This window comes from Streptosporangium sp. NPDC023825 (genome assembly GCF_040639575.1).
GTDB lineage: Bacteria > Actinomycetota > Actinomycetes > Streptosporangiales > Streptosporangiaceae > Streptosporangium.
Window position 1 is genome coordinate 1 of sequence record NZ_JBFAAE010000024.1, and the last position, 54,505, is coordinate 54,505.

A 54,505-nucleotide genomic window follows, 5' to 3' on the forward strand; every position below is an offset into this window, starting at 1 on the left:
TCTGGCGAGGTGGCGGCCTGATGAGCGGAAATGAGATTCCGGCCATCAGCCGGCAGAAAGCCATTACCCCGGTACGGGCCGCGCGCCGACTGCATGATGAGTTGGCCGCGTTGAACATCGCCTCGGATGTGCACGACGGGTACGGGCTGGCGCTGGTGTCGGTCTGGTTCGGGCTGGTCGTATGGACCGATGGCCAGGTGTTCCGCTGGTGGGCCGGGCAGAAGGCAGGCCGGCCTCGCCTTCGGCGCTACGCCTTCTGCCCCGCAACTGATCCGGTGACGGCTGCCCGCCGGGTGGCGAGTCGTTGCGTTGAGCTTCGCGAGCGGGGGCCGGTTCCGGTTCCCGGCCCGAACGGGTGCGCTCCGCAATGATCGAGCTGACGGGCTGCTTGAGTCCCCACGTGTCCACCCCCCAAGGCGGCCACACACGGCTGGTCTGGCTGACCCCTGACCGAGGGACGGCGCGCCTGCGAGTGATCACCTGGACCTGCCGATGCCGAGCCACCTTGTACGAGCTTTGCCAGGCCGGAGGACAGGGCTTCATCCGGCGCACGCTCCAGCGGGAAGGCAGTCCGGAAGTACACGAGACCTATCGATGGCCGATCCGGCAGGCCAGCGATATATGGAGGGCGTTGCTCTCCGGGGAGGCCCGATAGGCGGACGCGGCGACACGGCGGGCCTCGGTTGGTCGTGTCGTCGCGTCACGGGGTGAGAACTTCCTGTCGATCGAAGGGCTTCGCATCATCGACATGCGCTGATAGCCTGCTTGGCTAGACAAGCATGTTGAATGTGAGGCTCTAATGTCGTTTGAGTACACGCCTCCCAAATACGCGCAGTTGATCGCCGAGCTTGAACGGCGCATCGACTCCGGCGAGTATGCGGCGGGCTCGCTGCTGCCCAGCGAACACACGCTCATGGCGGAGTTCGGCATGGCACGGCCCACCGTGGTCAAGGCTCTCGGCGTCCTGCGCGATCAGGGATGGATCGTCACCCAACAAGGCAAGGGCCGTTTCGTACGCGGTCGCCCGGCGATCCCCAAAGACCAGAAGGCGCGCACGGGCCGCGAACTCCTCGACCGGACAGAGACCCAGGCCGCGAGCAAGCTGCTGGCGGCCGGACCGGTGGAGGCTACCAACCGCATCGCCGCCTACCTCGGCCTGGAGCAGAAGTCCACGGTTGTACTGCGCAAGATCCTGGTGGAGCGCGACGGCGAACCTACCGAGATTTCCGCCACCTGGGTTCCGGCCGATGTCGCCGAAGGTACGGCCCTGGCGGAGTCGGCCGATCTGCGCCAAGGCATCCGGCGCTACGTGGAGAGTGCGGCCGGCGTCTCGCTGGATCACGTCATCGAGCACATCACCGCGCGCAACCCCACCGCAGAGGAACGCAAGCTCCTGGGCGTGAAGCCCTCGGCCGCGCTGCTGGCCGTGTACGCCGTCGCCTGTGATGCGACGGGCAAGCCGTGGGTGGTGGTGGAGACCGTACTTCCCGGTGATCTTCACGAGCTGGAAGACGCCTACCCGATCCGGTAACCCAACTTTCCTCACGAAGCCCGCTTGGTGCACTTGACTAACCAAGCGGGCTTCGTGCTTAATGTAGAAGCAACTTGGTCAGTCAAGCAGGCTGAGCAATCAAGAAGAGGAGTTGTTGCTTTATGGCTATCCAAGGCCCCATCCCCGTCCACTTCGGACAGGTCTTCCCGCACGGCTGCTTCATCGTCGGCGAGGTCGAGCAGGTCAAGGACTTCGACGCCTCGTCCAAGGGCCGCACCGTCTACGCCAAGGACAAGAACACCGGAGAACTGGTCTGGCAGGTCGCGGTCATGGACGCCGACCCCACCGTCAAGGCCGGCCAGAAGACGGTCTCGGTCAAGATCCTCTCCCCCATCCAGCCGACCGTTCCGGCCGCGCTGCCGGGCCTGCCGTTCGTGCCGGTGGAGTTCGACGGCATGACCGCCACCGCCTACGTCAATCAGAACACCGGACGCCTGGCCTGGTCCATCCGCGCCACCGCGATGCGCCCTCCCCGCACCGCGGCGACTCCGGCCAAGGCTTCGGCTGCGACGGCCGGTAAGGACGTGGCCGCGTGAGAGAGCACCTGCCCTACACCCGCGCCGTGGTGACCCTCGACGAAGACGGCACCCGGCTCGACACCTCGTTCCGCACCCCGCACCTGTCGGTCATGGCGCTGGTCGCCGATGGCGGACGGCCGTTCCTGCACCTGTCCTCCCGTGAAGCACAGGTGATCGTCTCCACCACCGGCGGCGGACCGGTCACCGAACAAGACGTGATGCTCGCCCGGCAGATCGCCGACGTCGCCGCGCGCTACCTGGCCGACTGCGAGCGCCTGCACACCGACCAGTCCACCCACCCCGACCAGGTCGACGCCTCCGAGCAGGGCAAGGCGGCCTGACACGTAAGCGGGGCCGCTGGAAGGTGCAACTTCCGGCGGCCCCTCGGTTCTCCCCAGACGCGAATCAAGAGAGGGCTCAAGCCTAATGTTCAAAAAACTGCCCGGTGACGAGGCGCGTACCCTCGTCACCACGACCCCCGATACCGCTGTGGTGTTCCGCCCGGCCGTGGTGCGTACCCCGGCCATCTTCACCATCACGATCTTCTTGTGGCGGCTGCTGGCCGGAATCGTTCGGCTCGTCTGGCGTCATCCGATCGCGGTGGCCGTGCTCGCCGTTCCCGCGGTGCTCGGTGTCTTGTACGGCTGGCGGCTCGCCGTGGTCGTCGTCGCCGTTCCGCTCTCGCTGCTGGCGCCGTGGCCGTTCTTCGATCGGGCCTCGTTCAACCGCTGGCTGGGCTGGCGGCTGCTGGCCTGGTGGCGGCTGGTGTGGGTGTATCGGCGGCACTGGCAACCGGTGATGATCGTCTCCGGTCTCGGCCGGAACCTGCGCGGCCGGGACTACCTGCCTCGCATCGTGCGCGTCACCTGCACCTCGTGGGCGGACCTGGTCACGGTGAAGATGATCAGCGGCCAGTCGGTCAAGGACTGGACCGACCGCATCGAGCACCTCGCTCACGGATTCGGTGCCACCTCGTGCCGGGTGACGGTGGCCCGGTCGGGCCGGTTGCTATTGGCCTTTCCCCGGCGTGACCCGCTGGCCATTCCCTTACCCGCCCTGCCCATCCCTGAGGTGGCGTCGGTCGGGCCGGTCGAGATCGGCCGGTGTGAGGACGGCACTCCATGGCGGCTCAAGGTCCACGGCACCCATGTCCTGGTGGCCGGCGCCACCGGAGCGGGCAAGGGCTCCATCATCTGGTCCACCATCCGTGGTCTGCTGCCTGCGGTGCGGGTGGGCCTGGTTCAGGTGGGGGCGCTGGATCCCAAGCGGATGGAACTGTCCTTCGGACGCGCCCTGTTCGGTGACCGCTACGCCGCGAGTCCTGCGGCATGTGCTGATCTGCTGGAAGCGGCGGTGGCTGTCATGCAGGAGCGGGCTGATCGATTCGCCGGCCTCCAGCGCTCCCACACCCCCACCGTTGAGGATCCGTTCGTCCTGGTGGTGGTCGACGAGGTGGCGTTCCTGACTGCCTACCAATCTGACAAGGGCCTCAAGCTGCGTATCTCGGCTGCGCTGGCGACGCTCACCACCCAGGGCCGCGCGGTCGGGTTCGGCGTGATGGCCGCGCTCCAGGACCCGCGCAAGGAGGTCATGAACGTCCGCAACCTGTTCCCCGACAAGATCGCCCTTCGCCTGGATGAGTCCGAGCAGGTGGACATGGTCCTCGGCGACGGCGCACGCGACCGCGGGGCACTGGCCGATCACATCTCGCCGGTTCCCGAGCAGGGGGCGGGCATCGGCTACGTCCGCCTGGAGACCTCACCCGACCCGATTCGCGCCCGTGCCGGCTACGTCTCCGACACCGACATTCGCGCCATGGTCGCCGACTTCGCCGAGGAGGCAACCCAGTGAAGATCATCATTCAGGGCACCCTCGCCGAGATCGACACCATCCCCTTCCGCCTCCTCAGCCCTCTGTCCGACTCCCCGCCGCTCTTTGAGCTGGTGCTCTCTGACCTGGTGAACATCCGGCTGCGCCGTGACCCCTACAGCGCTTCCTACCGCTTCACCGCCGACGTGCTCGCCCGAGAGGAGGACATGTGACCGACGCCCCCACCTCCCCATCCGCCCCCTCGCCGGACGGTTCCAACCGCACCTTGCCCCGCCTCATCCGCGACACCCTGCCCTTCGCCCTGGACGTCGCGGTGGAGGTCGCCAAGAACAACGGCGTCTGTATCCGCCCGATCGAGCTGCGGCGCCTAGACACCCACACCGGTATGACCGAGTCGTTCAACATCCCCTGCGGCGCCACCCAGGAAGCCAAGTGCCCACCGTGTGCCACGCGCAACAAGCAGCTGCGTAAAGCCCAGTGCCGCGAGGGCTGGCACCTGGAGGCCGAACCCGTCGCCGAACCTCACCCCTCCACCGACGACCAGAAATGGCTGATCGAGTTCCGGGCCGACGTGCAAGCCAAGCGGGACGAGGCCGAGAGGGACGGGGAGGACACGCTTGATTGGGACGAGGCGATTGCCGGGATCGATGCGGAGATCAACGCCGCTGGGATGCGCGGCAACGTCCTGGGCGGCCGGGCAACCCCGAAGCGTTCCCGCTCGACGAGGCGGCGTCAGGATGCGCCGGACCTGCCCAAGCGGGCCAAGCAGAACACCACCCTCGGACGAACCTTCATCGCCTCCGACGGCAAGGTCTACCGGCCATCCCTATTCATCACCCTGACACTTCCCTCCTACGGGCGCGTGCACAACGGCGTCCCGGTCAACCCGGCCACCTACGACTACGCGGCAGCAGCACGCGACGCGCTGCACTTCTCCAAGCTCGTCGACCGGTTCGTGCAGAACCTCCGGCGCGTGGCGGGCTACGACGTGCAGTACTTCGCCTCCGTCGAACCACAGAAGCGGCTCACCCCTCATCTGCACATGGCGATCCGCGGGACCATGCCGCGTGCAGAGGTCAAAGCGATCGCCGCCGCCACCTACCACCAAGTGTGGTGGCCATCCGTCGACGAGATCCGCTTTGACGATGACCACCTGCCCATCTGGGCGCAACGGGCCGAACGCGCTGAGCCCTACCCCGACGGGCAGGCCGGCGACTACCTCGACCCGATCACCGGTGAAGTGCTGCCCACCTGGAACGAGGCACTCGACCAGCTCGATGCCGACGAGGCGGCCGAACCGCTGCACGTGGTCCGCTTCGGCGCTCAAGCCGATGTTCAGGGCGTCCTGGCCGGATCGCCGGATGCCGACCAGTGCCTCATCTACCTGTCCAAGTACCTGACCAAGAACCTCGGCGACCCCCTCGACCCCGACGACGTCGCCAACCAGGCTCGTCATGACCACGCCACCCGCATGGTCGAAGCACTGCGCTACGAACCCTGCTCCCCGGCATGCGCGAACTGGCTCCGCTACGGAATCCAGCCCAAGGGCGCCAGGGCGGGCATGCTGCCGGGCCGATGCCGCGGCAAGGCACACAAGGCCGAACACCTGGGCTACGCGGGCCGTCGCATCCTGGTCTCCCGCAAGTGGTCGAACAAGACCCTGCGCGAACACAAGGCCGATCGTCGGGCCTGGGTGCTCGACATGCTCGGCCTGCCCGACGACACCGTGACCGACCCACACCGCTACGTCTGGCGGCCGGTCTCCTCCAAGGATCCCAACCGCACCCCGCTGGCCAAACGGCTGCTGCGCGAGGTCGCCAACCGTCAGCGCACCCGCGCACGCCTGATCGAACTCCAAGCCAGAGCAGACGGACGACCAATCGAGGGTCTTTCGGCAATCGGAGAGGCGGCCTGACATGGAACCACTGTTCTACCGGCCCAAGGATGCCGCCGTGATGCTCGGCATGAGCCGTACGGCTGTCTTTCGACTGATCAAGTCCGGCGAACTGAAGTCGATCAAGGACGAGGGATATCGACTGGTCCCCCGGTGGGCGCTTCACGAGTTCGCGCGTGCCCTGGAGGCCAAAGCAGGTCTCTCACATGACGAGGCGGCGTGATGGCGACCAGGAAGCCCAACGGCCGTTCTTCCATCTACCTCGGCAAGGACGGCAAGTGGCACGGGTGGGTCACTGTCGGGGTCAAGCCGGACGGTTCACCCGATCGCCGGCACCGTAAGGGCAAGACCCAAGCCGAGGTGACCGCCCGCGTTGCCAAGCTGGAAAAGGAGCGTGAGGCGGGCCAGGTCAGCAAGCCGGGCAAGGCGCCTACCCTCGCCGAGTGGATGGCCGAATATCTCGACGTGATCTGTGCACGGCTCGTCGCCTCGGGCACGATGGCTCCCCGGACGCTCGATGACTACCGGTCCAAGACAGAGCACTGGATCAAGCCGCTGCTCGGCCGTCACCGACTCGACAAGCTCACGCCTGAGCACCTCGACCAGGCGTATTCGACCATGCTGGAAAGCGGGCTATCGCCCAGCACAGTGCTCAAGATCCATCGCATTCTCTCCCGCGCGCTCAAGATCGCGATTCGCCGGAACAAGGTGGCCAAGAACGTCGCAACGCTGATCGACGCACCGGTGGCCAACGATCCTGACCTTGAGCCGCTGACCCGTAATGAGGCGCGCAAGGTACTGGAAGCCGCCAAGACCAGGCGCAACGCGGCGAGGTGGTCGGTCGCGCTGTCGCTCGGGATCCGCCAGGGGGAGGCGCTCGGACTGCGGTGGTCGTTCGTCGACCTGGAAACCGGTGTGATCAAGGCGTGGTATCAGGTACAGCGCAAGCCATGGGAACACGGCTGCGACAACCCCCACGAGTGCGGCAAGGAGTGGCATCGCTGGCCGTGCAAGAAGAGGTGCACCGAGCACAAGCACCGGTCGGACTGCGCCAAGGCATGCAAGAGGCACGGTCACGTCTGCCCGAAGCGCACATGTCCGAAGGACTGCACCGGTCACGCCGATCGCTGCCCCAAGCGCACGGGTGGCGGCATGATCTTTCGTCAGCGCAAGGGCCGGAGCAAGCTCACCCTTCAATGTCCCCCCGAATTGCTGCCTTTCCTGCGGGCTCATCGCGACGCACAGGCGGCCGAACGGGAAAAGGCGGGAGATCTGTGGGAAGAACATGATCTCGTGTTCACCACCCGGCACGGCAAACCGATGGAACGGAGCGAGGACTACAAGGCGTGGAAAGCGCTCCTGAAGCGGGCGGGCGTTCGTGACGCACGACTCCACGACGCTCGTCACACGGCCGGAACACTCCTTGTGGAACAAGGTGTGCATATCCGCGTCGTACAGGAGATCCTCGGCCACGCGCGGGTGACCACCACCGAGCGCTACACCCACGTGGCCGGCGCGTTGATGCAGGACGCGAGCACCCGTATGGGAGCCGCCCTCTGGGGCGACGCGTGAGAACTGCAACCCAAACTGCAACCCTGACAGGGTTCAGAGATCAAAAAGGCCCTCTCCCCGTATCGCGGGAGAGGGCCTCTGATCTGCGGAGGCTCGGGGATTTGAACCCCGGATGGGCGGTAAACCCAAACCGCATTAGCAGTGCGGCGCCATAGACCTGACTAGGCGAAGCCTCCTGGTTGCCGTTCGGCTCAGCACAGAGTACCGGCCATCAGGCAAGGCGGCAAAGTGGTTGACGATCGCGTCTCGGGCAAGAGTTGGGGGAGAGTTATCCACAAGTGGTGGATAACTCTTCCCGCCCCTGTGGACAAACTGAGGAGTCCCCAGCTGAGCACGGTGGAAATCCTGTGGATTCCCAGTTCGCGAGACGCTACATCTCAGCAAGTGAACACCATTGAGGCCTCTCACCGCCTGCCGGGACGGGAGAGGCCTCGGGTGGCCACGGAGATCAGGCGGCCGGGTTGGCCTCGCCCTCGATCTCAATCTTGATCTTCTTGCCGACCAGGACGCCGCCGGTCTCCAGCGCCTGGTTCCAGGTCAGGCCGAACTCCTCGCGGTCGATCTCGGTCTTGATCGAGAAGCCCCAGACGTCCTGGCCCCACGGGTTGGTGCCGGCGCCGCCGTACTCGACGGTGAGCTCGACCTGCTTGGTGACGTCGCGGATGGTGAGGTCGCCGACAAGGGTGAACTCGTCACCGGAGTGACCGAGGACGCGGGTGCTGCGGAAGGTCAGCTCCGGGAACTTGTCGACGGAGAGGAAGTCGTCGCTGCGCAGGTGGTTGTCACGGTCGGGAGCGCCGGTGGTGATGCTGATGGTCTTGATCGAGAGCTCCGCGGAGGAGTCCAGGGGGTTCTCGGCGATGGTGACCGAGCCGGCGAACTCGTTGAACTGACCGCGAACCTTGCTCACCATCATGTGCTTGACGACGAAGCCGATCTGGGTGTGGGCGACGTCCAGAGCGTAGGTGCCCGGGGCGGGGATCTGAAGGTTCTCCCAGGTCCGAGTGGTCATTTTTCTGCTCCCGAAGAGATGCTTACTGGGTGGATGCTTGCGACAACAGATTTCTACAGGAGGAATATTCCTCTCGTCAACTACTGTCCGGTAGAGTGGTGAGCGTGAACCACTTCGACGACTCCCGGCTGACGGCGATGGGCCTCCTTGCCGAGGTCTACACCGGCATCTCAGCGAAGACGCATGAGTCCTTCGTCGCCGCGAAGCTCTCAGAGATCGACTTCGAGACGTTGATCAGGCTGGCGCGCTCGCCACAGCGGCGGCTGCGCATGAGCGACCTGGCGGCACAGACGGGGTTGTCCACGAGCGGGACGACCCGGGTCGTCGACCGGCTGGAGCGCGAGGGACTGGTCACGAGGCAGGCGTGCTCCAGCGACCGGCGGGCCTCCTACGCGGCCATCACCGAGGCGGGCGCCGACCGGTTGGGCGGCGTTCTCCCGCAACACCTGATCGACATCGACACCTGGTTCACCGGGCTTCTCACCCCCACGGAGCTCGACACCTTCCTCGACGCCCTGAGGACCATCCGCGACGCCGTACGACCGTGCGCCACCGCGGGAGCGGAGGACCGCCGGCCCGAGGCGGAGGGGACCGCGCTCAGCCCGTCCGAGTGAAGCATCCATATCCGCGTGAGGCGTCCACAGGGGATCGATGGACGCGTCCATAAGAGACGTCCATAAGAGATCGGTGGCGGGCGGGGAGCGTGCCGGCCGCCTCAGATCTGCGGTTCCAGATGCCGCGGTTCGGAGGTGAGGTCACCCCGGAGCTTGGCCATCCCCCGGGAGACCGTGCTCTTGACCGTCCCGACGCTGATGCCCAGGGCCTTGGCGATCTCCGGCTCGGTCATGTCCTCGTAGTAGCGCAGGACGACGGCGGTCCGCATCCGGGTGGGCAACCGGTCGAGGGCCTGCTCGACGCGCTCGGGCAGGTGCTGGGCGCTCGCGACGACCGGCTCGGGGAGCTCGCTCGACGGATACTCCTCCAGCTTGCGCCGCCGCCACCAGGAGATGTTGATGTTGACCATCGCCCGGCGCACGTAGCCGTCCAGGGCGGTGCGGTCCTGGATGCGATCCCAGGCGAGGTAGGTCTTCACCAGCGCCGCCTGCAACAGGTCCTCGGCGTCGCTCGGGTGCCCGGTGAGCCGGTGGGCGGCACGCAGCAGCGCCGGGCCGCGAGCAACGACATACTCGCGGAACTCCTCGTCGGTCCCGCCGGCCACCGCGATCACCAGCCTGTGCTCCAGGTGCGTATGGTGGCCAGAATCGCAGCCAGAACCCATACTGCGGCTGAACCGAAATCTATATTTCATCCCATCAACGGTAAAGATCAGATTCGATGGGCGATGGAGCCTACAAGAAGCCTTAGATAGCGGTTTGTCATCGGGCGGACACCAATGCGTTCTACCAGGGAGGGGAACTTTAGTACCCGGTTGGACACCTGCCGTGATTATTGGCGGAGCGGACAGCGGGATTCCGCGAAGCGTGTGACGCTGGCTGCGACACCTTGCAGAACTGGGGAGCGACGATGCCCTATCGCAGCGCCGATCGCCGCCGTACGCTGGCGGCCGCCGCGCTTGGCCGGACCGTCCAGGAGCCCGGTCCCCTCCCCGCGGAAGGCGAGCTCTTCCACGCGGTCAGCGGCACGATCCTCGACGTCAGCCCGCACCTGATCGTCATCGACACTCCGGACGGCGACGAGGAGCGGCTCGTCATCGCACCGTGGGCGACCGCCTGGCGTGGGGAGGCCGTCAGCCCCGCCAACCTCTCCCCCGGATCCAATGTGATCATCAAGGCGTTACGGGCCGGCCGGGTCGCGGACCGGATCTGGGCGGACATCACCAGGATCACCGGAGTGATCCAGTCGATCGGTTCCGAGGGCAAGGACCACACCGTGGAGCTGTACTGCGGGCCGCACCGCGGGCGGCGCACGATCGTCATCCCCTACCGGTCCTCCGGGCGGCTGCGGGTCAGGCACCCTCAGTTCGAACCCGGTTACCTGTTCGACGCCATCGGGGTCCGTGAGGACGGCACGGCACTGGCGCGGCTGCCCGCGACCTCGCAGCCGCCCTACCGGTGGACGGCCGTGCCGCCACCGCCCCCCGGCTACGTCGGCGTGCAGTCGCGGATCTCGGGCACGGCCACCTGGTCGGACACCTTCGACGACGGGGAGCAGGGGGTGGCCTACCCCATGCTGGAGCGGGCCGACACGGCGTGCGACGACACCGGGGTGTCCTGCGCCGGCCTGCCCTACCTGGCGCTGGGATCGATGCTCAACGTGCGCAACGTGTGCGCCGGACGCACCTCGGTCCTGCCGATCGTGGCGTGCGGCTGCCTGGCCGGCCGGTTCTGCGACCGGTGCCTGGAGTGCGGCACCTCGCCGCGCGGCCGGATCCTGGAACTGTCCCCGAGCTCCTTCGTGGAACTCGGCGGAGACCTGACCACCGGGTGCTTCAACGCCCGGCTTGGAATGGGGTGACACAGATGCTGACGACGATCGCCGCCGCGCAGTTGCCGGTCGTGTTCCTGCTGCTGGCCGCGGGTACGGTCGCGAAGATCTGGACGGTCGCGCGCGAGGCCGAACCGGGCACGCTGAGCAGGCTGGGACCGGCCGTGCTGGTGCCCGAGCACTGGCGCGCGCCCGCGATGCTGGGCTGCGCGCTCGGAGAACTGTTCCTGGTGAGCGGGCTGTTGCTGACCGGCCACCCGTCCTTCCGGTGGGGGATCTCCGGGTTCTTCGCGGTCTCCACCTACGTCCTGTGGGAGCTGCGGCGCCGCCGCCCGGACGTGGGCTGCGGCTGCTTCGGCGAGGTGAGCGCGCTCCCGGTGGGACGGCGGTCGCTGGGACGCACCATGGTGCTGACGGCCATGTCCCTGGGACTGGTCTGGACGCCGGAGATACCCGGCTGGGCGGCGATGGCGGACCTGACGTGGGCGCACGCGCCGGCCGTGCTGGCGGGACTGCTGGTGCTCGCCGCGCTCTCGCCGGAGATCGAGGAGACGGTCGCCAGGCTTCGCTACCGGGCACCCTGCGAGCAGCGCCGCCTCGACCCGGCCGCCGCGCTCGGGCGGCTGCGGTCGAGCGCGGTCTGGCGCTCGCACGAGGAAGTGCTGTCGAGCAAGGATCCGGTCGACAGCTGGCGGGAGCTGTGCTGGCGGTTCTTCGTCTATCCGGGCAACAGCCACGCGGGCGACCCCGTCGACGTGGTCTTCGCGATCTATCTGAGCGGGCGGCACCCGACGGTGCGGGTCGCCATGGTCGGCTCTGACGGGCAGCCGGTGAAGACCGGAACTCTGCCGGAATCTCTGCCGATATCGGCTGGACACTAGAGAACCCTAGATTTTCCTAGGGCAGCATGATTGAGCTCTATATGGCTCTCTAGCTTCCCCACTAGAGAGCCATATAGAGGGCTAGGGTCTCCCTCACATCATATCGAACAAATGTTCAGTCAGACCGGTTGTGACCGCAGGAACTTTCCGAAGTGCGGCACGGTGAACGCGATCAGCCCGCGTTCCGCGCTGTAGATCAGGCCCTTCTTGATGAGGCTGTCGCGAGCCGGGGAGAGACTCGACGGTTTGCGGCCGAGCCCCTCGGCCACCTCGGCGGTGGCGACGGGCTCGTCGCCGATGGCGGCCATGGCGTGCATGTAGTCACGCTCGGCGGGGGTGGCCCGCTCGTAGCGGCTGCCGAAGAAGCCGACCGCGAGTTCCTCCTCGGCCTCCGGCGCGGAGACCCTGATGTCGTCGGCGGTGATCGGGCTGCGCAGCGCCAGGTCCCAGGCGACCTTGCCGTACGCCTGGACGAAGTAGGGGTAGCCGTCGGCGGCCACGTAGAGGGCGTCGAGGGCGTCCTGGGTGAACTCCACGCCCTCGCTCTCGGCCGGGGCGATGAGCGCCAGGTCGGCCGCCTCGCGGTCGAGACGGTCGATCCTGGCGTAGCGGAAGAGCCGCTCGGAGTAGCTCTTGCTGGCCGACAGCACGCTGGGCAGGTGCGGCAGCCCCGCGCCGACCACGATCAGCGGGCCACCGCTCTGGGAGAGCTCGTGGCAGGCCGCGCAGAGCGCCGAGACGTCGGGGGCCTGCACGTCCTGCATCTCGTCGATGAACAGCGCGATGCCGACGCCCAGGTCGGTGGCGACCGCGGCGGCGTCGACGAACAGCTCGGTGAGGTCGATCTCCAGGTCTCCGGAGTCGGCGCGCCCCCGCCCCGCGGGCACGTCGATCGCGGGCGACCAGTGCGAGGTGCCCTTGGCCGCGGACGGGTCGCGCATCGCGAACGCCTTGAGCACGCCGAGGAACTCCTCGATGCGCTCGGGCGCCCGATGTCTCGGGGCCAGCTCCCTGACCGCCATGTGCAGGGCGGCGGCCACCGGGCGCCGGATCGACTGGTCGGGCCTGGCCTCGATCTTGCCGGTGCCCCACAGCCGCTGCATGGCCATCGACTTGAAGGTGTTGAGCAGAACGGTCTTGCCCACGCCGCGCAGCCCGGTGACCACCATGCTGCGCTCGGGGCGGCCTCGGGCCACCCGTTCCAGAACGATCTCGAACTGCTGTAGCTCGCGGTCGCGACCGGCGAGCTCGGGGGGGCGCTGTCCGGCACCGGGAGCGTAGGGATTGCGCACGGGGTCCACGCTCTCGGACTTTATGACGGGATATAGCGGTCGGCTTAGAATTCCGTAGAAAGTGCTACGGCGTGTCGCGCCGCGCTCCACCGGCGACCGGGGAAGCGGGGGGTGCGCCGTCGGCGGCACCGCGAGCATCGCCATGGCACACCCCTTCACCTGCAGGAACGTCAGCCCGAACCCGTGTTCGATCCCGTGCCCATGACTGTAGCGCGGGTTCGAACACAGGCGCGATACGTTTCGATGAAAAGCCTTCCCAAGGAATGTGCGCCCCCACGCCGAGCCGTCGCGAACCGGACCGTAGCCGCACAGAGCCGTGCGAGTGACTCACGGGGACGGGCAGGGACGCACAAGGGACGCACGAGGGACGGGCAGGGACGCACGGGGGACGGCGACGGGGACGTCTGAGGGCGTGTGGGGACGAGACGCAGGCACGGGCGCGTGCGAGCCGTTCGAAGGTGACGGCACCTGTGGACCCGGCGGCGTGTGCGGGCGGCTCAGTCCCGGACGGTGAGCCCCATCGAACGCGCGGTGCCGGCGACGATCTTCTCCGCCTGGTCCAGGTCGGCGGTGTTGAGGTCGGGCAGCTTGGTCCTGGCGACCTCCCTCAGCTGCGCGCGGGTGATCACGCCCGCCGCCTGGTGTCCGGGGCGGGGACTGCCCCCGTCCAGGCCGATGACCCGGCGGATCAGCGAGGCCGTGGTGGGCATCTTGATCGCCAGTTCGAACGAGCGGTCCTCGAACACGGTGACGACGACGGGGACGACGAACCCCCGCCGGTCCTGGGTGGCCGCGTTGTACCGGCGGCAGAACTCCATGAGGTTCAGGCCCAGCGGGCCCAGGTCCTTGCCCACGGCGGCGGGACCGGCCTCACCGGCCTGGAGCTGCAGTTTCGCGGTCCGGCTGACCTTCTTCTTCGACATGCCCGCCAAGCTAAAGTCTCCCGTAACTGGAGACTCAACGGAATAATCGAGGCCATGAGCTACACGATCGGACAGCTCGCCAGGCTCTCCGGGCTGCCGGTGAAGACGATCCGCTTCTACTCCGACATCGGGGTGCTCCCCGAGCGCGGCCGCACCCGGAGCGGTTACCGCCTCTACGGCGACGAGGACCGCGGGCGGCTGGAGCTCGTCAGGACGCTGCGCGAGATCGGCGTGGACCTGGCGACCATCAGGTCGCTCGGCGACCGCGACCTGGGCGAGGTGCTCTCCCTGCACCTCCGTACGGTGGAGACGCAGATCAGGGCGCTGCAGCGGACCCGGGCGGTGCTCAGGGTCACCCTGGAGCGGGACGAACCCACCGACGACGACCTGCGCCGGCTCAACGCCCTCGGGCGGCTCGGCGCGGCGGAGACGGCGGCGCTGGTGAACGAGTTCGTCGACGAGGTCGCCGGCGAGAACGCCGCCAGGCAGGAGTGGCTCGGCAGCCTGCGCGAGGCCATGGCGCCCGACCTGCCCGACGAGCCGGGCATCGAACAGCTCGACGCCTGGCTGGAGCTGACCGAACTGCTCGCCGACGACGGTTTCCGCGCCGCCCTGCGCGAGATGGGCGGCGACTTCTGGGAGAACGCCGACGGGATCGACGTGGCGGCCTGGCACGAGGCCAACACCCTGGTCACGAAGACGGCCCTGGCCGCGGCGCGGGACGGGGTGGCCCCGGAGTCGGAGGCCGCCGCGCCCGTCGTGGCCGAGCTCGTCGCGATCCTGGCCGGAGCGCAGAGGCGAACCCCGGAGTCGGTCGTACGGGACTACGCGGAACACGACCCGCGCGCCGGGCGATACTGGGAGCTGGTGGCTGTGGTCAACGGCACGCCCTGGCCACCGGAATCCGTGATCGCCCACGAGTGGATCGCCGCGGCGTCCGCCTCTCACCTCGGATAGCCGGTCACCTACAATAGCTTTTTGTCGCTTTTGTCCGTTTTTCTGAGGGGCGGCCGTGTCAGATTCCAGATTCATGATCCGCACGCGGGCTGTGCTCGCGACGGCCGTCGGCTGCCTGGCGGCGGCCTCGTGTGGCACGGCCGCCTCCCAGCCCACCCCGGCCGCGCCTCCGGCCACCTCGGCGCCGATCTCGGCGTCCTCGTCCGCCACCGGTGCGGCCGCCCCGGATCCGCCCGTGACACCGACGCCCGGCCCGTCCACCACCGCGCCACCCACCGCGTCGCCGACCCCGACGGGCCCGCCGGCGTTCTCCGCGGAGGTCTCCCGCATCCCCCGTGAACGGCTCAAGTACTCGTGGCGGCCCGGATGCCCGGTCCCGGTGAGCGACCTGCGGCTGATCACGATGACCTACTGGGGCTTCGACGACAAGCCCCACACCGGCGAGCTGGTCGTGAACAAGGCCGCGACCGACGACATCGTCGCCGTCTTCCGCCGCCTGTACGACTGGCGCTGGCCCATCTACAAGATGCGGCTCGTCGACGTCTACAAGGCCGACGACTTCGCCTCGATCGACGACGACAACACCTCGGCCTTCAACTGCCGCCCCGCGGAGGGGTCGAGCAGCTGGTCCAGGCACGCCTACGGCCTGGCCGTCGACATCAACCCGCGCGAGAACCCGTACATATACGCCAACGGCACGGGGTCCCACAAGAACGCCCGCAAGTTCTTCAAGCGCCCCGTCCGGGCTCCCGGAGTGATCAACCCGGGCGACCGCGTGGTCAAGGCCTTCCAGCAGAGAGGCTGGGAGTGGGGCGGCTACTGGTCCGGCATCAAGGACTACCAGCACTTCTCCAAAGGCGGGAACTGAGCCCGGGGGAAGCGCTCGCCCGGTGGCCCCGGGCCGTTGCCCGAGGGGGCGTCGGCAGGGGCCCGGCTCAGCCGTACGCCGGTGAGACGTCGGCGGGCTGGAGCAGGTCCCAGCGGTTGCCGTACAGGTCCCGGAAGACGACGACCCGGTCGTAGGGCTCGCTGCGCGGGGCCTCCTCGAAGACGACGCCCGCAGACAGCAGCCGCTCGTAGTCGCGGGCGAAGTCGTCCGTGTACAGGAACAGGCCGACCCTGCCGCCGGTCTGGTCCCCGATCCGGGCCTCCTGCTCGGGACCGTCGGCGCGGGCGAGGAGCAGAGCCGTCTCCCGGGCGCCGCGGGGGCGGACGGTCACCCAGCGCTTCCCGCCGCCCAGCGGCGTGTCCTCCAGAAGCTCGAAGCCGAGGACGTGGAGGTAGAAGCCGATGGCCTCGTCGTAGTCACGCACGACGAGAGCGGTGAGCCCGAGGTAGGACCGCGGCCCGGGCCTCTTCAAGGGCCGTCCCCCGCCGGCAGGCCGGCACGGGCGGTCTCCTGAAGCCTGGTGATCGTCAGGACGACCCGGGCGGCGAGCACGCCCGTGACGATCGGCAGCGGGACGCAGGCGACCAGGGCGACGGTCGCGCACGCGCGGATCGGCCGCGGAAGGCGAACGGGCGCGAAAAGCGCGCTCGGGTACACGCTCGGGTGCATGGGAGTCCTTCGACGAGGATCGAGATGGCCAGTATGCAGGATCAGGACATGGCGCCATCGATGCTTTTCCGCCGGCCGGCTGTCCCCTCCGCCACTTGCGTCTCCCCGGTGGTCAGGGACGGAGGAGGAGACCCCCGACGACCGGGCGGCGTTCGCGTCTCCCCGGTGGCCGGGGGGCGGGAGTGCGCGGCCGTGCCCTGATGCATCATTGGTCCATGACGGCCGGGGACGGGGACGGATGGGCTCGGTGCGATCTCGGGCACCGGCACTGGGGGGTGCACGGCGCGGCCGGCCTGCTCGCCGTCCACCACGACGCCGCGGACGGCCCCCGCGTCCTGATGCAGAAACGTTCCGCGTGGAGCCACCACGGCGGCACCTGGGGGCTGCCGGGCGGTGCCCGCGACAGCCACGAGGACACGATCGACACCGCCCTGCGCGAGGCCTTCGAGGAGGCCGCGCTGGACGGCACCGGCCTGCGGGTCCAGGGCGTCTACCTCGACGACCACGGCGGCTGGTCCTTCGAGACCGTGATCGCCGAGGCCGCCGAGCTGCTGCGCGCGATCCCCGCCAACACCGAGAGCGACGCCCTGCGCTGGGTTCCGGCCGAGGAGATCACCACCAAGAACCTCCACCCCGGTTTCGCCGCGACCTGGCCGGTCGTCGGCCTCGCGCTCGCCCCCTCCCTCGTCGTCCTCGACGTCGCCAACATCGTGGGCGCCCGCGCCGAGCACGGCTGGTGGCGGGACCGCGCGGGGGCGGCGGCCAAGCTGCTCGCCGAGGTCGGCGCGCGTGCCGCCGACGGCCGGCTGACCGCGCCCGACCGCACCCCGGTGCTGGCCCGCTGGTTCCCCCGGCTGGCCGCGGTCGTCGAGGGCGCCGCCCGCGACACCGCTCCCGCGCCCGGTGTCTCCGTGATCGCCGCACCGGGCAGCGGGGACGACGCCGTCGTCCAGGCCGTGCGGGACGCCCGCCCCTGGGAGCGCGTCCTGGTCGTCACCGCCGACCGGGGGCTGCGCGAGCGGGTCACGGAACTGGGCGCCGAGGTCATCGGGCCCCGCCGGCTGCTGGCGCAGTTGTGATGTCCCGCGTGGAACGTGGAACAGCGACGCGGTATCGCACGGCGAGGGGCGTGTCCGAGCTTCGGGCCGACCCGCGCACCCGGGAGGTCAGGCCCGGGACGGCTCCGGTTCCGGTTCTGGTTCCGGCTCCGGCTCCGTAAGGTCAGGCCCGGGACGGCTCCGGCTCCGGGAGCGGCACCGGTTTCAGATCTCGGGTGGCCCGGTGGAACAGCCAGTAACTCGCCGCGGCGACGGCGAGGAAGAGCAGCCTGGCCGGCCCGGGGATGTCCAGGACGAGCAGGCCGTCGCTGAGCGAGTGGAGCGTGGCCGCCGCGACGAAGGCGGCGACGACGGGCAGGGTCACGGCCGCGCGCCCCCTGACCTGCCAGGCCCCGAAGGCCACCGCGCAGACCAGGCCGGTCCAGACGAGGTGGCTGAAGGGGGTGCTGAGGCCGCGCAGGAGGAGGACCGTACCCGCGCCCACGGCGCCGTCATGGTTGGCGATGCTCTTCCAGGCGTAGGCCATCGACTCCATGATCGCGAACCCGGTCGCGCAGGACAGGCCGAGCGCGACCCCCGCGGCCTTGGTCAGGTGACGGCCGGTGAGCGCGACCGCGAGGGGCGGGACGAGTTTCGCGGGTTCCTCGATCCAGCCGACCCGCAGGATCGAGGTGCTGTTCTTCTCGGAGATGAAGAGCGCGTCGAAGTAGCCGCCGAGCAGGAGGGCGACGCCTCCGCCGAACAGGAACATGCCCATCAGCGTCATGGGCGGCACGCTGGTGGCGACGTGGATACGGTCGTGGATGGCGAGCAGGAGGGCGAGGGGCCCGGCCGCGGCCCCGTAGAAGAAGGCCGCGGGCAGGAGCGCCTGGTTACCGGCCGCCTGCATCATGGCGATGAGCGAGAAGGACAGAACGATCAGGGCGATCCACACCTTGAACCATCGATGCCGATAGAAGCGCAAATGGTCTCGCATGGTAAGTAATTCCCCGTTACGTTTGCCCTAGATTCGGGCGATTTGTCGATATTTATCTAAATATCGACTCCGCCACGATGACGGCGCCGATGACCATGAACACCACGGGCACCAGCCACGCCCCCGCCCGCTCCACCAGGGCGACGACCTTCCTGTGCGAGCCGAGCCAGGAGGCAGCCGCGCACCAGACCGCGACGAGCACCGCGAACACGGCCACCGTGACGGCGCTGGACGCGGGGCCGATCGTGCGGAACATCGGGGTGTAGACGGAGATGTTGTCGGCCCCGTTCGCGATGGTCACCCCCGCGATCGAGAGCACGCCCGAGGCGATCCGGGGCGCCCCGTCGTCGCCGTCCTTCCCGGCGCTCCAGGCTTTCCATGCCTTGACCAGCCCCCACACCCCCATGCCGAACGGCACCAGGCCGAGCAGTCCCACCCAGCGGTCCGGCACCACCGCGAGGCCGAGCGCCGCCGCCGCCGAGACGGTCACCAGTGCGGCGATGCCCGCGTACTGGCCCACGACGACCTGCCAGGGGCGGGGAACGCCTCCCGCTCTGGACGCAAGGAAGAGCACCGTCAGAATGACGATGTCGTCCACGTTGGTACCGGCGAAGACGACGGCGGCCGTGCCGATCGTTTGAATCACGCGCGCATTATGTCGTTCCCCTTCCAGGTGCGCGATGACCGTGGTCAGCCGAGAGCCGCGGGCGTTATGATCACTTTCATCCGCTCTCGCCAGTCCCCCGGAGACCGCACGTGGGCTATCCGCCGCAGTACGGCCAGCCGCCGCGGGGCGAGACGGGGCGAGGGCTGGCCGTGATGGTCGTCATGGCCGTCGGTGTGGCCATCGGGGCCGTCGTCACCGTCTTCATGGTCTTCAACCCTCCCTCGTCACCGCCGAGCACGGCGACTCCGACGCGCGGTGGCGAGCACTCGGAGACCTCGGTCCGCCAGGCCGTCCAACCGGCGCTCGACGCCTACAGCAGCGGGTTGTACGGCGACTTCTGGGACCTGTGGGCCACCGAGGCGCAGGGGCTGATCGCCCGGGAGGAGTATGTGAGGCTGTTCGAGATCTGCCCCCCGATCCTGCCCAACTCCCCGCTCACCATCGCCGGCGTCACGATCACCGGCGACATCGCCAGGGTCCAGGCGACCCGGCTCGACGACTCGACGGACTTCGACTTCGTCTTCGAGGGCGGTACGTGGCGGTACGAGCCCTCACCCGAGGAGCGGCTCACCTACCAGGCCCCGGTCGACCAGATAGCCGAGCAACGGCGGGCCATGGGATTCTGCGGCGCGGTCGCCCCCACCCCCGCCCCCGGTGCGCCCACACCCACTCCTTCCATCACTCCCTCCGTGCCCACCGCCCCCTCGGCGCCCACCGTTCCTTCGAACCCCGCCGTTCCTTCGAACCCCACCGTTCCCACCGATCCCGCCACTCAGCCGCCCGGGTTCCTGTAGCGATGACCTTTGGCCCAGAAGTGCTGCCATAATCGACAATTCACAGCTACTGTCGAACGCATGGCCCACTCCATGCCGGCATGGCGAGACGGCACAGGATCGGAAAAACCATCATCGAATGATCACGATGGCGCCAGACAAGAGTCGGATTCGGTTCCGCTGTGGCTGGCCCATCTCCAGCTCAGAGAAGGACAAAAGGCAATCGGCACGCCAGCTTCCGATACATCTATCACCATAGAGCTGGATAAAGCGGATTATGAGGCGCTTTCCCGTAAGGCGCGCCTGACCGGAAACCGGATCGCCGACGTGCTCCACGCGGCCGTCCAGCGAGAGATCGGCAACAAACCCCACGTGATCACCCTGATGCACCGCTGGAACCTGCATCGCGAAGACCTCGACACGGCGGCCGCCTCCCTCGGGGTCGACCAGCTCTCCGAGGCGGAGTGGGGCCAGATCGGCATACGCCGTTTCCGGAGGCGCTGACTCATGCTTCCCGGTCGAGTGCTCGACGTGAGCGCACTGGTCGACATCGCGGTGGCGAAGACCGAATACTCCCGGAGCGTCGCCGCCATGTGTCTCTTCCGCGGCGGCGGGATATGCGTCCCGGCCACCAGCCTCGCGGCCGTCCTGTCCATCTCCCCGCTCTCGACCCAGGAGGAGCTGTTCGAGCTCGTCACGACACCCGGCGTGAGGATCGACGACTTCACCCACGGGAAGGTGGGGGACATCGCGGAGATCCTCGACGGATCGCGCGACATCACGGCCGGACACGTCGTCTGGTGTGCCCGCGCCACCCACTGGCCCATCCTCACCGATCGCGGGGCGGAGCTCATCCAGTACGACCAGAACATCGGGATCGACCCCCTGCCCTAGCGACCTACGCTCCCGGTGGCCCACGGTGTTCTCGGTGACCACGGCCCTCGCGAGGCACGGACCGCGGAAGAGGCCGGGCACCCATACCTTTCCCGTCGAAAACGATGCCAAATATCGTCACGCGCACGATCGATTTTCGGGGCCGCGGCTTTCACACTGGAAGAGTGACATTCCAGATGAGGCGCATCAAGCTAGACATTCCTGACGGACCAGAATACGACCAGGTGCGCGATATGCACGATCACACGGTCACGGTGTTCGCGTCCACGGAGATCAACGGCGAACGTTCCCTGAAAATCGGCAGCCGGACTTTGCTGCTGAGGAAGGTGGGGGTGGACGAGGACGACGAGGGGCCGATGGACGTCTATCGAGCCGAGTCGATTTCGGAGCCCTCTTACTGACTCTTACCGAGGAGCCCCCTTACCGAAAGGCTCACCGAGGGAGCCTCCTGGGGAGCAGGCCTGCCGAGGGATCGTCCTGAACGGTCGCCCCGGCGCTCCGTTCGCCTCGCGTCCCGGGGCGCCGCGCCCCCGCTCGTCCCCGCGCCTCGGTGCCCCCACGCCGGTGGCCGCTTCCGGACCGGCGGTGCCCGGCCCCGGACCTGTGCGCCCGCCGTGGGGGACGTCGTGGCGGTACGCCACGGAGGCACACCGCGAGGGATGTCCGGGCGGGGAACGCGTGAGAGTACGCCGTTCCAACGGGGGAACTCGTGAGGGAAACGTGCACGCCCGTCCAGCGCGGGCCCGTCCAGCACGAGGAGTCCCGAACCGATGCGCATCACCTTCGCCACCGAAGCGGCACCCGGCAGCCAGAACGCGGACACCGGGAATGCCGGAAACCCAGGGAACACCGGGAACACCGGGAACACCGAGAATGTCGAGAACGCCGAGAACGCCGGGAAAGCCGGAAACACGGCGGGCAACGACGGCAACGAGGACTTCTTCGGGGCGACCCCGGACGCCTTCGTCCTCCTCGACGGCGCGGGCATCCCGGCGGGGGCGGAGTCCGGGTGCGACCACGGCGTCAGCTGGTACGTCCGTTCCCTGGGCTCGACCCTCCTCGCGGGCATGACGCAGGACACCGGAACGCTCACGGAGATACTCGCGAACGGGATAAAGGCCGTCGCCTCCCTCCACGACTTCGTCTGCGACCTCACCCATCCCGGCTCGCCGTCCGCCACGGTGGTCATGGTCCGCCGTACGGAGGGCGACCTGGACTTCCTCGTCCTGGCGGACTCCGTCCTCGTCCTGGATGTGACCGGCCAGGCGGAGCCGACGGTCGTCTGCGACGACCGGGTGGATCAGATCGGCAGGGCGCACCGGTCGACCATGGACGGCCTCGCCTACGGAAGTTCCGAGCGCGTCACCGCGCATCGGGAGTACGTGGAGACCATGCGGGGCCACCGCAACCGCGAGGGCGGTTTCTGGATCGCCGCCGTCGACCCGCTCACCGCCGAGCAGTCGCTCACCGGCACGCTCCCCGCCCACCGGGTACGGGCGGCCGCCCTGCTCAGCGACGGAGCCTCCCGGCTCGTCGACCAGTTCGAGCTGGCCACCTGGCGTGAGGCCCTCGACACCCTCGAACGCTCCGGCCCAGGAGAGCTGATCCGCCGGGTCCGCGAGGCGGAGCACACCGACCCCGAGGGCTCCCGCTGGCCCCGGACGAAAATCCACGACGACGCGACGGCCGCCTACTGCCTGTTCGGCTGACCCCCGGTCGGCCGGCCCCCGGCCCGCCGGCCCGCGGGGCAGGTGATCATCCGATGCCCCTCACCCGGACGGCGCCGGGCCCTCCAGATGGCGGAACAGCTCGTGCGCCGAACCGATGCTCGCGCGCAACGCCTGCTCCAGCTCGTCGGCCTCGCCGGTGAGGTGCCCGATCTCGGGCATGCTCAGGCCGTCGGCCCCCGATTCGGCGAGCAGCTCCTCGTAGCGGGGCAACCGCTCCACCAGCGCCTCGATCTGGCCGCGGGCCCGGTAGGCACGTTCGGCGTCGGCGACATGGGCCGCGTAACGCTCGAGCGCCTCGACCCTCGCGGTGACGGCGCTCTCGCTGTCGGCGAGCACGCGCTCCAGCGGCTTCATCACGGCCGCCACCTCCGGGGTGACCCCGCCCCGCATGAGATCGCGGTGTTCTCCACGAAGGGCGGACAGCTTGGCCAGCAGGCGCGCGACCTCCCATTCCTGTGGAGGCAGCATGACGGCGTTCCGTACGTCGTCGAGCAGTCCCTCGGCGTTGACGCGCGATCGCAGGACGGAGTCGACCGCCAGCCGCGCCCGGCCGAGCAGGCGGCCCGCAGCGGCGTCGAAGTCGTCGGGGAGAAGATAGGAATCGCGGTAGCGGTGCGCGAGCTCGAACAGTTCCTGCTCCGGGCTGCCGCTCTCCTCGGAATCCCTCGCGGCCCTGATCGCCGCGAAAACGAAGTACGCGAGCATGATGAGCATCAGGATTCCGAGCCCGGCCCCTTTTTCGAAGGAAAGCACCGCCAGAAAGCCGACCGCCGCGAACATACCGGCGACGGCCGGGAAAACCGCGGATCTCCTCGGCGGATTCTCCAGCGGCCTCCAACCGGCCCGTATGCGTCTGAGCAGGGATGGATTCGCGCGAAGCAGACCCGCGACCTCAGGCGGCAGCCCGGGATCGACCACCACACCGGGCCGCTGTCTTCCTGAGCCTTCCAGATCCCACCGTCCTTCCTTCCGGTGGTCATTGTAAGACCCAAAAGCCCGGTGACATATGAGTCACCGGCCGGGAGAGGAAGAACATCGGAACAGGCCGGAAGCATGAGAATCAATGGTTGTTTCACGTCACACAACGGCTACGGACACATAATGAGATTCTGGTGCAGACCGATACTCGCGGGGAACCGACGCATCTCATGGCGCCGGTTCCTCGCCGCTCGCTATGACCGATCAGCGCGCGTCCGGTGAGCCTGTTTCCCCGAGATCTCCGTGAGAGCGAGGGCCCAGGGGTGGCTCTCCCGGCTTTCGTCTCCGGTACTTTCGTCTCCGGTATCGACCGGGTCGGACTCGGAAGCGCCGGTCAGGACGCGGACGCCTTCGGCCCGGAGGCCTTCGACGCTCCGGCGGAACGGCGCGCGGGTGGCGAGAGCGTCGTTGACGAAGGGCACGACGACCACGGGGATGCCGAGGCCGGGGGCTTCGGCGAGGAGGCCGAGGGCGTAGGTGTCGGCGATGCCCTGGGCGAACTTGTTGACGGTGTTGTACGTGGCGGGGGCGACGATGATCGCGTCGGCTCGCGGGGGCTTGGGCTCGTCCGGTGTCCGGTACCGGCTGCGGACAGGGCATCCGGTCTGCCGTTCCAGGGCGGGGACGTCGACGAAGTCCAGCGCGGACGGGGTGGCGACGACCTGGACGGTCCAGCCCTCGCCCTGGGCGAGGGTGACGAGACGGCCGACGTCCCGGGCGGCACCGGCCGCGCACACGATGACCTGGAGAAGCCGGCCGGACTCGGTCACGCGATCACTCCCCGGTACGCGGGTGGGTTCAAGGTGTCAGCGGGTTCACGATTCCACAGGGCTGCACCCTGTGAGATCAGCGGGTTGTGAGGTGCCGCCTACGCTTCGGAAGACATCTTGACGGGCGTGACGGACGGTGGAGACTTATGCGGTGGTCAAAACACTACGTCCCCAGAACTACAACGAGGCGATCTACGTCGGGCACTTCTTCCGCACGGGGGTGCCCGTGGTGATGGACCTCACCGCGCTACCGGACGACGAGGCGAAGCAGTTCGTCGACTTCGCCGCCGGTCTGGTGTTCGGCAGAGGAGGGGACATGGACCGCCTGTCGCCCAAGGTGTTCCTGCTGATGCCCCGCGGGCTGGGCAATCGGGTACCGGTCGCCGAAGAGGCGCCGTAGGCGGGTGACGTGCCGGTGGTGCGGCGGATCGACCGCTCCCCACGGACCGACCGGGAACGCCGGTCGCGTCGGTGTGACCATGATGCGCGACCGGGGGGCGGGATCGTGAGCGAGGGGCCTGTGCTGCGCCTGTTCTCGGACGGGCTGCTGTCGAAGTGGGGTTTCGACGACGGGGACGTCCCGGACGTGGTGTGGGATTTCCACGAGGAGCGTGGCCTGCCGCAGCCGGACGGCTGGCATGAGGTGTTGCGCCGTCTGGTGGAGGAGCGGCTGCTGCCGGTTCTGGACCAGCGGGTGGAGGTGACGTTCGTCTGGACGAGTCACAATCCGGTGCGCGCCCTGACGGTGGACGGGGTGGACGTGACGGGGCAGTGGTACGGCGACGAAGAGCCGGTGGTGTTGTCTCCGGCCTGGGTCGAGGTGGCGGTGGCGGACGTGGTCGACGCGTGGCGGTCGTGACCCGGGAACGCCGGTTCGCGGGTGGCCGCCCGGCCGGGTCAAAGACCGGTTCTCACCGGGATGAGCCCAACATGCCATGCTTTTCATCTCATTCGGGACCGGTGCCGGGAAGCAGGGCGGATGCGAGTCCAATGGTGGTGGTCGATGACTGCGTTGCTCGTGCTTTTTCCCTCGGTCACGGCCTGGTTCGGCAGCGAGGTCATCGCGAGCACCGGCCTCTTCCACTACGACTTCCACGTCATCGACGGGATCGGGATCTTCCCTCTGTCTCAGGGCCTCGGCATCGGCTACCTGGGCTCCGTCGGCATGGACGTCATGCAGGTGCTGTGGAATGCCGAAATCATCGTGCTGGCCTTCGCGCTCCCCGTACCCATGGTGGCCGTGGCGGCCTTGCTCCGGCGAAGGTGGCGGGATCGAACCACCCTGGTCCTGGCGGTCGTCCTGGGAGTTCTCGCGGTGGTCAATCTCGCCGCCAACGTCGTCGGCCCCTGGTCGGACCTGACCCACTGCCCGCCGGCCGATCACCTGTCTCTTCCCAGCTGGTACTCCTGCTACCGGAACGGCACAGGTGTCGGCATTCCGCCTTTCCTTTACGGTCCTGCTTACGCCTTCGCCGCCTACGCCCTGATCGAGATCCGTCGTCGCGACTTCACCGATGTGTCTCATCGCCCTGAGGCGCAAGGCAGCGTTGACGTCGTTTCCTGACGTTCGACCCGCGGACGGGACTCCGTGAAACACGCCCCTGTCTCGGATCCGGTGGTGACATAACGTCCTGATACGCCGGTCGGCGCGCAGGGAACCGACGCTTCCGGGCGCGGCCTCTCCCCTCGTCGGAGAGGCCGCGCCCGTCCCCTTCGTGGGTCAGACCACGGTGCAGGCGATGCCGTTGAGGGTGAAGGCGGCCGGTTCGGCGGTGTTGCCGGTGTGGTTGGCCTGGAAGCCGATGTCGACGGTCGCCCCGGGGGCGAGCGTGCCGTTGTGGCTGACGTTGCGGGCGCTCACCTGGCCGCTGGAGGGCGTGTAGGTGGCGTTCCAGCCCGAGGTGATGGACTGGCCGGAGGGCAGGGTGAAGACCAGCGTCCAGCCGTCGATCGCCGTGGTCCCGGTGTTGGTGATGCTGATGCTGGCGGTGAGGCCGTTGTTCCAGGCGTTCACCGTGTAGGCGACCCGGGGTCCGGCGCCGGGCGTCGGAGTGGGCGTCGGGGTCGGGGTCGGGGTGGGGCTCGGCGTCGGGGTCGGGGTGGGGCCCAGGCTGGTCACGAAGGTCATCACGCTTCGGGCGGGAAGCGTGACGGTGAGGGAGCCGTTCGACATGGTGGTCGCCCCCTGGGGCGCGACGTTCCTGCTCGCGTCGGTCAGCCAGGACGAGACACTGGATGATCCGGCGCTGTTCGCCACGGTGAACTGCTGGCTCACCGCGGAGGTGCCCTTGTTGACGGCGACGATGACGATCGAGGAGTCACCGCCCCGGTAGGCCGAGACGTAGACGTTCGACGCCGGGTTCGCCGTCGCGTCGACCCGCACGTATCCGGGGCGGACGAACCTGGCGAAGTGCGCCATCATCGCGCCGCGCTTGCTGATCTGGCCGTCCTCCCGCATGGGGCCGTAGCTGCGCCGGATGTACCACCAGATGTACGCCTGGAACTCGGCGTCCACCATGGCGCGGTGGATGTGCTCCCCCACGTCGAGCGCCTGGGGCCAGAGGTCGGCCGAGTCGCTGCTGTTGGGGTGGTAGACCTCGGTCATCCAGAGTTCCTTGCCCGCGCCCTTCTGCTTGAAGAGGGGGTAGGGGAAGTTCGAGAACTGCGTGCCGTAGAGGTGAGCGCCGAGGATGTCCATGTTGGCGAGCGCCACGGGGTCGTTGAGGATCGGGTCCGAGATGTTCTTCAGGTACTGGAAGGACTCGGGCGCGATGACCCTGGTGTTGATCGAGCCGGCGTTCTCCCGCATGAACCGGAGGATCTCGGCTGGGGTCCACCACGTCCAGTCATGCGCGTAATCGGGCTCGTTCTGCACTGATATGCCGTACAGGTTCACCCCGTTGTTCCGCATGTGCGTGCTGAAGTCGTTCAGGTGCTGGGCGTAGGCCGCGTACATGTTGGACCTGAGGCGTTTGGCGTTGGTCTGGCTGCCGCGGGTGAAGGTCTCGACCATACTGGCCGGGGGGTTCCACGGTGAGGCGATGACGGACGCCCCGAGCTCGATCGCGCGCCTCGCCGTCGCCACGTCACGGCTCCAGTCCGCCTGGTTCTCAGGGACGGGGATCCTCAGCACGGAGAACCCGAGCCGGCCCTCACCGGTGCCGAACGCCGTTTCCCGCTGGGCTGCCGTCAGGTCGCCGATCCAGGACGCGAAGGCCATGCCGCCGAAGCCCCGGATCGTCTGCCGCTGCGCCGACGGGTTGATGACCGCCGTGGCGGCCGCGGCCTCCGAGGCCCCCATGACCGTGCCCGCGGCCGTGAGGATCGGCAGGGCCCCCATCGTCGTCAGGACGGTTCTCCGGCTCAGCGGCTTTCGCTCGCCGCTCACGGGCTCATTCTGATCTTGCGTCATGTCTCGTCCTTTTGCCTGTCGGTGCTGATCCGCGCCTTCTGAGTCCCGTTGGCCCACTCGGTGCCGGTCCCCGGCGTCGTCATGGGATGAACCTTGATCGTGTTATCGCTAACATGGGCGGCTGTTATCGGCTCCCGAAATTGTTGGCGTTAACATTTCCCCGTGAGAACCGGCACGCGAGTGCGGCGGCGATGCGGACCGCTCAGGTGGCCGCGCGGAGGGGTGACACTCCAGCGGAGTGTGGTTCCGCCCCTGCGGACGGGTCAAGACGAGGCGGGCCGACGGGCAGCCGAACTGCGTGAACCTCTCGCCGAGCCGTGAAAATTTCAGGCGTTCACCGTACGCCGGCCGCCGCGCCTGTCGGCCTCGCCCTTCCGCCGCTCGCCGGGGCCGTCGCCCTCTCGGGCCCGACCACCGTCCCATCTCACGCCGGGCGATCCTCCGCCTTATCGCGGCTGAGGGCGGGCCGGATCAGCGCAGGGAACGAACACGGTTCCGATCCGGGTCCGGACCGTCCTCTGATTCCCGCCCTTACTCAACGGCGGCGAGGTCGGCGACCGCGACGACGCTGGACACCAAGACCATGGAATCGTCTTTACTCCGGTTGCTCGGGTCAAGAAACCGGCTGCGTGAATCGAGAGAAACGTGCCGATTATCTCCTTGCACCCAAACGCGCCCCTCGGGAACGGTCACGGGGCCGAAGGCAATACGCGAAGCGGGAGGCTCCTTGAGATAGGGCTCCTCCAAGGGGTTTCCGTTCAGGGTCGTCCGCCCCTGACCGTCGCAACACCGCACGGCAGTCCCCGGAACACCGATGACTCGCGCGATGCGGATGCCGGTCCCACCCCACGTCATGGGGGTCTTGAAAAGAATGACGTCACCGAGCTTCGGAACGTATCGCCCCTCGGTCTGCGTCGCCGTTACTTCACCGCCCGCTTTGATCGTGGGCTCCATGACTTCACTTGAGACGCTGTACTGCTTCCTTCCCGCTATACGGTCAGCAAGGCCGCACCCGCCGAGGAGTGGCAGAATTACAGCTACAAACAAGACATAAAACACGTAACGTTTCACCGCTATATTATGGCGGACAAGGTGCAACCTTGATGATCCTCTCCTCATCACGACCTCGTCTGTCCTGTGTCTCGCAAGACGCCGACAAAGTGGGGTGGCGTCGATGATCTCGAATGCCGGATCGTCCATCGGATCGGTCGTGAACGCCTCCTGATCCGTGACGCAAGAGCACGATTGCGCAGGACGTTCTCAAAGCCGGCCACTACGCCGGCCACCGGTTTCTGGCACCACCGTCCGCCACCGGCCCGCGAAGGAGAAGCCGGGCCGGTCACAACGTGGCGTCCTCCCAGTGCGGGGTGTGCGATTCGATGTCCTCCGGCACGCGAATCCGCCCGTTCGAGAGAACGAGGGATGCGATCTCAGCGCTCTCGTGGAAGCGCAGGTAGCCGACGAAGGATTCGACACCGGCGGCATGTGCGTCGGCCGAGCACCGGCCCAGCCAGGCCAGCAGGGTCCGGACCTGGTAGAAGTCGTCAGGATGGAGTTCCTGGCGTACCGTCAGTGCCCAGCCGTCCGGTCGCTCTCGCGCGACCAACTCGGCGACGAGCGCGCCCCCCACTCGCCGGGCGGCGCCGCGCCGCGCGAACACGGGCTCCGCCTCCGCGTCCTCCCACTCGCAGCCGGGGTCGTCAGGATCGCCGAGTGGATAGGTTTCCACGTATCTGTCAGTGCCGATCGGCAGTCGCTCAGGCCGTGGCCCCTGCCCCACATGCCACCGCAGCTCGGCGAGCTCGTCGTCGGTGACGTCAGCACGAATGTTCACCGACAGTACGAATTCGTAGATGTCCGCCATCGGCACACCGTACCGTCGCGGCGCCCTGAAAGATCATCTTGAGGGGCTACGGTGGGGCGGGGCGGTTCGAGGGCCGGATCACGAGTGCGGTTCCGGCGACAAAAGTGATCGCGGCCGCCGCGAGGAGGGACCAGACCACGGGCCGGTACCATTCGGGGCCTTCCGACACCGACAGATGAACCGGCTCCCCGTTGCCGTGGACGAACGGCCCCAGCGCCACGGCCGCGAGCAGCACCGTCATGTACGGCACGACCGCCACACCCGCCAGCGTCGCCGCCGTCACCTGCGCCCCGTTCCCGCCGCGTGCCGCGCCGATGGCGACCGCGCAGGCCACCAGCGCAGCCACGGCCAGCAGCGCCGCGTACACCCAGGCGTCTCGAACGGACAGGTCGAGCAGGCGGTCGGCGGTGCCGGGATCGTGGACGAAGCCGCTCGCCGCGTCCGCTCCCTCGGCGACGGCCTCGCCGAGCGCCGCCTTCCTCGCCTGAGCGATGCCCGCGAAGTTCAGCACCGCCACCGCCAGGGCACACGTCGCCGTCACGGCCATGAACCCGGCGGCGAGAGGGCGGGCGGACGCGGGCCCGCCGGTCGTTCTGACCGACCACCGAGCGATCAGGATGAGCACGACCACGTGGACGGCCGCCGCGAGCGCGATCACCACTGCCCGGGCGGGCGCGTACCAGTACGGGTGGACGGCCCGCAGCGCCTCCCCGTAGGGGGCGGTGAGCCTCGGCTCGGGCAACGGCTGGAACCACAGCGCCGCGCCGAGCCCGCACAGGTAGGGAGCCGTCACCACCCCAGTCCAAAACGACATGGCGGCCGACCGGCGCCTCCAGGCGAACCAGGCCAGCGTGCCCAACGTCCCCGCGGTCACCGCGATGAACAGCGCGAAGGCGGTGGTCAGCCCCGCGGCCTCCTCCCTGACCCGCCGCACCTTCTCGGCCAGGCCGCCATCCGCGCCCGCCACCCCTTCGATGTCCGGCCTCGCGTCCGGCAGTCGTGCGGCCGCCGATCCCAGCTCGGCGGAGGCGAGTACGTCGAGCACCACCACGGCCAGGCCCCACATCATGACGAGAGACAGCACGACCATGGACACGACCAGGCCGCGGTCACGTCCGTCCGCGAAAGTCTTCGGCGCCATGGCCACCCCTGAATCTCAGGTCGTGTCCCGATGCGGGACTCAAGTATCCGTCATATACCGGGGGAAGATCCTGGTATCACCGATGTGAGCGTGGTTTTCCCGATCGCCTGAACCTGCCCGCGGCCGGCCGGCGTCATCCTGCCGGAGCTCGAACACCACACGCACATGCGTGGTCGGAGTGCTCTGCATCACCGCAACAGCATCACCGCAACGGGATGTCCTGCAGGGACGGATCATCCCGCCGGCGATCGTCATCCGGCAGGCAGGACCCCTGAGGAATCGGCTCGGGCTGACGCCCGCAGGTGGCGAAGGTAGATGACGCGGGCCAGGGCGTGCAGCCCTTGATGCAGATCGGTTCGGCCGTGCCGGCATAGACCGGCGTCCTGTCCGCGTCCTTGCTTGGTGACATCGCGAGGAGGACAGGTGGATCCAGGATTTGAGGCGGACTTCCGGAAGTTCGTCGTCGATCGATCAGGGGCGCTGTTCCGTACCGCGTACTTGCTGACCGGCGACCGGCACGCCGCCGAGGACCTGGTGCAGTCGGCGTTGACGAAGACAGCGGTGAAGTGGCGCAGCCTGCGCGACCCGGCGGCCATCGAGGGTTACGTCCGCCGTGTCATGTATCACGAGCAGGTGAGCTGGTGGCGGCGCCGTTCCCGCGTCGCGGAAGTGTCCACCGGATGGCTGCCCGAGCAGATCGGCGACGGGCATGCCGAAATGGTGGACCTTCGCCTGGTGATGCGCGCGGCTCTCGCCCGGCTGACACCCCGGCAGCGGACCATGCTCGTGCTGCGCTACTTCGAGGACCTGTCCGAGACCGAGATCGCGCGGCTGCTCGGTGTCAGGGTGGGATCGGTGCGCAGCCAGATCTACCGGTCGTTGGAGCGTCTGAAGAAGGCCGCCCCTGAACTGAGCACCGTGAGGGAGTTCGGATGAACATCGAGGATCTGCTGCGCGAGACCCTTTCCGACATGGCCCACGAGGAGCAGCCACCCCCACCGGGCCGGTTCTTCCCCGCCGACCGGAACCGATCCCGTCGGCGCGGCCTCGCCCTGGCGGCGGCGGCGGCCGTAACAGTGATGGCGGTCGGATCCACGCTCGTGGTCCAGGGGTTGTCCTCTCCGGCGGCGGCCCCCAAGGACTTCACCGGGCGGGGCTCCGGCGAGACTCCTGCGGAGACCCGGCAGGGGCAGACCACCCTGACCGTGACCACCCTGACCGTGAAAGAAGGACAGCGGCTCACGCAGATCTTGAAGCAGCTGTCGACCGCCACCGGCAGACCGCTCGCGGAGTTCGAGCGGGCGGCCAAGGACGGCGAGGCGCTTGGCCTTCCGGCCTACGCCAAGGGCGGGCTGGAAGGATTCCCCTTCCCCGGAACCTACGAGGTCTCACCCACGTCGAGCCCCGACGAACTCCTCGCCGCGACGGTGACACGCTTCAACCGCGCCGCCCAGGACAGCGACCTGGTGGCCGGTGCCGGGCGTGTCGGCCGTACGCCACTCGAGATCCTGACCATCGCCAGCATCGTCCAGGCCGAGTCGACCGACAAGCGCGACATGCCCAAGATCGCGCGGGTCATCCACAACCGGCTGAACCACACGCCCGAGATGAAGCTGTCCCTGGACAGCACGGTCATGTACGGCCTGAACAAGTTCGGCGCGAAGGTCTCGAACGAGGATCTCAGGAGCAGGTCGCCGTACAACACCTATGCGCACCTCGGCCTGCCGCCCGGTCCCATCTGCAGCCCGGGCGCCGACGCCATCGAAGCTGCTCTGAAGCCGGCCGCCGGGCCCTGGCTGTACTTCGTGAAGACCGATCGGGAGAAGGGCATCACGAAGTTCGCCGCCTCCGAATCCGAGTTCCTCAAGCTGGTCGAGGAATTCAAGAAGAACCGCAGGACCGGGTGATGGAGCGGCTCGCCGCAGTCCTCGGCTCATCAGTTCTCGGTTCATCGGTGGGGCGCGCTCCCTCTCCCCGTACCTTCACTGGGTCGCGATGACGCTCTGAACCGCGCCGGAACAGACCGAAACCTCCGGTGATCCCGGCGCGGTTCATCTTCACCCGCCCCTGTTTCGCCGGTCTCCGCCCGGCCGAGGCACTCAGGCTCCGCAAGCAGGACCTTGATGATCCCGCTTTTGCACTCCCCCCGGGGCGAAGGATTCGAGCATCTACGCCTGGATGCGATCGTGAGCCTGGAGATCGGCTGGTTTCTCACGGTCCCGGTCTCACTGGTGGCCGGAGTCTTGTGGGCCGGCTTCTTCAGCAAGCGGCCCCGGCCGGCGCCTCCGGGCTTCGTCCTGGGAGGGATCACCGTCGCGTTCGGATCTCTGGTCCTGTCCCAGGCAATGGCCGCGTCACGATGGCTCAACAGCTCACCCGCCGGAGTCGGCGATCCGGACGGCGAATACGTCATGATGGCGTTCGCCGAGCTTTCGGGAGTGGTGGCCTTGCTCATCGGCGCGGTGATCCTGATCAGTCGGGGCGCCGCCGTTCAGCGTTCCCGGAAAATGGACGTTCCGGCCCTCATGAACCACTGATCAACAGAGAACAGAGCGGACGCGGGAAGCCTGAGTTCCTGGCGTTCTATCTTCAAAAACGAACGTCGATCTTGCCCGACCCGCGAAAAAACGACCCATCGCAATGATTGTGTTCCCTGTGGCTGCCCCCTTTCTGCCGGGCACGTCGTCAAGCTTCCGGCCCCTTCCTTCGTTTACTTCTGTCGTAGCACACCGCTCCGCGTTCACCCCTGATGCCGGCTCTGTCTACGCTCGACGACTGCACAGACGAGAGCCGCGATCAGCATCCCGAATCCCGCCTTCACCGCGGTGTCAAGCGTCTCAGGGCCCGCAGAGAAGCCGCGACCAAAGATCTGAACCACACCTACCAGCGGCAGGAGGAGCAACACGACGCCACTGGCGAGAAATCCTCTACGGAAGATCCCGGTCGCGTCATCCGGGTTCAGAAAGGCGCGATACGCCGCATGGCCAAGAGCCACCAACGGGAGCAGCACCAAAAGACTGTCGAAGAGGTCCGTCACGACGGATGATCGTATAGCAGCACGGCGGTGCAGGGAAGCGAGCGCCAAATACTGGAGGAATACTGGAATACGTCACGTAAAAGCCGACCGATGTCGCTGACACTTGCCGCAGAGTTCGACATCGACAGGAAAAACATTTTGAATTGGTCGCGCGGTAAGACCCGAGTCTACGCGGGCGACCCCACAGGGGAGGTTATGAGCGATCCAGACGCCGATACGGTGAATCTGCCACAGACACTGTTCTGAAGTCGCACTGCCCTCTAGATCTGAACCTCATTCTGAAACCGTCAGAGCGGCGTGAGCGGAGACACGAAGGGACCCCGAGCAGCACCGGGGCCCTTCTGGGGACCTGTCGGTGTCGGCAGGGCTCAAGCCGCTCGGCGACTCATGACGAGGTCCGCGATGATACGAACCGGCAGGCGCAACGTCTGACCATGCGTCCGAAACAGGGCATCACGGGAGCTGAAATACCCCAGATCGAACAGGACGTGGCCCGATAGATCGCAGGACGAGCAGGTCACACCGTCCCAGTCCACGGCGGTACGAGCCACCGCGTCGAAGAGCGTCTCACCACCGGCATTGGTGAACCCGCCTCCCCCCTGCAACGCGCTCAGATCACCGTAGAGTTCGGAGACGGTCACCCACTGGCCGCCGAGCAGGAACTCCGGCCAGGCGAGCACTATCTGATGCGGGATCAACGCCTGTAACCGAGGAAATCGCGGATGCCGGAAACGCCCGTCCACCAGCAGTCCTCTGACCCGGCTGGCGATCCCGCCGGCCCGCGCCACCGCTTCCAGAATCGCCAGCCGCTGGCTGCATCTTCGGCACGGTCCGGTCGTAGGTGTCGATTGCGGCGGCTTGCGACTCACGGTCACCACCCGGAGAGTGAACCGGTCCCGGCTATAACTTGCATTCCTAAGTTAGGATGTTAAGTTAACACGGTGGAACGAAATTTGAGCCTCAACCTGCATGTGCTCACCGCCCGCCTGGACCGGGCGGGCGACCGGATCCTGCGGGCGGAGTACAACGTGTCCTACAGCCGTTTCCTGGCGCTCACCCTGGTAGGGGAGCTGGGCGCCTCGACGCAACGGGCCCTTGCCGACGCCCTCGGTGTGACCGAGCCGTCGGTGAGCCGCATGACCGCCGTCCTTGCCGCCGAAGGATTTCTCGACGTCCAGCCCGACCCTGCCGGGGGGCACCGCCGACAACTGAGCCTCACGAACAAGGGAAAGCAGCTGGTGGCCTCGGCCCAGCAGGGCCTTGAAGACCGGCTGGCCGCACTCGTCGCGCACAGCGGCGTGTCGTACGCCGAGTACGCCGAGCGCACCGCGCAACTACTGGCCACGTTCGACCGCCTGGAACGAGAAAGAACCAAATGAATCAGGGCATCCAGACCTCACCGGCACACCAGCGCACCGTCTCCTCGGCCGACGGTACGCCGATCAGCTATCAGACGATGGGCGCCGGGCCGGGCCTCATCGTGCTCGGCGGCAGCCTGCGCACCTCGGAGGACTACTTGCCGTTGGCCTCCGTGCTGGCCCGCTCCTTCACGGTGAACGTGGTCGACCGGCGAGGACGCGGCGCCAGCGGTCCTCAGGGGCCCCAGTACGCCCTGGGAAAGGAAGTAGAAGACCTCCTCGCCGTCCAGGCGGAGACCGGAGCGCGGCTGGCGTTCGGTCACAGCTACGGCGCACTCGTCATCCTTGAGACTGCACGCTCGTTCCAGCTGTTTGACCGCATCGCGGTTTATGAGCCCGGAGTGCCCGTCGCTCCCGTCCCCACCGGCTGGATGGCCCCGTACCGGGAACGGCTGGCCGCGGACGATCCCTACGGCGCGTTCGTTCACTTCATCCAAGGCTCGGGCGGCGCGCCGGCCTTCATGACCAAGATGCCGTACTGGTATCTGCGCATGGCGATGCGTGTGGGCTTCCGCGGCCCGAGCTGGCAGCGGATGCGGCCCCTTCTGGGGGCCTGCCTGGCCGAGCACGAGCAGCTCGCAGCCCAGCAGGGCAGGCTCGCCGAGTTCGCGGCCGTCACCGCTTCGGTGCTGCTCCTTTGCGGGAACCGCACCGCGCGCGCCAGCAGAGCCGAGTTCGACGCTATCCGCGACACCCTTCCCAACGCCACACTCGAAACCTTGAACGGCCTCAACCATTTCGGGCCGGAAGGGAAAACAGCCCCGGTTGTGGCCGAGCGGGCCGTGGCCTTCCTCCTTTGAGGGTTCAGCTAAGCGGTCTCGCGATCCTTCCGCAGTCGGCGTCACCCCGTGGTCCGTCGCACCACGCTCAACCTGTCCGCCGTATTAGAGCGGTTCAGCCCCGCAAGGCCGGTCTTTCCTAGGGCATTCGTCAGCTGTGTCATGGGACAGCAACGTCAAGCATGTCGTGGGACTAGACACTTAGGTCGCGCTCAACCGACGCACCGTTGCTCAGGGCGGGCTCCGCAAGCAGGACTGCCACCTTCCCGCGACGGGCTGGGGGCGGTTCGTCCTGGCCAAGTCCAAGCCGCAGACGAACAAGAAGTGGACCGACAGCGGTGAGGGTCACGATGATCGGGGCCTGAAGCACCGGGCCGAGAACGAGGGCCGTCCCGTGCCGATCCCGCCCGAGCTGGTGGGCATCCTGCGCGAGCACATCGAAGAGTTCGGCGTCCACGAGGACGGTCGGCTGTTCCGTAGCTCTCGCGGTGGTGTGATCTCCATCGGGACCTACTGCGAGGTGTGGAAGGCGGCGCGGACCTTCGCTCTGACTCCCGAACAGCAGGTCTCACCCCTGGCTGCCCGACCGTATGACCTGCGCCATGCGGCGGTGTCCCTGTGGCTCAATGCCGGGGTGGCGGCTCCCGACGTGGCCGAGCGAGCGGGGCACGGGGTGGATGTGCTGCTCAAGGTCTACGCCAAGTGCATCGACGGGGGCGCGGAAATCGCCAACCAGAGGATTGAGGATGCGCTGGCGGCGTGAGTCCACCGGTTACGGTGAGAGGGTCTCGGTCATCCGGGGCCCTCTCTTTTTTTCCCGGCTGAGCTGGGCGAACGTGGCCGGTTGTCCCGTCCGGGCGTAGTAGTTGTACTGGTTAGTCTGACCTGCTGAATGTCAAGTGGTTCCGAACGACGGATGCTCTATTGTCCGGAGTAACTCTGCACTTTCGGTGTGCTCTTTTGCTCTGGACCCACCTCCAGGTCACAGGCGTCGGCCGATTGTGAGGACAGCCGACCAGTGGCGGGTGAGTCGTCCATCCGGGCGTGCGGCGAGGCGGCGGCGTATCTCACGGTAGAGGTGTTCACTCTTGGCCGGCTCCATGGCGATGTGGCCGGAGAACGTGTTGAGCAGAGCGATGTATTCGTCTGCTGTGTAGCGCAGAGCCCATACGTAGAGCTTCGTTCCGACCACGGTGAAGTGCCCGGAGGCCTCGAACTCGGCGGCCATGGGGTCGGGTTGGTCCTCGGGTGGTGGCGGGGGCCACGGACCGTCATGGCCTTCGCCGATCTCCTCATAGACCTTCTGGATCTCGGTGAAGAACGGGTCGAAGCCTGCCGGCATTGCGTGGTCGGCGTTCCATACGGCCAAGTGGCCGCCCGGGGCGAGCAGAGCAGCTGCCTTCGCGTACTTGACCTCCGGGTCCACCCATTTCCACGCCGTGGCCGCGTATAGAAGATCGAAGTGAGCTCCAGCCGGTGGCTGCCAGCCTTCGAATGACGACGTGATCACGGAAACGTCGGAGAATTCAGTGAGGCGGTGCCGTGCTTCTGCTGCCAAGGCATCGCCGAGTTCGACCGCGGTGATCCGGAAGCCCATCCGTGCCAAGGGCAGCGTGGCCTTCCCCGGGCCGCACCCGACCTCCAGCAGGTGCGCGGGGGGCGTGACCCCTGTAATCGCCAGCAGATCGGAATACAACTCGTCCGGGTAATCAGGGCGCGCGTCTTGATAGGAGGCAGCCGCTCTGTCAAAGGTGGCTCGAAGCCGAAGATCACGAGACATGATCCAATCCTGACGGTGTGGCAACGCCACTGTCACCTGCTTACCTTCCTCTGTTAGATCTCTCCTGTCGCAGGGTCAGTGTGGATGTCGCAGTGGCGATCGCAGGGTTGGTCCGGACGTCGCAAGGTTCGCGCGGACAGGACACCGGGCTCATCCCACAGATATCCCACGACCAGCGACATGTGGCCGCTCAGAGCGGCATACGGCTGCACAGCCCGGAAACGATCAACGGCGCCTCACCGAGGCCAAGTGCCTGGTCAGACGCCGTTTGCGATGCTCAGCGGAGAGCGTGGGATTCGAACCCACGAGACCGGTCACCCGGCCTAGCGGTTTTCAAGACCGCCGCCATCGTCCACTAGGCGAGCTCTCCTGGTGACACGTCCGGAGAACGCGTCAGATTGCACCCTAGTCTCTCATTGACCCGGGCGTGCCCTGACCCGGCGGGCGCCACGTCTCCGAATCGGAGACGTGGCGCCCGCCGGGTGCGGATCAGGGTTGGGGACCGGCGAAACCGTCGCCGACCGAGGCGGCCAGGCGGAGGTAGGACTCGCGGGTACCGGGCTGGAGCCTTTCAAGGTCGATCTCCGCGCCCTCCTCGAGGTGCGGGTCGTAGGGGACGCGGATGACGGCGCGGCAGCGGGCCGCGAAGTGGGCTTCCAGGCGGTCGAGGTCGACGGTCGACTTCGAGCGGGGGCGGACGCTGCACAGCACCACGGTCGCGGAGCGGACGAGCTCCTCGTAGTGGTGGGCCTCCAGCCAGTCGAGGGTCGCCGAGGCGGCGCGGGCGCCGTCCACGGAGGGGGAGCTGACCAGGACGAGCTGGTCGGCCAAGCCGAGCACGCCGGACATGGCCGAGTGGAGCAGGCCGGTGCCGCAGTCGGTGATGCAGATCGAGTAGAAGTTCTCCAGCACCTGGGAGACCGACTGGTAGTCGGCCGCGCTGAAGGCCTCGGACACCGACGGGTCACGGTCGGAGGCGAGGATCTCCAGGCGCGACGGGGCCTGGGAGGTGAAGGCCCGGATGTCCACGTACCTCTTGATCTGCTGCCGCTCGTTGAGCAGGTCGCGGACGGTCGCGGAGGTTTCGAGCTCGACCTTGTCCGACAGGGTGCCCCGGTCGGGGTTGGCGTCGACCGCGATGACCCGGTCACCGCGTACCTGGGCCAGCGTGGCGCCGAGGCCGACCGTGGTCGTGGTCTTGCCGACACCGCCCTTGAGGCTGAGTACGGCGACACGGTGGTGGCCGGTGGCCACCGGGGTGCGTGCGCGGCCGACCAGCTCCCTTCGGCGACGGACCTCCGGGGACTCGCCGGGCTTGATCAGCCCGGCCGACGCCTTGTAGACCAGCTTCCGCCAGCCCCCGGCGGGCGCGTTGCGACGGCCCCTCAGCAGCGACTCCGGATCCAGGCTGTCGGCGGACTGCCGGGGAGCCGTGCCCGGAGGCTGCTGCCTGGCCGGTGCGCCGAAGGCGGGCGCCGGAGCCGTCTGGCGGCGGCGTGCCTGGTACGGCTCCCGCACGGGTTCGGCCGCGTCCCGGCCCGGCGCGAAGGGACTCTCCCGTTCCGCGCGTTCCTGGGACGGGTCCCGCTCCGGGGCGGGGGGCGCGTCCCGGCCCGGCGCGAAGGCCGTGGGGCCGGAGAAGGCCGCGAACCCGGAAGAACCAGAAGGGGGCGGAGCCGAGCTGGAACGCTCCGTGCCGAAGGAGCCACGGGAGCCGGGGGCGGTGTCCGTGCCGAAGGAGCCCGAAGAGGACTCCGGGCCGAACGCGCCCGAGGTCGCGGGACGCTCCGGCGCCGCGGCCGGTTCCGGCCTGTCGGTGCCGAAGGAATCGGGAGCCCGGAACGACTCGGCGGGCTCGGGCCTGGGCTCGGAACCGGACGCGGGGACGGGCGCCGGAACGGGTTCGAAGCGATCCGAGTCGGGTTCGAAGCGCTCGGGCGCCTGCCTGGGCGGCTCCTTCACCGCCGACGTCACCGTGGACTCGAAGGACTCGAAGGACTCGAAGGGTTCGAAGATCGTACGGTCGCGGTCGTGCTCGGCACCGGTGGCGGGGAAGCGGTCGGCCTCCGCGGCACCTGACGAGAACCGGTCGTCACCGTCGGACGTACCGGACGTGCCGGACCCGATCGTGCCGGACGCGGACCGGTCGGCCTCGGCGGTTCCGGCGGAGAAGTCTCCGCCGGCCGAGGAGAAGTCCTTGCCGCCCGAGGTGGAGCGCGTGCCGCCGCTCCCGAAGGAGAAGCGGTCGGAGTCCGTACCGCCGAACTCCGTGCCGCCGAAGGTGAACCGCTCGGTGTCCGAGGACGACGGCTTGAGCGGCTCCAGGTCGGAGGGCTCGGCCGGGTCGGAGGCGGAGGCGGGAGGCGTGAAGGGTTCGGCCGGCTCCGCCTGGCGCTTGGGTTGCTCGAACAACCCGCGGGACGGCTCCTGGGCGGGCGCCGCGAACGGGGTGCGAAGGTGCGGCTCGGTGAAGTCGGCGACACCGTGGTCGCCGGTGTCGCCCTGCTCCTGGCGCGGCAGCGGCTTGAGCGGCGCGAGGAAGCCGTCGTTGTCCTGCTTGCCGGATGCCGGAGCGGGCACGGTGAAGGAGCTCACCGTGTCGGAGGCCTCCATCCACTCGGCCGCGTCGGCGTCCTCCACCGGAGGGTCGGCGACCGGGTGAGCCGAGTCGACGGCCGCGCGGAACAGCGGCGAGGACGTCGTGTCGGGCTCGGTCGGGACCAGACTCCAGGGGTCCTTCGGGTACGGCGAGACGACGGCGTCGTCCACCGCGCCGGCCTTCACCGCCAGGGCGGGCGCCTCCTCCTCCTGCTCCTTGATGGCGTCGAGCCATGCGAGCTGTTCCTCGAGAGATTCCTCACGATCGTGTCTTGCCACCGTGTTCCCCCTCGGGATGGGCATAAAAGGGCAGCAAACACATAGCAGGTTAACGCCCTGTGTTCCTGTCAACGCGAGCAACCACCAAGTTGGGGCTCAGCGGATACCTTTGATCACATGCGCGCCATCGTGATCGATAAACCAGGTGGACCGGAAGTGCTGACGTGGCGGGAGGTTCCCGATCCGCTGCCCGAACGCGGCGAAGTCATCATCGACGTGGCCGCCTCCGCGGTCAACAGGGCCGACGCGCTGCAGCGCCAGGGGCTCTACGACCCGCCCCCCGGCGCCTCGCCGTACCCGGGCATGGAGTGCTCCGGCGTGGTCGAGGCGGTGGGTCCGGACGTCGAGGGGTTCGCGCCCGGTGACCGGGTGTGCGCGCTGCTCAGCGGCGGCGGGTACGCGGAGAAGGTCGCCGTTCCCTGGCAGCAGGTCATGCGCGTGCCGGAGGGCGTCGACCTGGTCGAGGCCGCCGGGCTCCCCGAGGTGGCCTGCACGGTCTGGTCCAACGTCTTCATGACCGCGCGCCTGCGGAAGGGCGAGACCCTCCTCGTGCACGGCGGTGCCAGCGGGATCGGCACGATGGCCGTGCAGCTGGCGAAGGCGTTCGGCTCGCGCGTGATCGTCACCGCCGGGTCCCCCGAGAAGATCGACCGCTGCCTGGAGCTGGGCGCCGACGAGGGGATCGACTACCGGCGGGAGGACTTCTCGGAGAAGGTCAAGGCCGACGTGGTCCTCGACATCATGGGCGGCAAATATCTTCCGGGGAACATCAGGGTTCTCAAGACGGGCGGCCGGCTGGTCGTGATCGGCCTGCAGGGCGGCGCGAAGGGCGAGCTGAACCTGGGAGCCCTGCTCGCGAAGCGGGCCTCGGTGCACGGCACCACGCTGCGTTCCCGGTCCGTCGACGAGAAGGGGGCGATCGTGCGCGGGGTCGTGGACAACGTCTGGCCCCTGCTCGACGCCGGGGCCATCCGGCCCGTGGTGCACGCCCGGGTGCCGATGAGCGACGCGGCCGAGGCCCACCGCATCCTGGAGTCCGGAGAACACATCGGGAAAATCCTGCTAGTAAGTTGAGGCTATGAACGCTGAGGAGAGCACTCCGCACATCGTGGTCGTGGGTCCCCAGGGCTCCCAGGGCGAGGAGGACGGTGAGAGCCGGTCGATCGCCGACCTCGTCGAGCAGCCCGCCAAGGTGATGCGCATCGGCAGCATGATCCGCCAGCTCCTCGAGGAGGTCCGGGCGGCTCCGCTGGACGAGGCCAGCCGCAAGCGGCTCAAGGAGATCCACCAGAGTTCCATCAAGGAGCTCGAAGACGGTCTGGCACCGGAACTCGTCGAGGAGCTGGAACGGCTCTCGCTGCCGTTCACCGAGGACGTCAACGGCACCCCGCCCAGCGAGGCGGAGCTCCGGGTCGCCCACGCGCAGCTGGTCGGCTGGCTCGAGGGACTGTTCCACGGCATACAGACCACGTTGTTCGCCCAGCAGATGGCGGCTCGCGCCCAGCTGGAGAACATGCGCAGGGCTCTGCCCGGCGGCATGTCCCTCCAGCAGCAGGAGGGCTCCCCCGGCGGCAACGCGGGCCCCTACCTGTGACGAGGAACCCGCACGATCTGTGAGGCCCCCGCACGACACCCGCCGGCCCGCCGAGGGGCGTGGCGAGGGCTCGCGAACCGGGCGGAGAGTACGGCGGACGCCGTCGGCTCCCCGATCGTGAAACTTTCACCGGGCTTTCCGAGGGCTCGCGAGCCCGTCACGATCTGTAGAGCTCCTCAAGAACCCCGGCGACCCCGTCGTCGTTGTTGGCCGCGGTCACGTGATCGACCGCGGCCAGCACCTCCGGGTGGGCGTTGGCGACGGCGTACGAGACTCCGGCCCACCGGAGCATCGGAAGGTCGTTGGGCATGTCGCCGAAGGCGATCACGTCCTCGGCCACGATGCCGAGCGTCATGGCCAGGTGGGACAGCGCCGATGCCTTCGTCACGCCGTGCGCGCTCATCTCGATCAGTGCCCGGCCGCTGGAATGGGTGGGGGTGACCAGGTCGCCGACCAGCCCATAAACCGCCGCGTGGAGGATGTCGGGGTCCATTCTGGGATGTAGTGCCAGAAGTTTGGCGCAGGGCCGCGAGGTGAGCTTCTCCGTTCCGACGCGGCGTCCGCCGACCGCCTTGCTGTCCCATCCTCCGAGACGAAAGTCCGATTCGTGGGCGAATCCGCCCTCGTATTCCACAGAGAACGCGAGGTCGGGAACCTTTTCGCGCAGACGCCTCACCACCTCTTCAAGCACGTCCGGGTGGATGAGGTGGGATTTGACGATCTGCTCACTGTGCAGGTCGTAGACGAGGGCTCCGTTGGCGCATATGGCCAGTCCTCGATGGCGTACGGCTCCCGCGACCATGTGCATCCAGCGAGGTGGCCGGCCGGTCACGAAGACCAGCGTGGCCCCGGCGTTCTCCACAAGCGAAAAAGCCGCGGCCGTACGGGGGGAGACGGTGCCGTCCGAGCGCAGAGCGGTGCCGTCGAGGTCGGTGGCGACCAGCCTGGGGCTTTGCATAACACGTCCCAGTGTGCACTGTGATGGCCGACGTGTCGGCCCCAGGGATCCGGTCCGAGGAATCTTCCTCATGGCGGGAACACGCCTGCGCCGGATAGTGTTAGATGTGATGGCGTTGTATTAGCTGAATCCCGTTGTGAAAACCAGTTTGACTGAGCCACCCCGGGGCCCGCTGTACGACACATGGGGTTCATGAGGTGTGAATCCCAAAGTTTCAAATCCTGAGGGAGAGCTTTAATGGCTCAGGGAACCGTCAAGTGGTTCAACGCTGAAAAGGGCTTCGGCTTCATCGCACCGGACGGCGGTGCACCGGACGTGTTCGTGCACTTCTCCGAGATCCAGGGCAACGGCTACCGTAGCCTCGAAGACGGCCAGCGGGTCGAGTTCGAGATCACCCAGGGCCAGAAGGGCCCGCAGGCCTCGCAGGTCCGCGCCGTCTGACGCATAGACCTCTTGGTTGAACCGGAAGGCGGGGTTCGTTTCCAGCGAACCCCGCCTTCTACCTTTCACCGGTCCTCCGGGACCTTCCAGGACGTCCCGCCTTCCAGGGCACCCCGGCAGACCGGACCCGGCTTCCGGCGGCCCGGACCCGGCCTGATCCCCGGAACGCTCCGGCGGCCCGGACCCGGTCTGATCCCCTGAGCACTCCGGCAGACCGGACCCGGCCTGATCCGCCGCAGGTTCCGCCCCGCTGCCGCCCGCGAGGACCGCTCGGCTCCCTTTGAGGACACCGGGCCGGCCGCCTCCGAGGACATCGGGCCGGGACCCGAGGGCCTCACCGGTAGACCAGGCCCGAGAGCCGCCAGGCGAGTCGCCGGCGGAAGGCCGGGCTGAGCGCCAGGAGTCGCAGGACCAGGTTCCTGAGCGGTCGCAGGCGCCTGTTCGTGTTGGCCAGCCCGGAGAGCCGACCGGCGAAGGCGACGACCTGGAGGGCGATGGGGCGACGGGCGGCGGTGTAGCGGTCCAGCGCCTCCTGCCCGCCCTTGAGAGCGATCGTGAGGGCTTCGGCCAGGACGACGGCGTCCTGGATCCCGATGTTCATCCCCTGCCCTCCCGCGGGACTGTGGACGTGCGCGGCGTCACCGGCGAGCAGGACCCGCCCGGCGCGGAACGTACGGGCCACGCGGTGGTGGATGCGAAAGCGCGATCCCCAGACGACCTCGCCGACCACGGCGCGCTCCTTGCGGGGGCCCCGGGCGTCCAGCAACCCCTGGACGAAGGCCACGTCGGGGATGGGGGGCGCCTCGTCCACGGTTGAGACGATCCTGTGGGTGCCGTCGGGCAGCGGTGCGATCACGACCAGCCCGGCGGGCGAGAAGTAGAGGACGACCTCGTCACGGGGCACGCCGCCGGTGAGGCGCACGTCGGCCAGGCTGAACGACTCCGCGTACTGACCACCCTCGAACGCGACTCCCACCTGCTCACGGACCGTGCTGTGCATGCCGTCGGCGCCGACGAGGTACTTCGCGGTGACGACCGCGCCCCCGGAGAGGCGCGCGGTCACCCCCTCGTCGTCCTGGGTGAGGCTTTCCAGGGTGTACGGCCTGGCGACACGTCCGCCCAGCTCGGCGAGGCGCTCCAGCAGCACCCGCTCGGTCACGGCCTGGGAGACCATCAGCGTGTACGGGTAGCGGGTCGGGAGCCGGTCGAAGCCGACGGGCACCAGGATCCTGTCGCGGTCCCTGATCGTGAACCGCCGGGCGTGGATGCCCAGGGCCGCCAGGCGCGCGGAGACTCCGAGACCCTCGAGGACCTCCAGCGTCCTGGCGTGCACGACGGCGGCTCGCGAGGTGTTGTCACCGGCCGCCTGGTCGTCGACGACGGTCACGTCGAACCCCTGCGCGGCGAGGTGGACGGCGGCGGTGAGGCCGGTCGGGCCCGCGCCGACGACGAGAACGTCCGTGGTCGCGGGAAGCGTGGGGAGCATTTCATCCTCCTTGAGTATGCCAACGCTTGTTGGTCAACGCTCGTTGGCATAACTGTGCATCTTCGCCCTGGCGATGTCAACAGCTGTTGGCCTACAGTTGTTGGCATGCGGAGAACCTCGGAGGACACCAAGGCCGCGATCCTGGTCGCGGCACGCGAGCGTTTCGCGGCGGACGGGTACGAGCGGGCCACCATCCGGGCCATAGCCTCGGACGCGGGCATCGACCCGTCCATGGTCATGCGCTACTACGGCAACAAGGACGGGCTCTTCGCCGCCGCGGCGGACGTCGACCTCAGATTCCCGGATCTGACGGCGATCCCCCGGGAGGAAGTGGGCAGGACCCTCGTCGCGCACTTCCTCGACCGCTGGGAGGACGACGAGGGCATGATGATCCTGCTCCGTACCGGGGTCACCAACGAGGGCGCCGCCGAGCGCATGCGCGAGATCTTCGCCGCCCAGCTCGGTCCCCTCGTCGCCCGCCTCAGCGCCGATCCCGCCCAGGCCGCGCTCCGGGCGGGGCTCACCGCCACCCAGGTCCTCGGCATGGCCCTGTGCCGCTACGTCCTGCGCCTGCCGCCCGTGGTGGCCATGTCCCGGGAGGAGATCGTCGACTGGCTCGGCCCCACGGTCCAGCGCTACCTCGCCGAGTGAGCGGAACGGCGAGACGGGCGGAACGGGCGGCGAGGTGGGCGGAAGGGGCGAGGCCGACGGGCCGGGCGGGAGGATCCGCCCGGTGCCGGAGCGTGCGAGTCGCTCGGGTTCCGGGACACGCCTCGGTCACGAATGCCGCCGGCCCCGAACCATGCCCCGTCGCGGCGGATCCGGAGGAGGCGGAGGAGCGTCCGGCGTGAACGCGGTGGTCCGGCGAGCTCGTAGTGAGGGCCCCGCCGCGCGGCGGGGCCCTCACTACGAGCTCGCGTGCCTCGCCACGAGCGGGGCGGGCCTACTTGACGGGTTCGAGCACGTCGAGGCCGACGTACGGGCGCAGGGCCTTGGGGAGCACGACGGAGCCGTCGGCCTGCTGGTGGTTCTCCAGGATCGCGACGATCCAGCGGGTGGTGGCCAGCGTGCCGTTCAGGGTGGCCACGTGCTGGGGCTTGCCGCCGGAGTCGCGGAAGCGGACGCCGAGGCGGCGGGCCTGGAAGTCGGTGCAGTTGGAGGTCGAGGTGAGCTCGCGGTAGCGGCCCTGGCTGGGCACCCACGCCTCGCAGTCGAACTTCCGCGCGGCCGACGACCCCAGGTCTCCGGCCGCGGTGTCGATCACCCGGTAGGGCAGCTCGACCTTGGCCAGCATCTCCTTCTCCCAGTCGAGCAGGCGCAGGTGCTCGGCGTGCGCCTCCTCGGGGCGCACGTAGGAGAACATCTCGACCTTGTCGAACTGGTGGACCCGGATGATGCCACGCGTGTCCTTGCCGTACGAGCCCGCCTCGCGGCGGAAGCACGAGGACCATCCCGCGTAGCGGTGCGGGAGCGCGGAGCCGTCCAGGATCTCGTCACCGTGGTAGGCCGCCATCGGCACCTCGCTCGTGCCGACCAGGAACAGGTCGTCGTCGGGCAGGTGGTAGACCTCGCTGGCGTGGGCGCCGAGGAAACCGGTGCCCTTCATCGACTCCGGCTTGACCAGCACGGGCGTGATCATCGGGATGAAGCCCGCCTCGATCGCCTGCTGCATGGCCATGTTGAGCAGCCCGAGCTGCAACCGCGCGCCGGCGCCCTTCAGGAAGAAGAACCGCGAGCCCGAGACCTTCGCGCCGCGCTCCATGTCGATCGCGCCGAGCAGCTCGCCCAGCGCCAGATGGTCCTTGGGCTCGAAGTCGAAGGACGGCTTCTCGCCGATCTCCTCCAGCACGACGTAGTCGTCCTCGCCGCCGGCGGGAGCCCCCTCCTCCACGAGGTTGGGCACCGTGTAGAGCAGCTCGTCGAGCTCGGCGCCGAGCCTCTCCGCCTCGGCCTCGGCGGACTTGACCTGCGAGGAGAGATCCTTCGCCCGCTCCAGCAGGGTGGCCTTCTCCTCCCCTGAGGCACGGGAGACCGACTTGCCGACGGTTTTCTGCTCGGCGCGGAGCGTCTCGAAGCGGCTCAGCGCGCCGCGCCGCCGCTCGTCGAGGTCGAGCAGCGTGTCGACGACAGAGTCGTCCTCACCGCGGGCACGCTGCGACGCCCGTAGCCGGTCGGGATCCTCACGAAGGGTACGCAGGTCAATCACAGCCACAAGGCTACCGATGTACGGCTCGCGTCCGCGCCCGGATTACCCGGCCCGCCCCCGGTGGGGGCGACGAGCCGGCCGCGGCATCCGTTTCCGCCCGCCGGGACGCCTTCGGCGGGCGCGCCCCGGCACCGTCCCAGAACCGGGCACCGGCTCGCGGGCCGGGTGACGATCAGACCTGACCGGTGCGGACCCTGTTGAGCCAGCCGGCGGCCTCGGCGAAGTCACCGTCGTTCGTACCGCGCTTGATCTGCGGGAAGAGACCGTCGGCGCGCGGGTAGCTGCCCAGGAAGCGCACCTTGGCGGAGATGCGGTGCAGCCCCGAGATCGCCTCTCCGACGCGGGCGTCGGCGGCGTGGCCCTCGAACTCGAAGTGGAAGAAATAGCGGCCGATGCCGTCGCCGGTGGGCCGTGACTCGATGCGGGAGAGGTTGACGCCGCGGACGGAGAACTCGGTCAGCATCTCCTGCAGCGCGCCCGGGTGGTCGTCGGCGAGGAAGACGACCAGCGAGGTGCGGTCGGCACCCGTCGGCGCGGGCAGCGGGCCGGGACGCGACACCTGGACGAACCGGGTGACGGTGTCGGCGCGGTCGCCGATCCTGGCGGCGAGCTCGACCAGGCCGTAGTGCTCACCGGCGATGCGCGCGGCGATGGCCGCGTCGTACGGCGAGCCGGGAAGCGCGACCTCCTGCGCGGCGGCGGCGGTCGACGGGGCGGCGACCACCACGGCGTCGGGCAGCTCGCGGGCGATGAAGTTGCGGCACTGGGTGATGGCCGCCGGGTGGGAGAAGACCCTCTTGATGTGGCCGATCTCGGTGCCGGGACGCGCCAGGAGCGAGAACTCGACGGGGAGCAGCAGCTCGGCGGTGATGAGCAGCGACTCACCCCGGGCGAGCTCGTCAAGGGTCGTGGTGATGGCGCCTTCGAGCGAGTTCTCCATCGGGACGACGGCTCCGTCGGCCTCGCCTCGCCGGACGGCATCCAGGGCCGCGGTGACGTTCGGGCTCGGCAGGCGCTCGGCCTCGGGCGCCAGGATGCGCAGGGCTTCCTCGGTGAAGGTCCCCTCCGGTCCCAGGTAAGCGAGTTTCGACATGTCCCCAGGTTATCCGGCGACTGTCGGAAAATGTGCGCAGAATTACCTGCTCACGCGGCTGGCTCCGACATGATCATTCGAAGTCGTTCCACGTCGGAGGCACTATCCCGGCAGGGGAGCGGCCGGAACCGCCATGAGGGCGAGCAGGGGGAGCCGACAGGAGACTCGGTCCGGAACACCGTCAGGGAGACTCGGTCCGGAACACCGTCAGGGAGACTCGGCCCCGAACACCGTCAGGAGAGCGCCCGGAACACCGTCAGGGAGACTCGGTCCGGAACACCGTCAGGAGAGCGCCCGGAACGCCTCTCTCCGCCTGGGCAGCCATACCCCCAGCAGCCAGACCAGGGCCAGCGCGCCCAGGCCGAACCCGTTCTGCACGATCTTGCCCAGTACGGGGCTGAGCACCGGGATCTCCGCGGCCTTGATCGTCACCCCCCACCAGGGGATCGGCAGCACGTAGTAGAGCCAGACCCCGGCGGCCACCCGGAGCCTGACCGGGTCGCGCCCGTCACCGGCCAGCGCGCCGAGCACCACGACCACCCAGGCCAGATGATGGATCCAGGCGACCGGCGACAGCAGTACGGCCATCAGCCCGACCAGGGCGACCCCCGCCACGAGGTGCCCGTCGAGCAGGGCCCTGCGGGCGTGGCGGAAGCCGTACCAAGCGACCACCGCGACCAGCGCCACCCAGAGCAGGCTCGTCAGCACGTCCGGCAGGTAGAGGCGGATGAGCATGCCGCGCATCGACTGGTTGGTGGTCGCGGCGTTGGCGCCGAGCCGCTCGGGGTCGAGCAGCGCGCGGAACCAGAAGTCGGCGGCGTCCGCCGGGATCACCAGGAACGGCAACAGGGTCAGCAGCGCCGCGGTGAGCGCGGCCACGAAAAAGGTGCCGCGCTGCTCCCGCCTCGCGCCGGGCCCGAAACCGGCGAGGAGAAGGTAGATCAGGAAGACGCCCGGGGTGAGCTTGACCGCGGTGGCCAGGCCGATCAGCATGCCGCGCGGCCACACCGGACGCCGGGCCACGCAGTCGGCCAGGCAGAGCGCGACGAGCAGGATGTCCACCTGGCCGAAGCGGACCTGGTCCCTGATCGGCATCAGGTAGGTGCACGCGATCATCAGGGCGGCGAACAGCAGGGGTGCCCACAGGCGGCCCGCCCCGCCCTCGCCGGGCCTGGCGAGCCCGCCCAGCCGGGCGCGTACGCCCTCGAACGTCCCCGTCGTGCGCGCCGCGTCTCCGGCGGGCGCACCGGAGGCGGCGTCCGGGCCCGCGACGGCCGCACCGGGGACGGCATTCGGGCCTCCGACCACGGCGCCCGGACCTCCGAGCACGGCGCGGAAGGAGAGCCGGACGGTGACCGCCAGCGTCAGGAAGATCAACGCGGTCCACGCCCACTGCGCCGCCGTCCAGGACATCACCGCCAGCGGCGTGGCCAGCAGCGCCGCCACCGGCGGGTAGGTGAAGGGCAGCAGCTGCGGCGCGGGAGTGACGAACCCGTAAACGGGCCGGCCCTCCAGGATCGCCGCTCCGCCGGTACGGTAAACATCGAGGTCGACCAGGCGCTGGTCGTCCACGTTGCCCAGCCAGTAGAGCACCAGCGGGGCCACCGCGGCGGCGACGAGCAGCAACGCGGGCAGCCACGACACCCATGACAGCCACGTCGAGGGGCGCCGCCCGGTCGTGGTCACCTCGCCAGTCCTCACGAGCAGGCAGGTTACCGTGGGGCCGGGAAAACGGCCGCCCGGCGGATACGGACAGGGGGAACCGGATGGCTTCGGCACACCGCGGTCACGGGACCGCGCGCCCGGCCACCGGGGGGACCGCGACGCGACCGGCGCTCCGCCGGGCCGCCGGGACCGCTCCGGCCGCCGCGTCCCTGCTGCGGCCCCCGTTGCCGACCGCGCTGTTGATGTCGCTGACCGCGTTGCTGACCTTGCTCTGTGTCCTCCTCGGCGTCCCGGGCGCCTCGACGTCCTTCGCCGCCGCCGGCCCCGCAGGGACTCCCGGCGCTCCGGGCGCTCCAGGCGTTCCGGGCGCCTTCGGTGCCGGTACGACGGGCGCCTCGGCGAGGGCGCTTCCCGGGAAGGTGGTGATCGTCGGGATCCCGGGCCTGGAGTGGAGCGACCTGGACCGGGAGCGGACCCCGAACCTGTGGAGGCTGGTGGGCGAGGGCGGTTCCGCGTCCATGTCCACCCGGGCGGTTCCGCCGCCCGAGCGGGGGATCACCTGTCCGGTGGCGGGCTGGCTGACGGTCTCGGCCGGCCAGCGTGCGGGCGCGCCCGGTGCGGGCTGCGAGCCCCCGCGCCCACCGGAGCCGGCCCCCGGCGGCGGGGCGAGCGTGCCCGGCTGGGCCGAGCTGTCCGCTTTCAACGCCACCACCTCCTACCGGCCGGTTCTCGGGCAGCTGGGCGAGCTCGCGGCCGGCGCGGGCCTGAAGGTGGCCGCCGTCGGGCCGGGCGCCGCCCTCGCCGCCGCCAACAAGTCAGGAAAAATCGGGAAATACGCGGCGAGCATTGAGCAACTGGGCGACCTGTCCCCGTACGGCCTCATCGTGGTCGAGGCCGACGACCTCACCAGGGCCTGGACCGGCGGCCGCACCCCGGCCGGTGCCGCGGACGACCCTGCGGACGGCACCACGGACGAGATGACCGGCCAGGCCAGGCGGGAGGCCGTGGCCGGGGCCGACCGCGTGGTGGGCGCGGTCCTCGACCGCCTGCCCCCGTCACCCGGGACCCCGTCGCCCGGGACGGGGACCACGGTCCTGCTCGGGGGACTGGCCGACACCTCGGCGGCACCCCACCTGCACGTGGCGATCGCCCGGGGCCCGTCCCCCGGCGGGGGAACGTACGCCCGCGGCTACCTCACCGCCACCTCCACCCGCCAGGACGGCCTGGTCACGAACACCGACCTGACCGCCACCGCGATCGGCCTGCTGGACCTGAAGGTCCCCCACGGGGTCGTGGGACGCCCCTGGCTGGGCGACGCGCCGAGCGGGGAGCCGGTCGCGGCGACGGCCGGGAAACTGGCCGACGACGACCTCGCGAGCCAGGTGCTGCGCGAGGTGAGGGGACCGTTCTTCGCGGTGTTCGTGGCGGTGCAGATCCTGTTCTACCTGCTGGCCGCCGTCGCGATCCGCCGGGGCTGGGGCGGCTCGCGCGCCCTGACGGCCGTCCGGGCCGTCGCCGTGGTCAGCGGGGCGATCGCGGTCTCCACCTTCCTGGCGCAGCTGGTCCCCTGGTGGAGCCTGCCCGCGCCGATGGTCTGGGTGATCGTGACCATCCTCGGCTTCGCCTGCGCGGTCGCCGGGGTGGCGCTCGCCGGGCCGTGGCGGGCTCACCCGCTGGGCCCGCTGACGGTGGTCGCCGCGGTCACCTCGGTGGCGCTGCTGGCCGACGTGATGACCGGCTCGGCGCTTCAGGTGAACGCGGTCACCGGCTACGAGCCGGTCACCGGCGGGCGCTTCTACGGTTTCAGCAACATCGCCTTCGCCGTCTACTCCGCCGGCACGATCCTGGCCCTCGCCGGGATCGCCCAGTGGCTGATCTCGCGCGGCCGGCGCTCGCTCGCGCTCGCGGTGTGCGCGGCGTACGGGGGGCTGGCGGTGTTCGCCGACGGCTGGCCCGCGTGGGGTGCCGACTTCGGCGGGGTCCCGGCCTTCCTGGTGGGGGTGGCGGTCTTCCTGATCCTGCTGTCCGGCGGGCGGGTCTCGCCGCTCAGGCTGGTCCTGGTCGGCCTCGCGGGCGGCCTGCTGATCGGCGCCATAGCGGTGGCCGACTGGCTGCGGCCCGCCGAACAGCGCACCCACCTGGGCGCCTTCGTGCAGCAGGTGCTGGACGGGGAGGCCTGGACCGTGGTCGGCCGCAAGTTCGGCGCGATGATCGGGGTCACGGTCGGCAACTGGTCGCTGTCGCTGCTCACGCTGGTCGCGCTGGCGTTCCTGTTCCTGGTGCTCGACCGCCCGTCGCGGTGGGGCGCGTCGGCCCTGGGCCGGGCCTACGCGCTCGCGCCCGCGCTGCGCGCCGGGCTGATCGGGGCGCTGGCCTGCGCGCTGATCGGGTTCCTGATGAACGACTCGGGCATCGCGATCCCGGCCATGGCGCTCACGGTCGCGGTGCCGCTGACGCTGGCCGCCTGCGTGCGCGCCGTCCGGCTCTCGCCGCCCACCACGCCAGGGCGACCGTCAGTGCCAGCAGCGTCCACGGCACCACCGTCTCCCTGAGCAGGGTCTTCGTCCAGAGCAGGTCGTCGGGCCGCAGTGCCTCCCTGGCCGGGAGGTAGCCCAGCGACAGCACGACGACCCTGGCCACCATGAACGCCTCCAGCGCGGGCCAGGACGCCAGGGCCAGCAGCGCGAAGGCCAGCCCGTCGTACCAGGGCAGCGCGTACGGCGCGGCGAACAGCCAGGCGACCACCATCGCGGCGGCGACGACGGGCGCCGCACCGGCGGGCTGTACCCCCGGCACCCCCGGCACCCCCGGCACCACTGACGCCCGCAGCACCCCTGACGCCCGCAGCACCAGCCAGGCCAGGCAGGCCATCAGGAGCAGGGATCCGATCTGGATCCAGGCCGAGTACGCGCCCGGCCCGAAGAGCGACTGCAGCCCCACCTTGACGAGCTGCCAGGGCGTGGCGAGGGAGACCTTCCTGCTGGCGGCGCTCACCTGGTCGAGCACGTGCGGCCCGGCGACGGCGTAGATCGCCACCACGGTGGCCGTCGCGGTCCCCGCCACCACGGCGAGCCTGCCGGGCGAGCGGCGCAGCTCCCACGCCGGTCCGAGGGCGACGAGCCCGGCGTTGAGCTTGACCCCGATGCCCACCCCGAGCAGCAGCCCCGAGGCGGCCCCGCGAACCGTGAGCGCGGCGACCATGCAGGCGATGGCGAGGGTGTCGACGTGCATCCCGGCGGCCAGGTGGTAGATCATCAGCGGGTTGACCGTCCACAGCAGCGCCGCCCGCCGCTGGAGGTCGGCGTTCCCCCTGGCGAAACGGTGCAGCAGCAGCGCCGTGCCGACGAACGCCGCCGCGTTGACGACGGCCATCGCGAAGACCGTCAGCCTGACCGAGTCGCCGCCCACGAGACTCGCCAGCGCCTGCACCGCGGTGGCGACCGGACCGTAGACGCTGGTCACACCGGCCCACTCCTCCACCGCGCCGGTGACCGGGTCGCCGGGCAGGGCGGCGGGGGTGATCGCGTACGGGTCCCGGCCGAGCGTGACCAGGCGGCCGTACGCGGCGTAGTTGAGGTGGTCGGCCGAGCCGGAGGGCGGCAGGAAGGCGAGCAGGCCCGCCACCGCGCAACCGGCGTAGAGCAGCCGGCGCGGGTCGGGCCGCCACCGGGACCTGAGCGCGGCGGCGAGGCCGAGCCCGCCCAGCACGATGGCGACGGCGCCCAGGGCGATGGCCAGATGGGCGCCGGGGTGGGCCTCCAGCGAGTACGGAGGGTGCCAGGAGGGCCCTGGCAACCTCGGGACCATGGCCGAGGGGCCCAGCAGCCCGATCAGGACCGTGATCGCCACCGAGAGCCCCACGGCTCCGAACGCGGCCACGTCGAGCCCCCGCGGCGTATCGCCGGCGGGTCTCCGCCTCTCGTCGACGACCGACGCATCCCGAGTCACCCGCAAATTCCAGCACACCCGGCACGGTGCCCGGTGCGGTGCCCGGCGTGACGCCGGTGAACCGGGCGGTGCCGCGGGGCCCGGCCGGCGGTCCGGATCAGCCGGTCCGGATCAGCCGGTCCAGGTCAGCCGGCCGGGGTCAGCCGGTCCGGATCAGCGGCGTGCCAGGAGGGCGCGGGCGACGTCGCGGAACTGCCTGGCCCGGTGGATCTGGGCCTTCCAGTCGGTGCCGGTGGCCCGGTGGGCCATCTCGACCGGGACCTCGCGCACGCGAAAGCCCTTCCTCAGCAGGTCGATCGTGAGACCGGTCTCCACGCCGAAGCCGCGCGCCAGCGGCCGGGCGGCTTCGAAGGCCGCCCGGGTCAGGCAACGCTGCCCGTTGAGCGGCTGGGCGGGTGCCCAGCCGGTGGCGCGTTCGACGCCCTCGCGCGCGAGCCTCACGACGAACCCGTGGCCGCCCAGCTTCACGCGGGTGACGAAGACGGCGATCGTCATGTCGGCCTCGCCCGACGCGACCGGCTCGATC

60 protein-coding genes and 2 tRNA genes (1 of these 62 cut by a window edge) are annotated in these 54,505 nt (G+C 69.0%); 35 read left to right on the forward strand and 27 right to left on the reverse strand.

Annotated features, from left to right (window positions below):
* From AB0G15_RS21440 to AB0G15_RS21480, 9 genes are all read left to right on the forward strand, one after another.
* Positions 1 to 371 (forward strand): hypothetical protein (locus AB0G15_RS21440; RefSeq protein ID WP_362842343.1); only part of this gene is annotated, 371 nt, incomplete at its 5' end.
* A gap of 428 nt (positions 372 to 799) precedes the next feature.
* Entirely contained in the window at positions 800 to 1,531 is a 732-nt protein-coding gene (locus AB0G15_RS21445) for a GntR family transcriptional regulator (RefSeq protein WP_362842346.1), read from the forward strand.
* 122 nt (positions 1,532 to 1,653) lie between these two features.
* Positions 1,654 to 2,088, forward strand: coding sequence for a plasmid replication, integration and excision activator (locus AB0G15_RS21450; RefSeq protein WP_362842349.1), 435 nt, complete (start codon positions 1,654 to 1,656; stop codon positions 2,086 to 2,088).
* Complete coding sequence (locus AB0G15_RS21455) at positions 2,085 to 2,411, forward strand: hypothetical protein (RefSeq protein WP_362842352.1); 327 nt, start codon at positions 2,085 to 2,087, stop codon at positions 2,409 to 2,411. The genes AB0G15_RS21450 and AB0G15_RS21455 overlap by 4 nt, the downstream gene beginning before the upstream one ends.
* 85 nt (positions 2,412 to 2,496) lie before the next feature.
* On the forward strand, positions 2,497 to 3,921 hold the full coding sequence (locus AB0G15_RS21460) for an FtsK/SpoIIIE domain-containing protein (protein ID WP_362842355.1): 1,425 nt from the start codon (positions 2,497 to 2,499) through the stop codon (positions 3,919 to 3,921).
* Positions 3,918 to 4,112, forward strand: a complete 195-nt coding sequence (locus AB0G15_RS21465; protein WP_362842358.1) for a hypothetical protein — start codon at positions 3,918 to 3,920, stop codon at positions 4,110 to 4,112. Before AB0G15_RS21460 ends, AB0G15_RS21465 begins: the two co-directional genes overlap by 4 nt.
* Positions 4,109 to 5,815 (forward strand): replication initiator, encoded by a 1,707-nt coding sequence (locus AB0G15_RS21470; RefSeq protein WP_362842361.1) that lies wholly within the window; start codon positions 4,109 to 4,111, stop codon positions 5,813 to 5,815. Before AB0G15_RS21465 ends, AB0G15_RS21470 begins: the two co-directional genes overlap by 4 nt.
* Before the next feature lies 1 nt (position 5,816).
* Complete coding sequence (locus tag AB0G15_RS21475) at positions 5,817 to 6,017, forward strand: helix-turn-helix domain-containing protein (protein ID WP_362842364.1); 201 nt, start codon at positions 5,817 to 5,819, stop codon at positions 6,015 to 6,017.
* Complete coding sequence (locus tag AB0G15_RS21480) at positions 6,017 to 7,366, forward strand: tyrosine-type recombinase/integrase (protein WP_362842367.1); 1,350 nt, start codon at positions 6,017 to 6,019, stop codon at positions 7,364 to 7,366. The genes AB0G15_RS21475 and AB0G15_RS21480 overlap by 1 nt, the downstream gene beginning before the upstream one ends.
* A gap of 86 nt (positions 7,367 to 7,452) precedes the next feature.
* Here the strand turns inward: AB0G15_RS21480 and AB0G15_RS21485 are convergent.
* Both AB0G15_RS21485 and AB0G15_RS21490 read right to left on the reverse strand, forming a co-directional pair.
* Positions 7,453 to 7,542, reverse strand: a tRNA-Ser gene (locus AB0G15_RS21485).
* Between the two features lie 272 nt (positions 7,543 to 7,814).
* Positions 7,815 to 8,378 carry a YceI family protein gene (locus AB0G15_RS21490; protein WP_362842370.1) on the reverse strand — a complete coding sequence of 188 codons (564 nt, stop codon included), beginning with the start codon at positions 8,376 to 8,378 and terminating at the stop codon, positions 7,815 to 7,817.
* A 104-nt stretch (positions 8,379 to 8,482) separates the two neighbouring features.
* Here AB0G15_RS21490 and AB0G15_RS21495 point away from each other — a divergent pair, with 104 nt between their 5' ends.
* Entirely contained in the window at positions 8,483 to 8,992 is a 510-nt protein-coding gene (locus AB0G15_RS21495) for a MarR family transcriptional regulator (RefSeq protein ID WP_362842373.1), read from the forward strand.
* A 101-nt stretch (positions 8,993 to 9,093) separates the two neighbouring features.
* Here the strand turns inward: AB0G15_RS21495 and AB0G15_RS21500 are convergent, their stop codons facing one another.
* Positions 9,094 to 9,597, reverse strand: coding sequence for a SigE family RNA polymerase sigma factor (locus AB0G15_RS21500; protein WP_362688768.1), 504 nt, complete (start codon positions 9,595 to 9,597; stop codon positions 9,094 to 9,096).
* A 305-nt stretch (positions 9,598 to 9,902) separates the two neighbouring features.
* On the opposite strand from AB0G15_RS21500, the gene AB0G15_RS21505 reads away from it, so the two are divergent.
* Both AB0G15_RS21505 and AB0G15_RS21510 read left to right on the forward strand, forming a co-directional pair.
* Positions 9,903 to 10,853: a hypothetical protein gene (locus tag AB0G15_RS21505; protein WP_362842376.1), complete on the forward strand. Its 951-nt coding sequence runs from the start codon at positions 9,903 to 9,905 to the stop codon at positions 10,851 to 10,853.
* A 5-nt stretch (positions 10,854 to 10,858) separates the two neighbouring features.
* Positions 10,859 to 11,704: a MauE/DoxX family redox-associated membrane protein gene (locus AB0G15_RS21510; protein ID WP_362842378.1), complete on the forward strand. Its 846-nt coding sequence runs from the start codon at positions 10,859 to 10,861 to the stop codon at positions 11,702 to 11,704.
* 119 nt (positions 11,705 to 11,823) lie between these two features.
* Here the strand turns inward: AB0G15_RS21510 and AB0G15_RS21515 are convergent, their stop codons facing one another.
* On the reverse strand, positions 11,824 to 13,005 hold the full coding sequence (locus tag AB0G15_RS21515; RefSeq protein WP_344749614.1) for an ATP-binding protein: 1,182 nt from the start codon (positions 13,003 to 13,005) through the stop codon (positions 11,824 to 11,826).
* Positions 13,006 to 13,493: 488 nt separating this feature from the next.
* The gene (rplK, locus tag AB0G15_RS21520; protein WP_362842381.1) at positions 13,494 to 13,919 is read right to left on the reverse strand and encodes a 50S ribosomal protein L11; all 426 of its coding nucleotides are present in this window, start codon (positions 13,917 to 13,919) and stop codon (positions 13,494 to 13,496) included.
* Between the two features lie 54 nt (positions 13,920 to 13,973).
* Between rplK and AB0G15_RS21525 the strand changes: the two genes are divergently transcribed.
* Complete coding sequence (locus AB0G15_RS21525; protein WP_362842384.1) at positions 13,974 to 14,876, forward strand: MerR family transcriptional regulator; 903 nt, start codon at positions 13,974 to 13,976, stop codon at positions 14,874 to 14,876.
* Between the two features lie 73 nt (positions 14,877 to 14,949).
* Positions 14,950 to 15,744: a M15 family metallopeptidase gene (locus AB0G15_RS21530; protein WP_362842387.1), complete on the forward strand. Its 795-nt coding sequence runs from the start codon at positions 14,950 to 14,952 to the stop codon at positions 15,742 to 15,744.
* Positions 15,745 to 15,811: 67 nt separating this feature from the next.
* Here the strand turns inward: AB0G15_RS21530 and AB0G15_RS21535 are convergent, their stop codons facing one another.
* Together AB0G15_RS21535 and AB0G15_RS21540 are read right to left on the reverse strand one after the other, a co-directional pair.
* A complete protein-coding gene (locus AB0G15_RS21535) occupies positions 15,812 to 16,237 on the reverse strand; it encodes a VOC family protein (RefSeq protein ID WP_362842390.1) in 426 nt (141 codons plus the stop codon).
* A complete protein-coding gene (locus AB0G15_RS21540; protein ID WP_362842393.1) occupies positions 16,234 to 16,434 on the reverse strand; it encodes a hypothetical protein in 201 nt (66 codons plus the stop codon). The genes AB0G15_RS21535 and AB0G15_RS21540 overlap by 4 nt, the downstream gene beginning before the upstream one ends.
* A 215-nt stretch (positions 16,435 to 16,649) precedes the next feature.
* Between AB0G15_RS21540 and AB0G15_RS21545 the strand changes: the two genes are divergently transcribed.
* A complete protein-coding gene (locus AB0G15_RS21545) occupies positions 16,650 to 17,513 on the forward strand; it encodes an NUDIX domain-containing protein (RefSeq protein ID WP_362842396.1) in 864 nt (287 codons plus the stop codon).
* A 142-nt stretch (positions 17,514 to 17,655) separates the two neighbouring features.
* Here the strand turns inward: AB0G15_RS21545 and AB0G15_RS21550 are convergent, their stop codons facing one another.
* A complete protein-coding gene (locus AB0G15_RS21550) occupies positions 17,656 to 18,468 on the reverse strand; it encodes a PrsW family glutamic-type intramembrane protease (RefSeq protein WP_362842398.1) in 813 nt (270 codons plus the stop codon).
* Between the two features lie 52 nt (positions 18,469 to 18,520).
* On the reverse strand, positions 18,521 to 19,114 hold the full coding sequence (locus AB0G15_RS21555) for a cadmium resistance transporter (protein ID WP_362842400.1): 594 nt from the start codon (positions 19,112 to 19,114) through the stop codon (positions 18,521 to 18,523).
* A gap of 110 nt (positions 19,115 to 19,224) precedes the next feature.
* On the opposite strand from AB0G15_RS21555, the gene AB0G15_RS21560 reads away from it, so the two are divergent.
* The 5 genes from AB0G15_RS21560 to AB0G15_RS21580 all read left to right on the forward strand — a co-directional run bounded on the left by AB0G15_RS21560 (position 19,225) and on the right by AB0G15_RS21580 (position 22,511).
* Positions 19,225 to 19,929 (forward strand): hypothetical protein, encoded by a 705-nt coding sequence (locus AB0G15_RS21560; protein WP_362842403.1) that lies wholly within the window; start codon positions 19,225 to 19,227, stop codon positions 19,927 to 19,929.
* A 60-nt stretch (positions 19,930 to 19,989) separates the two neighbouring features.
* A complete protein-coding gene (locus tag AB0G15_RS21565) occupies positions 19,990 to 20,412 on the forward strand; it encodes a hypothetical protein (protein ID WP_362842406.1) in 423 nt (140 codons plus the stop codon).
* A 3-nt stretch (positions 20,413 to 20,415) separates the two neighbouring features.
* Positions 20,416 to 20,802 (forward strand): hypothetical protein, encoded by a 387-nt coding sequence (locus tag AB0G15_RS21570; protein WP_362688638.1) that lies wholly within the window; start codon positions 20,416 to 20,418, stop codon positions 20,800 to 20,802.
* A gap of 164 nt (positions 20,803 to 20,966) precedes the next feature.
* Positions 20,967 to 21,203: a hypothetical protein gene (locus AB0G15_RS21575; protein WP_362842408.1), complete on the forward strand. Its 237-nt coding sequence runs from the start codon at positions 20,967 to 20,969 to the stop codon at positions 21,201 to 21,203.
* 369 nt (positions 21,204 to 21,572) lie between these two features.
* On the forward strand, positions 21,573 to 22,511 hold the full coding sequence (locus AB0G15_RS21580; protein ID WP_362842411.1) for a protein phosphatase 2C domain-containing protein: 939 nt from the start codon (positions 21,573 to 21,575) through the stop codon (positions 22,509 to 22,511).
* Positions 22,512 to 22,571: 60 nt separating this feature from the next.
* Here AB0G15_RS21580 and AB0G15_RS21585 read toward each other — a convergent pair whose 3' ends face one another.
* Positions 22,572 to 23,246, reverse strand: coding sequence for a hypothetical protein (locus AB0G15_RS21585; protein ID WP_362842414.1), 675 nt, complete (start codon positions 23,244 to 23,246; stop codon positions 22,572 to 22,574).
* A 458-nt stretch (positions 23,247 to 23,704) separates the two neighbouring features.
* Positions 23,705 to 24,280 carry a flavoprotein gene (locus AB0G15_RS21590; RefSeq protein WP_362842416.1) on the reverse strand — a complete coding sequence of 192 codons (576 nt, stop codon included), beginning with the start codon at positions 24,278 to 24,280 and terminating at the stop codon, positions 23,705 to 23,707.
* Between the two features lie 151 nt (positions 24,281 to 24,431).
* Here AB0G15_RS21590 and AB0G15_RS21595 point away from each other — a divergent pair, with 151 nt between their 5' ends.
* From AB0G15_RS21595 to AB0G15_RS21605, 3 genes are all read left to right on the forward strand, one after another.
* Positions 24,432 to 24,680: a cell division protein SepF gene (locus tag AB0G15_RS21595; RefSeq protein WP_362688623.1), complete on the forward strand. Its 249-nt coding sequence runs from the start codon at positions 24,432 to 24,434 to the stop codon at positions 24,678 to 24,680.
* A 105-nt stretch (positions 24,681 to 24,785) separates the two neighbouring features.
* Positions 24,786 to 25,139, forward strand: coding sequence for a hypothetical protein (locus AB0G15_RS21600; protein ID WP_362842419.1), 354 nt, complete (start codon positions 24,786 to 24,788; stop codon positions 25,137 to 25,139).
* 144 nt (positions 25,140 to 25,283) lie between these two features.
* Positions 25,284 to 25,844 carry a hypothetical protein gene (locus tag AB0G15_RS21605; protein ID WP_362842421.1) on the forward strand — a complete coding sequence of 187 codons (561 nt, stop codon included), beginning with the start codon at positions 25,284 to 25,286 and terminating at the stop codon, positions 25,842 to 25,844.
* Between the two features lie 156 nt (positions 25,845 to 26,000).
* On the opposite strand, the gene AB0G15_RS21610 is transcribed toward AB0G15_RS21605, so the two are convergent.
* The 4 genes from AB0G15_RS21610 to AB0G15_RS21625 form a co-directional block, all read right to left on the reverse strand.
* Complete coding sequence (locus AB0G15_RS21610; RefSeq protein WP_362842423.1) at positions 26,001 to 27,668, reverse strand: cellulose binding domain-containing protein; 1,668 nt, start codon at positions 27,666 to 27,668, stop codon at positions 26,001 to 26,003.
* Between the two features lie 555 nt (positions 27,669 to 28,223).
* Positions 28,224 to 28,892 carry a signal peptidase I gene (lepB, locus tag AB0G15_RS21615; protein WP_362842426.1) on the reverse strand — a complete coding sequence of 223 codons (669 nt, stop codon included), beginning with the start codon at positions 28,890 to 28,892 and terminating at the stop codon, positions 28,224 to 28,226.
* Positions 28,893 to 29,031: 139 nt separating this feature from the next.
* Complete coding sequence (locus AB0G15_RS21620; protein WP_362842428.1) at positions 29,032 to 29,556, reverse strand: hypothetical protein; 525 nt, start codon at positions 29,554 to 29,556, stop codon at positions 29,032 to 29,034.
* A gap of 46 nt (positions 29,557 to 29,602) precedes the next feature.
* The gene (locus AB0G15_RS21625) at positions 29,603 to 30,697 is read right to left on the reverse strand and encodes a hypothetical protein (protein WP_362842430.1); all 1,095 of its coding nucleotides are present in this window, start codon (positions 30,695 to 30,697) and stop codon (positions 29,603 to 29,605) included.
* 423 nt (positions 30,698 to 31,120) lie between these two features.
* Here AB0G15_RS21625 and AB0G15_RS21630 point away from each other — a divergent pair, with 423 nt between their 5' ends.
* The 3 genes from AB0G15_RS21630 to AB0G15_RS21640 all read left to right on the forward strand — a co-directional run bounded on the left by AB0G15_RS21630 (position 31,121) and on the right by AB0G15_RS21640 (position 33,234).
* Positions 31,121 to 31,633: a SigE family RNA polymerase sigma factor gene (locus tag AB0G15_RS21630; protein ID WP_362842432.1), complete on the forward strand. Its 513-nt coding sequence runs from the start codon at positions 31,121 to 31,123 to the stop codon at positions 31,631 to 31,633.
* Positions 31,630 to 32,604 carry an endolytic transglycosylase MltG gene (gene mltG, locus AB0G15_RS21635; RefSeq protein WP_362842434.1) on the forward strand — a complete coding sequence of 325 codons (975 nt, stop codon included), beginning with the start codon at positions 31,630 to 31,632 and terminating at the stop codon, positions 32,602 to 32,604. The genes AB0G15_RS21630 and mltG overlap by 4 nt, the downstream gene beginning before the upstream one ends.
* Positions 32,605 to 32,883: 279 nt before the next feature.
* Entirely contained in the window at positions 32,884 to 33,234 is a 351-nt protein-coding gene (locus AB0G15_RS21640) for a hypothetical protein (RefSeq protein ID WP_362842436.1), read from the forward strand.
* Positions 33,235 to 33,437: 203 nt separating this feature from the next.
* On the opposite strand, the gene AB0G15_RS21645 is transcribed toward AB0G15_RS21640, so the two are convergent.
* The gene (locus AB0G15_RS21645; protein ID WP_362842438.1) at positions 33,438 to 33,734 is read right to left on the reverse strand and encodes a hypothetical protein; all 297 of its coding nucleotides are present in this window, start codon (positions 33,732 to 33,734) and stop codon (positions 33,438 to 33,440) included.
* Between the two features lie 90 nt (positions 33,735 to 33,824).
* Here AB0G15_RS21645 and AB0G15_RS21650 point away from each other — a divergent pair, with 90 nt between their 5' ends.
* Complete coding sequence (locus AB0G15_RS21650; protein WP_362842440.1) at positions 33,825 to 33,980, forward strand: hypothetical protein; 156 nt, start codon at positions 33,825 to 33,827, stop codon at positions 33,978 to 33,980.
* A 122-nt stretch (positions 33,981 to 34,102) separates the two neighbouring features.
* On the opposite strand, the gene AB0G15_RS21655 is transcribed toward AB0G15_RS21650, so the two are convergent.
* Positions 34,103 to 34,612, reverse strand: coding sequence for a hypothetical protein (locus AB0G15_RS21655; RefSeq protein WP_362842443.1), 510 nt, complete (start codon positions 34,610 to 34,612; stop codon positions 34,103 to 34,105).
* 63 nt (positions 34,613 to 34,675) lie between these two features.
* On the opposite strand from AB0G15_RS21655, the gene AB0G15_RS21660 reads away from it, so the two are divergent.
* The 3 genes from AB0G15_RS21660 (at position 34,676) to AB0G15_RS21670 (ending at position 36,694) form a co-directional block, all read left to right on the forward strand.
* On the forward strand, positions 34,676 to 35,113 hold the full coding sequence (locus tag AB0G15_RS21660; RefSeq protein WP_362842446.1) for a MarR family transcriptional regulator: 438 nt from the start codon (positions 34,676 to 34,678) through the stop codon (positions 35,111 to 35,113).
* Entirely contained in the window at positions 35,110 to 35,952 is an 843-nt protein-coding gene (locus tag AB0G15_RS21665) for an alpha/beta hydrolase (RefSeq protein ID WP_362842448.1), read from the forward strand. Before AB0G15_RS21660 ends, AB0G15_RS21665 begins: the two co-directional genes overlap by 4 nt.
* A gap of 373 nt (positions 35,953 to 36,325) precedes the next feature.
* Positions 36,326 to 36,694 (forward strand): hypothetical protein, encoded by a 369-nt coding sequence (locus tag AB0G15_RS21670; protein ID WP_362842451.1) that lies wholly within the window; start codon positions 36,326 to 36,328, stop codon positions 36,692 to 36,694.
* 219 nt (positions 36,695 to 36,913) lie between these two features.
* Here the strand turns inward: AB0G15_RS21670 and AB0G15_RS21675 are convergent, their stop codons facing one another.
* The 3 genes from AB0G15_RS21675 to AB0G15_RS21685 all read right to left on the reverse strand — a co-directional run bounded on the left by AB0G15_RS21675 (position 36,914) and on the right by AB0G15_RS21685 (position 40,588).
* The gene (locus AB0G15_RS21675) at positions 36,914 to 37,711 is read right to left on the reverse strand and encodes a methyltransferase domain-containing protein (protein WP_362842453.1); all 798 of its coding nucleotides are present in this window, start codon (positions 37,709 to 37,711) and stop codon (positions 36,914 to 36,916) included.
* 281 nt (positions 37,712 to 37,992) lie between these two features.
* Positions 37,993 to 38,081: transfer RNA gene (locus tag AB0G15_RS21680), tRNA-Ser, on the reverse strand.
* 119 nt (positions 38,082 to 38,200) lie between these two features.
* Positions 38,201 to 40,588, reverse strand: coding sequence for an AAA family ATPase (locus tag AB0G15_RS21685; RefSeq protein WP_362842456.1), 2,388 nt, complete (start codon positions 40,586 to 40,588; stop codon positions 38,201 to 38,203).
* A gap of 117 nt (positions 40,589 to 40,705) precedes the next feature.
* Between AB0G15_RS21685 and AB0G15_RS21690 the strand changes: the two genes are divergently transcribed.
* Both AB0G15_RS21690 and AB0G15_RS21695 read left to right on the forward strand, forming a co-directional pair.
* A complete protein-coding gene (locus tag AB0G15_RS21690) occupies positions 40,706 to 41,662 on the forward strand; it encodes an NAD(P)H-quinone oxidoreductase (RefSeq protein ID WP_362842459.1) in 957 nt (318 codons plus the stop codon).
* Positions 41,663 to 41,666: 4 nt separating this feature from the next.
* On the forward strand, positions 41,667 to 42,182 hold the full coding sequence (locus AB0G15_RS21695; protein ID WP_362842461.1) for a bacterial proteasome activator family protein: 516 nt from the start codon (positions 41,667 to 41,669) through the stop codon (positions 42,180 to 42,182).
* 157 nt (positions 42,183 to 42,339) lie between these two features.
* Here the strand turns inward: AB0G15_RS21695 and AB0G15_RS21700 are convergent, their stop codons facing one another.
* Positions 42,340 to 43,140 (reverse strand): HAD family hydrolase, encoded by an 801-nt coding sequence (locus tag AB0G15_RS21700; protein ID WP_362842464.1) that lies wholly within the window; start codon positions 43,138 to 43,140, stop codon positions 42,340 to 42,342.
* Between the two features lie 237 nt (positions 43,141 to 43,377).
* Between AB0G15_RS21700 and AB0G15_RS21705 the strand changes: the two genes are divergently transcribed.
* A complete protein-coding gene (locus AB0G15_RS21705; protein ID WP_012886943.1) occupies positions 43,378 to 43,581 on the forward strand; it encodes a cold-shock protein in 204 nt (67 codons plus the stop codon).
* Between the two features lie 334 nt (positions 43,582 to 43,915).
* Here the strand turns inward: AB0G15_RS21705 and AB0G15_RS21710 are convergent, their stop codons facing one another.
* Complete coding sequence (locus AB0G15_RS21710) at positions 43,916 to 45,067, reverse strand: FAD-dependent oxidoreductase (protein ID WP_362842467.1); 1,152 nt, start codon at positions 45,065 to 45,067, stop codon at positions 43,916 to 43,918.
* Positions 45,068 to 45,172: 105 nt separating this feature from the next.
* Here AB0G15_RS21710 and AB0G15_RS21715 point away from each other — a divergent pair, with 105 nt between their 5' ends.
* Entirely contained in the window at positions 45,173 to 45,718 is a 546-nt protein-coding gene (locus tag AB0G15_RS21715) for a TetR family transcriptional regulator (RefSeq protein ID WP_362842470.1), read from the forward strand.
* A gap of 292 nt (positions 45,719 to 46,010) precedes the next feature.
* Here the strand turns inward: AB0G15_RS21715 and serS are convergent, their stop codons facing one another.
* The 3 genes from serS to AB0G15_RS21730 form a co-directional block, all read right to left on the reverse strand.
* Positions 46,011 to 47,273 carry a serine--tRNA ligase gene (gene serS, locus AB0G15_RS21720; RefSeq protein WP_362842473.1) on the reverse strand — a complete coding sequence of 421 codons (1,263 nt, stop codon included), beginning with the start codon at positions 47,271 to 47,273 and terminating at the stop codon, positions 46,011 to 46,013.
* A 172-nt stretch (positions 47,274 to 47,445) separates the two neighbouring features.
* Positions 47,446 to 48,366 carry a prephenate dehydratase gene (gene pheA, locus AB0G15_RS21725; RefSeq protein ID WP_362842475.1) on the reverse strand — a complete coding sequence of 307 codons (921 nt, stop codon included), beginning with the start codon at positions 48,364 to 48,366 and terminating at the stop codon, positions 47,446 to 47,448.
* Between the two features lie 282 nt (positions 48,367 to 48,648).
* Entirely contained in the window at positions 48,649 to 50,067 is a 1,419-nt protein-coding gene (locus tag AB0G15_RS21730) for a glycosyltransferase 87 family protein (RefSeq protein ID WP_362842477.1), read from the reverse strand.
* 65 nt (positions 50,068 to 50,132) lie between these two features.
* Here AB0G15_RS21730 and AB0G15_RS21735 point away from each other — a divergent pair, with 65 nt between their 5' ends.
* Positions 50,133 to 52,583 (forward strand): hypothetical protein, encoded by a 2,451-nt coding sequence (locus AB0G15_RS21735; RefSeq protein WP_362842480.1) that lies wholly within the window; start codon positions 50,133 to 50,135, stop codon positions 52,581 to 52,583.
* Here AB0G15_RS21735 and mptB read toward each other — a convergent pair.
* A complete protein-coding gene (gene mptB, locus AB0G15_RS21740; protein WP_362842482.1) occupies positions 52,465 to 53,979 on the reverse strand; it encodes a polyprenol phosphomannose-dependent alpha 1,6 mannosyltransferase MptB in 1,515 nt (504 codons plus the stop codon). The genes AB0G15_RS21735 and mptB overlap by 119 nt on opposite strands.
* 153 nt (positions 53,980 to 54,132) lie before the next feature.
* Positions 54,133 to 54,505, reverse strand: partial view of a glycosyltransferase gene (locus AB0G15_RS21745; RefSeq protein WP_362688539.1) — the 3' portion only. The gene runs 308 nt beyond the window's last position; the window shows 373 of its 681 coding nt (coding positions 309-681); the start codon falls outside the window, past its right edge — the gene reads right to left on this strand; it ends in the stop codon at positions 54,133 to 54,135.

What these genes read in the sequence shown, in the direction of transcription:
- AB0G15_RS21445 (WP_362842346.1), top strand. Translation starts at nt 800, where the DNA reads ATGTCGTTTGAGTACACGCCTCCCAAATACGCGCAGTTGATCGCCGAG.
- AB0G15_RS21450 (WP_362842349.1), top strand. Translation starts at nt 1,654, where the DNA reads ATGGCTATCCAAGGCCCCATCCCCGTCCACTTCGGACAGGTCTTCCCG.
- AB0G15_RS21460 (WP_362842355.1), top strand. Translation starts at nt 2,497, where the DNA reads ATGTTCAAAAAACTGCCCGGTGACGAGGCGCGTACCCTCGTCACCACG.
- AB0G15_RS21475 (WP_362842364.1), top strand. Translation starts at nt 5,817, where the DNA reads ATGGAACCACTGTTCTACCGGCCCAAGGATGCCGCCGTGATGCTCGGC.
- AB0G15_RS21480 (WP_362842367.1), top strand. Translation starts at nt 6,017, where the DNA reads ATGGCGACCAGGAAGCCCAACGGCCGTTCTTCCATCTACCTCGGCAAG.
- AB0G15_RS21490 (WP_362842370.1), bottom strand. Translation starts at nt 8,378, where the DNA reads ATGACCACTCGGACCTGGGAGAACCTTCAGATCCCCGCCCCGGGCACC.
- AB0G15_RS21505 (WP_362842376.1), top strand. Translation starts at nt 9,903, where the DNA reads ATGCCCTATCGCAGCGCCGATCGCCGCCGTACGCTGGCGGCCGCCGCG.
- AB0G15_RS21510 (WP_362842378.1), top strand. Translation starts at nt 10,859, where the DNA reads ATGCTGACGACGATCGCCGCCGCGCAGTTGCCGGTCGTGTTCCTGCTG.
- rplK (WP_362842381.1), bottom strand. Translation starts at nt 13,919, where the DNA reads ATGTCGAAGAAGAAGGTCAGCCGGACCGCGAAACTGCAGCTCCAGGCC.
- AB0G15_RS21525 (WP_362842384.1), top strand. Translation starts at nt 13,974, where the DNA reads ATGAGCTACACGATCGGACAGCTCGCCAGGCTCTCCGGGCTGCCGGTG.
- AB0G15_RS21530 (WP_362842387.1), top strand. Translation starts at nt 14,950, where the DNA reads ATGATCCGCACGCGGGCTGTGCTCGCGACGGCCGTCGGCTGCCTGGCG.
- AB0G15_RS21540 (WP_362842393.1), bottom strand. Translation starts at nt 16,434, where the DNA reads ATGCACCCGAGCGTGTACCCGAGCGCGCTTTTCGCGCCCGTTCGCCTT.
- AB0G15_RS21545 (WP_362842396.1), top strand. Translation starts at nt 16,650, where the DNA reads ATGACGGCCGGGGACGGGGACGGATGGGCTCGGTGCGATCTCGGGCAC.
- AB0G15_RS21550 (WP_362842398.1), bottom strand. Translation starts at nt 18,468, where the DNA reads ATGCGAGACCATTTGCGCTTCTATCGGCATCGATGGTTCAAGGTGTGG.
- AB0G15_RS21565 (WP_362842406.1), top strand. Translation starts at nt 19,990, where the DNA reads ATGGCCCACTCCATGCCGGCATGGCGAGACGGCACAGGATCGGAAAAA.
- AB0G15_RS21570 (WP_362688638.1), top strand. Translation starts at nt 20,416, where the DNA reads ATGCTTCCCGGTCGAGTGCTCGACGTGAGCGCACTGGTCGACATCGCG.
- AB0G15_RS21580 (WP_362842411.1), top strand. Translation starts at nt 21,573, where the DNA reads ATGCGCATCACCTTCGCCACCGAAGCGGCACCCGGCAGCCAGAACGCG.
- AB0G15_RS21585 (WP_362842414.1), bottom strand. Translation starts at nt 23,246, where the DNA reads ATGCTCATCATGCTCGCGTACTTCGTTTTCGCGGCGATCAGGGCCGCG.
- AB0G15_RS21605 (WP_362842421.1), top strand. Translation starts at nt 25,284, where the DNA reads ATGACTGCGTTGCTCGTGCTTTTTCCCTCGGTCACGGCCTGGTTCGGC.
- lepB (WP_362842426.1), bottom strand. Translation starts at nt 28,892, where the DNA reads ATGGACGATCCGGCATTCGAGATCATCGACGCCACCCCACTTTGTCGG.
- AB0G15_RS21620 (WP_362842428.1), bottom strand. Translation starts at nt 29,556, where the DNA reads ATGGCGGACATCTACGAATTCGTACTGTCGGTGAACATTCGTGCTGAC.
- AB0G15_RS21625 (WP_362842430.1), bottom strand. Translation starts at nt 30,697, where the DNA reads ATGGCGCCGAAGACTTTCGCGGACGGACGTGACCGCGGCCTGGTCGTG.
- mltG (WP_362842434.1), top strand. Translation starts at nt 31,630, where the DNA reads ATGAACATCGAGGATCTGCTGCGCGAGACCCTTTCCGACATGGCCCAC.
- AB0G15_RS21650 (WP_362842440.1), top strand. Translation starts at nt 33,825, where the DNA reads ATGTCGCTGACACTTGCCGCAGAGTTCGACATCGACAGGAAAAACATT.
- AB0G15_RS21665 (WP_362842448.1), top strand. Translation starts at nt 35,110, where the DNA reads ATGAATCAGGGCATCCAGACCTCACCGGCACACCAGCGCACCGTCTCC.
- AB0G15_RS21675 (WP_362842453.1), bottom strand. Translation starts at nt 37,711, where the DNA reads ATGTCTCGTGATCTTCGGCTTCGAGCCACCTTTGACAGAGCGGCTGCC.
- AB0G15_RS21690 (WP_362842459.1), top strand. Translation starts at nt 40,706, where the DNA reads ATGCGCGCCATCGTGATCGATAAACCAGGTGGACCGGAAGTGCTGACG.
- AB0G15_RS21695 (WP_362842461.1), top strand. Translation starts at nt 41,667, where the DNA reads ATGAACGCTGAGGAGAGCACTCCGCACATCGTGGTCGTGGGTCCCCAG.
- AB0G15_RS21700 (WP_362842464.1), bottom strand. Translation starts at nt 43,140, where the DNA reads ATGCAAAGCCCCAGGCTGGTCGCCACCGACCTCGACGGCACCGCTCTG.
- AB0G15_RS21705 (WP_012886943.1), top strand. Translation starts at nt 43,378, where the DNA reads ATGGCTCAGGGAACCGTCAAGTGGTTCAACGCTGAAAAGGGCTTCGGC.
- AB0G15_RS21710 (WP_362842467.1), bottom strand. Translation starts at nt 45,067, where the DNA reads ATGCTCCCCACGCTTCCCGCGACCACGGACGTTCTCGTCGTCGGCGCG.
- AB0G15_RS21715 (WP_362842470.1), top strand. Translation starts at nt 45,173, where the DNA reads ATGCGGAGAACCTCGGAGGACACCAAGGCCGCGATCCTGGTCGCGGCA.
- pheA (WP_362842475.1), bottom strand. Translation starts at nt 48,366, where the DNA reads ATGTCGAAACTCGCTTACCTGGGACCGGAGGGGACCTTCACCGAGGAA.
- AB0G15_RS21735 (WP_362842480.1), top strand. Translation starts at nt 50,133, where the DNA reads ATGGCTTCGGCACACCGCGGTCACGGGACCGCGCGCCCGGCCACCGGG.